The sequence below is a fragment of the Rhizobium sp. PAMB 3174 genome, from assembly GCF_052908375.1.
Window position 1 is genome coordinate 56305 of record NZ_CM128608.1, and the last position, 55828, is coordinate 112132.

General features: G+C 61.5%; 55 protein-coding genes and 1 other RNA gene (2 of these 56 running past the window's edge). 38 read left to right on the plus strand and 18 right to left on the minus strand.

The genetic code is table 11. The features are described from left to right. Positions 1–930, minus strand: partial view of an ABC transporter transmembrane domain-containing protein gene (locus ACU5AY_RS00270; protein ID WP_446827534.1) — the 5' portion only. It extends 891 nt beyond the left edge of the window; only the first 930 of its 1821 coding nucleotides appear in the window; it begins with the start codon at positions 928–930; the stop codon falls past the left edge of the window. A gap of 204 nt (positions 931–1134) precedes the next feature. Between ACU5AY_RS00270 and rpmE the strand changes: the two genes are divergently transcribed. Both rpmE and ACU5AY_RS00280 read left to right on the plus strand, forming a co-directional pair. Then, positions 1135–1356: a 50S ribosomal protein L31 gene (gene rpmE, locus ACU5AY_RS00275; RefSeq protein WP_261928797.1), complete on the plus strand. Its 222-nt coding sequence runs from the start codon at positions 1135–1137 to the stop codon at positions 1354–1356. Positions 1357–1446: 90 nt separating this feature from the next. Beyond that, positions 1447–3321, plus strand: a complete 1875-nt coding sequence (locus tag ACU5AY_RS00280; protein ID WP_446827535.1) for an acyltransferase family protein — start codon at positions 1447–1449, stop codon at positions 3319–3321. Between the two features lie 38 nt (positions 3322–3359). On the opposite strand, the gene ACU5AY_RS00285 is transcribed toward ACU5AY_RS00280, so the two are convergent. Together ACU5AY_RS00285 and rcdA are read right to left on the minus strand one after the other, a co-directional pair. Continuing rightward, the gene (locus ACU5AY_RS00285) at positions 3360–5426 is read right to left on the minus strand and encodes a prolyl oligopeptidase family serine peptidase (protein ID WP_446827536.1); all 2067 of its coding nucleotides are present in this window, start codon (positions 5424–5426) and stop codon (positions 3360–3362) included. A 161-nt stretch (positions 5427–5587) separates the two neighbouring features. Then, positions 5588–6103, minus strand: coding sequence for a protease adaptor protein RcdA (gene rcdA, locus ACU5AY_RS00290; protein WP_446827537.1), 516 nt, complete (start codon positions 6101–6103; stop codon positions 5588–5590). Positions 6104–6266: 163 nt separating this feature from the next. Between rcdA and ACU5AY_RS00295 the strand changes: the two genes are divergently transcribed. Then, complete coding sequence (locus ACU5AY_RS00295; RefSeq protein WP_446827538.1) at positions 6267–6506, plus strand: hypothetical protein; 240 nt, start codon at positions 6267–6269, stop codon at positions 6504–6506. An 89-nt stretch (positions 6507–6595) separates the two neighbouring features. Here the strand turns inward: ACU5AY_RS00295 and ACU5AY_RS00300 are convergent, their stop codons facing one another. Beyond that, complete coding sequence (locus ACU5AY_RS00300) at positions 6596–6787, minus strand: DUF1192 domain-containing protein (protein WP_446827539.1); 192 nt, start codon at positions 6785–6787, stop codon at positions 6596–6598. Positions 6788–6799: 12 nt separating this feature from the next. Continuing rightward, a complete protein-coding gene (locus ACU5AY_RS00305; protein WP_446822850.1) occupies positions 6800–8074 on the minus strand; it encodes an MFS transporter in 1275 nt (424 codons plus the stop codon). Positions 8075–8223: 149 nt separating this feature from the next. Between ACU5AY_RS00305 and ACU5AY_RS00310 the strand changes: the two genes are divergently transcribed. Next, the gene (locus ACU5AY_RS00310) at positions 8224–8385 is read left to right on the plus strand and encodes a hypothetical protein (RefSeq protein WP_261928802.1); all 162 of its coding nucleotides are present in this window, start codon (positions 8224–8226) and stop codon (positions 8383–8385) included. Between the two features lie 92 nt (positions 8386–8477). Here ACU5AY_RS00310 and ACU5AY_RS00315 read toward each other — a convergent pair whose 3' ends face one another. From ACU5AY_RS00315 to tkt, 6 genes are all read right to left on the minus strand, one after another. Then, the gene (locus ACU5AY_RS00315) at positions 8478–9503 is read right to left on the minus strand and encodes a class I fructose-bisphosphate aldolase (protein ID WP_446822851.1); all 1026 of its coding nucleotides are present in this window, start codon (positions 9501–9503) and stop codon (positions 8478–8480) included. Positions 9504–9693: 190 nt separating this feature from the next. Then, positions 9694–10893, minus strand: coding sequence for a phosphoglycerate kinase (locus tag ACU5AY_RS00320; protein WP_446827540.1), 1200 nt, complete (start codon positions 10891–10893; stop codon positions 9694–9696). Between the two features lie 115 nt (positions 10894–11008). Beyond that, positions 11009–12811 (minus strand): potassium/proton antiporter, encoded by a 1803-nt coding sequence (locus ACU5AY_RS00325; protein ID WP_446827541.1) that lies wholly within the window; start codon positions 12809–12811, stop codon positions 11009–11011. A 112-nt stretch (positions 12812–12923) separates the two neighbouring features. Beyond that, positions 12924–13562 (minus strand): flavin reductase family protein, encoded by a 639-nt coding sequence (locus ACU5AY_RS00330; RefSeq protein WP_446827542.1) that lies wholly within the window; start codon positions 13560–13562, stop codon positions 12924–12926. Positions 13563–13697: 135 nt separating this feature from the next. After that, positions 13698–14705, minus strand: coding sequence for a type I glyceraldehyde-3-phosphate dehydrogenase (gene gap / locus ACU5AY_RS00335; protein ID WP_446827543.1), 1008 nt, complete (start codon positions 14703–14705; stop codon positions 13698–13700). A gap of 159 nt (positions 14706–14864) precedes the next feature. Then, positions 14865–16847 (minus strand): transketolase, encoded by a 1983-nt coding sequence (gene tkt / locus ACU5AY_RS00340; RefSeq protein ID WP_446827544.1) that lies wholly within the window; start codon positions 16845–16847, stop codon positions 14865–14867. A gap of 324 nt (positions 16848–17171) precedes the next feature. Between tkt and ACU5AY_RS00345 the strand changes: the two genes are divergently transcribed. The 5 genes from ACU5AY_RS00345 (at position 17172) to ACU5AY_RS00365 (ending at position 21572) form a co-directional block, all read left to right on the plus strand. After that, a complete protein-coding gene (locus ACU5AY_RS00345; RefSeq protein ID WP_446822857.1) occupies positions 17172–17444 on the plus strand; it encodes a DUF4164 domain-containing protein in 273 nt (90 codons plus the stop codon). A gap of 21 nt (positions 17445–17465) precedes the next feature. After that, on the plus strand, positions 17466–17843 hold the full coding sequence (locus ACU5AY_RS00350) for a cell division protein ZapA (protein WP_446827545.1): 378 nt from the start codon (positions 17466–17468) through the stop codon (positions 17841–17843). A 192-nt stretch (positions 17844–18035) separates the two neighbouring features. Further along, positions 18036–18428 (plus strand): response regulator, encoded by a 393-nt coding sequence (locus ACU5AY_RS00355; protein ID WP_446822859.1) that lies wholly within the window; start codon positions 18036–18038, stop codon positions 18426–18428. Positions 18429–18472: 44 nt separating this feature from the next. After that, positions 18473–19039 carry a biliverdin-producing heme oxygenase gene (locus ACU5AY_RS00360; RefSeq protein WP_446827546.1) on the plus strand — a complete coding sequence of 189 codons (567 nt, stop codon included), beginning with the start codon at positions 18473–18475 and terminating at the stop codon, positions 19037–19039. After that, positions 19032–21572 carry an HWE histidine kinase domain-containing protein gene (locus ACU5AY_RS00365; protein WP_446827547.1) on the plus strand — a complete coding sequence of 847 codons (2541 nt, stop codon included), beginning with the start codon at positions 19032–19034 and terminating at the stop codon, positions 21570–21572. Before ACU5AY_RS00360 ends, ACU5AY_RS00365 begins: the two co-directional genes overlap by 8 nt. An 18-nt stretch (positions 21573–21590) precedes the next feature. Here the strand turns inward: ACU5AY_RS00365 and ACU5AY_RS00370 are convergent, their stop codons facing one another. Continuing rightward, positions 21591–22988 (minus strand): TadE/TadG family type IV pilus assembly protein, encoded by a 1398-nt coding sequence (locus ACU5AY_RS00370; protein ID WP_446827548.1) that lies wholly within the window; start codon positions 22986–22988, stop codon positions 21591–21593. Between the two features lie 297 nt (positions 22989–23285). On the opposite strand from ACU5AY_RS00370, the gene ssrS reads away from it, so the two are divergent. After that, a non-coding RNA gene (gene ssrS, locus ACU5AY_RS00375) (6S RNA) lies at positions 23286–23445 on the plus strand. A 27-nt stretch (positions 23446–23472) separates the two neighbouring features. Here the strand turns inward: ssrS and ACU5AY_RS00380 are convergent. Continuing rightward, complete coding sequence (locus ACU5AY_RS00380) at positions 23473–24405, minus strand: L-lactate dehydrogenase (RefSeq protein WP_446827549.1); 933 nt, start codon at positions 24403–24405, stop codon at positions 23473–23475. A gap of 150 nt (positions 24406–24555) precedes the next feature. Here ACU5AY_RS00380 and ACU5AY_RS00385 point away from each other — a divergent pair, with 150 nt between their 5' ends. From ACU5AY_RS00385 to ACU5AY_RS00400, 4 genes are all read left to right on the plus strand, one after another. Then, positions 24556–25401, plus strand: a complete 846-nt coding sequence (locus ACU5AY_RS00385; protein ID WP_446827550.1) for a hypothetical protein — start codon at positions 24556–24558, stop codon at positions 25399–25401. A gap of 111 nt (positions 25402–25512) precedes the next feature. Beyond that, positions 25513–26109, plus strand: coding sequence for a 5-formyltetrahydrofolate cyclo-ligase (locus ACU5AY_RS00390; protein ID WP_446827551.1), 597 nt, complete (start codon positions 25513–25515; stop codon positions 26107–26109). A gap of 11 nt (positions 26110–26120) precedes the next feature. After that, a complete protein-coding gene (locus ACU5AY_RS00395) occupies positions 26121–26945 on the plus strand; it encodes a TIGR00282 family metallophosphoesterase (protein ID WP_446822866.1) in 825 nt (274 codons plus the stop codon). A gap of 93 nt (positions 26946–27038) precedes the next feature. Then, positions 27039–27875, plus strand: coding sequence for an MBL fold metallo-hydrolase (locus tag ACU5AY_RS00400; protein WP_446827552.1), 837 nt, complete (start codon positions 27039–27041; stop codon positions 27873–27875). Positions 27876–27889: 14 nt separating this feature from the next. Here ACU5AY_RS00400 and ACU5AY_RS00405 read toward each other — a convergent pair whose 3' ends face one another. Next, the gene (locus tag ACU5AY_RS00405) at positions 27890–28396 is read right to left on the minus strand and encodes a pyridoxamine 5'-phosphate oxidase family protein (protein WP_446827553.1); all 507 of its coding nucleotides are present in this window, start codon (positions 28394–28396) and stop codon (positions 27890–27892) included. A 177-nt stretch (positions 28397–28573) separates the two neighbouring features. Here ACU5AY_RS00405 and ACU5AY_RS00410 point away from each other — a divergent pair, with 177 nt between their 5' ends. Next, positions 28574–29320: a YebC/PmpR family DNA-binding transcriptional regulator gene (locus ACU5AY_RS00410; RefSeq protein ID WP_446827554.1), complete on the plus strand. Its 747-nt coding sequence runs from the start codon at positions 28574–28576 to the stop codon at positions 29318–29320. Between the two features lie 60 nt (positions 29321–29380). On the opposite strand, the gene ACU5AY_RS00415 is transcribed toward ACU5AY_RS00410, so the two are convergent. Both ACU5AY_RS00415 and ACU5AY_RS00420 read right to left on the minus strand, forming a co-directional pair. Next, positions 29381–31111, minus strand: a complete 1731-nt coding sequence (locus ACU5AY_RS00415; protein ID WP_446827555.1) for an O-linked N-acetylglucosamine transferase, SPINDLY family protein — start codon at positions 31109–31111, stop codon at positions 29381–29383. A gap of 81 nt (positions 31112–31192) precedes the next feature. Continuing rightward, the gene (locus ACU5AY_RS00420) at positions 31193–32194 is read right to left on the minus strand and encodes an LLM class flavin-dependent oxidoreductase (RefSeq protein WP_446827556.1); all 1002 of its coding nucleotides are present in this window, start codon (positions 32192–32194) and stop codon (positions 31193–31195) included. Positions 32195–32353: 159 nt separating this feature from the next. On the opposite strand from ACU5AY_RS00420, the gene ruvC reads away from it, so the two are divergent. From ruvC to ACU5AY_RS00535, 23 genes are all read left to right on the plus strand, one after another. Beyond that, positions 32354–32866 (plus strand): crossover junction endodeoxyribonuclease RuvC, encoded by a 513-nt coding sequence (ruvC, locus tag ACU5AY_RS00425; protein ID WP_446822872.1) that lies wholly within the window; start codon positions 32354–32356, stop codon positions 32864–32866. A 75-nt stretch (positions 32867–32941) separates the two neighbouring features. Next, the gene (locus ACU5AY_RS00430; RefSeq protein ID WP_446827557.1) at positions 32942–33196 is read left to right on the plus strand and encodes an AbrB/MazE/SpoVT family DNA-binding domain-containing protein; all 255 of its coding nucleotides are present in this window, start codon (positions 32942–32944) and stop codon (positions 33194–33196) included. Continuing rightward, positions 33196–33609 carry a type II toxin-antitoxin system VapC family toxin gene (locus tag ACU5AY_RS00435; RefSeq protein ID WP_446827558.1) on the plus strand — a complete coding sequence of 138 codons (414 nt, stop codon included), beginning with the start codon at positions 33196–33198 and terminating at the stop codon, positions 33607–33609. Before ACU5AY_RS00430 ends, ACU5AY_RS00435 begins: the two co-directional genes overlap by 1 nt. 12 nt (positions 33610–33621) lie before the next feature. Further along, on the plus strand, positions 33622–34233 hold the full coding sequence (gene ruvA, locus ACU5AY_RS00440; RefSeq protein ID WP_446827559.1) for a Holliday junction branch migration protein RuvA: 612 nt from the start codon (positions 33622–33624) through the stop codon (positions 34231–34233). Positions 34234–34287: 54 nt separating this feature from the next. Beyond that, the gene (locus tag ACU5AY_RS00445) at positions 34288–34578 is read left to right on the plus strand and encodes an AbrB/MazE/SpoVT family DNA-binding domain-containing protein (protein WP_446827560.1); all 291 of its coding nucleotides are present in this window, start codon (positions 34288–34290) and stop codon (positions 34576–34578) included. Continuing rightward, positions 34547–34942, plus strand: coding sequence for a PIN domain-containing protein (locus tag ACU5AY_RS00450; RefSeq protein ID WP_446827561.1), 396 nt, complete (start codon positions 34547–34549; stop codon positions 34940–34942). Before ACU5AY_RS00445 ends, ACU5AY_RS00450 begins: the two co-directional genes overlap by 32 nt. Beyond that, positions 34939–35994, plus strand: coding sequence for a Holliday junction branch migration DNA helicase RuvB (gene ruvB / locus ACU5AY_RS00455; RefSeq protein WP_446827562.1), 1056 nt, complete (start codon positions 34939–34941; stop codon positions 35992–35994). The genes ACU5AY_RS00450 and ruvB overlap by 4 nt, the downstream gene beginning before the upstream one ends. A 22-nt stretch (positions 35995–36016) precedes the next feature. Beyond that, positions 36017–36496 (plus strand): NUDIX hydrolase, encoded by a 480-nt coding sequence (locus ACU5AY_RS00460; RefSeq protein ID WP_446822879.1) that lies wholly within the window; start codon positions 36017–36019, stop codon positions 36494–36496. Between the two features lie 32 nt (positions 36497–36528). Then, a complete protein-coding gene (gene ybgC / locus ACU5AY_RS00465; RefSeq protein ID WP_446827563.1) occupies positions 36529–36975 on the plus strand; it encodes a tol-pal system-associated acyl-CoA thioesterase in 447 nt (148 codons plus the stop codon). A gap of 238 nt (positions 36976–37213) precedes the next feature. Next, complete coding sequence (tolQ, locus tag ACU5AY_RS00470; RefSeq protein WP_261928830.1) at positions 37214–37936, plus strand: protein TolQ; 723 nt, start codon at positions 37214–37216, stop codon at positions 37934–37936. A gap of 21 nt (positions 37937–37957) precedes the next feature. After that, a complete protein-coding gene (tolR, locus tag ACU5AY_RS00475) occupies positions 37958–38410 on the plus strand; it encodes a protein TolR (RefSeq protein WP_446822882.1) in 453 nt (150 codons plus the stop codon). Between the two features lie 9 nt (positions 38411–38419). Then, positions 38420–39535, plus strand: a complete 1116-nt coding sequence (locus ACU5AY_RS00480) for a hypothetical protein (RefSeq protein ID WP_446822883.1) — start codon at positions 38420–38422, stop codon at positions 39533–39535. 27 nt (positions 39536–39562) lie between these two features. After that, the gene (tolB, locus tag ACU5AY_RS00485) at positions 39563–40873 is read left to right on the plus strand and encodes a Tol-Pal system beta propeller repeat protein TolB (RefSeq protein ID WP_446822884.1); all 1311 of its coding nucleotides are present in this window, start codon (positions 39563–39565) and stop codon (positions 40871–40873) included. A 168-nt stretch (positions 40874–41041) separates the two neighbouring features. Continuing rightward, on the plus strand, positions 41042–41584 hold the full coding sequence (pal, locus tag ACU5AY_RS00490) for a peptidoglycan-associated lipoprotein Pal (protein ID WP_446822885.1): 543 nt from the start codon (positions 41042–41044) through the stop codon (positions 41582–41584). Positions 41585–41768: 184 nt separating this feature from the next. Then, entirely contained in the window at positions 41769–42764 is a 996-nt protein-coding gene (ybgF, locus tag ACU5AY_RS00495; RefSeq protein ID WP_446822886.1) for a tol-pal system protein YbgF, read from the plus strand. A gap of 14 nt (positions 42765–42778) precedes the next feature. After that, entirely contained in the window at positions 42779–44077 is a 1299-nt protein-coding gene (gene tilS, locus ACU5AY_RS00500) for a tRNA lysidine(34) synthetase TilS (protein WP_446827564.1), read from the plus strand. Between the two features lie 118 nt (positions 44078–44195). Further along, positions 44196–46139, plus strand: a complete 1944-nt coding sequence (gene ftsH, locus ACU5AY_RS00505; protein ID WP_446827565.1) for an ATP-dependent zinc metalloprotease FtsH — start codon at positions 44196–44198, stop codon at positions 46137–46139. Between the two features lie 191 nt (positions 46140–46330). Continuing rightward, complete coding sequence (gene glmM / locus ACU5AY_RS00510; protein ID WP_446822889.1) at positions 46331–47689, plus strand: phosphoglucosamine mutase; 1359 nt, start codon at positions 46331–46333, stop codon at positions 47687–47689. A 233-nt stretch (positions 47690–47922) separates the two neighbouring features. Beyond that, positions 47923–48786: an outer membrane protein gene (locus ACU5AY_RS00515; protein WP_446827566.1), complete on the plus strand. Its 864-nt coding sequence runs from the start codon at positions 47923–47925 to the stop codon at positions 48784–48786. A 241-nt stretch (positions 48787–49027) separates the two neighbouring features. Further along, positions 49028–50206, plus strand: a complete 1179-nt coding sequence (locus tag ACU5AY_RS00520; protein ID WP_446827567.1) for a phosphoserine transaminase — start codon at positions 49028–49030, stop codon at positions 50204–50206. Between the two features lie 73 nt (positions 50207–50279). Further along, positions 50280–51875: a phosphoglycerate dehydrogenase gene (gene serA, locus ACU5AY_RS00525; protein WP_446822892.1), complete on the plus strand. Its 1596-nt coding sequence runs from the start codon at positions 50280–50282 to the stop codon at positions 51873–51875. A 193-nt stretch (positions 51876–52068) separates the two neighbouring features. Continuing rightward, a complete protein-coding gene (locus ACU5AY_RS00530) occupies positions 52069–53088 on the plus strand; it encodes an LLM class flavin-dependent oxidoreductase (RefSeq protein ID WP_446827568.1) in 1020 nt (339 codons plus the stop codon). A 175-nt stretch (positions 53089–53263) separates the two neighbouring features. Next, a complete protein-coding gene (locus ACU5AY_RS00535) occupies positions 53264–55180 on the plus strand; it encodes a methyl-accepting chemotaxis protein (protein WP_446827569.1) in 1917 nt (638 codons plus the stop codon). 129 nt (positions 55181–55309) lie between these two features. Here ACU5AY_RS00535 and ACU5AY_RS00540 read toward each other — a convergent pair whose 3' ends face one another. Together ACU5AY_RS00540 and ACU5AY_RS00545 are read right to left on the minus strand one after the other, a co-directional pair. Further along, complete coding sequence (locus tag ACU5AY_RS00540; RefSeq protein WP_261928843.1) at positions 55310–55519, minus strand: cold-shock protein; 210 nt, start codon at positions 55517–55519, stop codon at positions 55310–55312. Positions 55520–55729: 210 nt separating this feature from the next. Then, positions 55730–55828: the 3' portion of an SDR family oxidoreductase gene (locus ACU5AY_RS00545; RefSeq protein ID WP_446827570.1), read on the minus strand. It continues 603 nt past the right edge of the window; 99 of the gene's 702 nt are visible here — the last part of the coding sequence; its start codon lies beyond the right edge, outside the window; it ends in the stop codon at positions 55730–55732.

Genomic DNA, 55828 nt, shown 5'->3' on the forward strand with positions numbered 1-55828 from the left:
CCAGACCTCGGATAGCGATCCGAGCGAGCCGGCGGCGATGACGGAATAGAGCAGAAACTGTCCGAGCGTGCCGGGTGACAGCGTTCCGGCCATGACGCTCTGTGCGCCGAACCAGAGGACGCCGATGATGCTGGCGAAGATCAGGGTGATGGCGACACCGGTCAGCAGCGCGCGCGACTTGATGGCGTCGCGCGCCGCCTCATAGGCCTGCTCCACGGCGCCGGAAAAACGGGCATTGGCGACCTCCTGGCCGTTGAAGGCCTGCACGGTGCGGCTGGCGGCAATCGTTTCGCCGGCATAGGCGGTGGCATCGGCCAGCGTATCCTGCGCGGCGCGGGACCGCCGCCGCACGGAGCGCCCGAAGGCGACGAGCGGAAAGACGATGATCGGGATGGCGGCCAGCACGAGGCTCGACAGTTTCGGGCTGGTATAGACCATCATGCCGATCGCGCCGAGACAGAGAATGGTGTTGCGCAAGGCGAGCGAGGCTGTGGCGCCGACGGCGGACTTGATCTGCGTGGTATCGGCGGAGAGGCGCGAGACGATCTCGCCGGACTGGTTCACGTCGAAGAATTCCGGCGAAAGCGCGGTCACGCGGGAAAAGACGTCGCTGCGCACATCGGAGACCAGCCGCTCGCCGAGCGAGATGACATGGTAGTAGCGCATGGCGCTCGCGAGCGCCAAAAGAAGCCCCATCAGCACCAGCATGCCGAAGTAGTTGTTGATGAAGGCGTGGTCGGCCTCGCTGAAGCCGTGGTCGATCATCCGGCGCACGGCCAGCGGCAAGGCAAGCGTCATCGCGGCTGCCAACGCCAGGAAGAAGAGGGCATAGGCGATCTTCTTCTTGTAGCGCTTGAGATAGGGCAACAGCTGTGCGAGCGGGCGCAAATTGCGTCTTGAGGCGGTGCTGTCCGACTGTTGTTGCGCCACTTTTCCCCCTTGCCCGGGCGGAACCAAGTTCCTGCCATGTGGGCCTTGTTATCCTGGCAACGTTCATGTATAGGCACGGCATCGAATTGGAAAGCCGTAGCCAGAAACGACTGCGGCTTCATTTATTCAATTGGTCCATAGACCGCAATGGCTTGCCAAAAACTTGCGACAATTGGACCCGAAGCGCGTCACAGGAAGATTGTTATGAAGGCAGACATCCATCCCGACTATCACATGATCAAGGTGGTCATGACCGATGGCACCGAATACGAAACCCGGTCCACCTGGGGTACGGAAGGCGCCGTCATGAACCTTGAAATCGACTCCAAGTCGCACCCGGCCTGGACCGGCGGCAACCAGCAGCTCATGGACCGCGGCGGCCGCGTTTCCAAGTTCAAGCAGCGCTTCTCCGGCCTCGGCCTCTAAGACTTCGCGCTCGAACAGCTTAGAAAGCCCGGCCCTCGCGCCGGGCTTTTTTGTGTTTGAAATCCGCCAAGCTATGTGCGACGGAACCCTATGCTTTCGAAGACGAAATACAATCCGGACATTGACGGCCTGCGCGCTGTCGCCGTCCTGCTCGTTCTCTTGTTTCACCTCGGCAACAAGATCTTTCGGGGCGGCTTCATTGGCGTCGACGTTTTCTTCGTCATCAGCGGCTATCTGATAACGCAGCAGTTGCTGGGGGAAATGGAGCGAGGCGAATTCTCGTTTCGTCGGTTCTTCGCTAGGCGTATACGCCGGCTGCTTCCGGCGCTTGCGTTTGTGATTACCGTTTCTGCCGTCGCCGGCATTTTCTTTTTTCTGCCGTCGAATATAGAGCCGACTCTCTGGTCGGCACTGTTGAGCCTGTTCGGCTTGTCCAATTTCCTGTTCTGGATGCAGTCGGGATATTTCGATTCAGACGCCATTTTCAAACCATTGCTACATACATGGTCGCTTGGCGTGGAAATGCAGTTTTACCTCTTCTGGCCATTGCTGATGCTTCTTGCTGTCAGGATCCGGCGGGCGGGCGCACGATATCTCGCTATGGGCCTGTTCTTGATCCTGGCGATATCGCTGTCGCAGGTTTGGCTTGCTGTTGATCCGGCCGGGGCATTCTTCCTGACGCCGGCACGAATTTTTGAGTTCGGTGTCGGCGCGGCGTTGAATTGGGTCGGGAACGCCGGCACCCTTTCGAAAAGAGTATCTCTTGGCGCGCTTGTTGCCGGATTAGCAGGAATTTTGATCTGCGCGATCCTGTATCGAGAGACGATGCCCTTTCCGGGATATTACGCGCTGTTTCCCTGCGCGGCCGCGGCCGCTGTCATCATGTCTGCAGGTAGCGCGGCCAGTTCTGTGGTTCTCGGCAACCGGGTCATGGCGCTGATAGGTCGCGCGAGCTACTCCATCTATCTCGTCCATTGGCCTCTGATCGTCTTCGAGAATTATCTTGATGCCGGACTCGGGACCAATTGGCTGTTCGTTATTTCGCTGGCTCTGGGTTTTGCGAGCTATCGCTGGATCGAGACCCCTTTCCGGTCGGCGAGTTTTGGTTCCCTCAAGGGCAAGGCTTTTGGCGTCGGAATGGCAATCTCGACGTTTGGTCTCGTCTTCTGTTTGTTGGTCGGAGATGCTGTCTGGCGATGGCGGTATCCGTCCGACCTCGCTCTGGCGATGGATCCGCGAATAGCGGTGCAGGGGGGAAGCCATACATGGTCTCTTCTCAAGCAAAGGCAGACGGCATTCGCAGATGACGCACGGGTGAAGGTTCTTATCATAGGTGACAGCCAGGCTGGCGACATGATCAACATGCTGGACCGCCGATACGGTGAGGCGATTGATTTACGGTCGTTTCCAAGTGCTGCCGCCTGCCAAATTCTTGTCAGCAACTCATTCTACGATCATGAGCCGGATGAAAGGGAACGATGCAACAAGCGCAATCAGCGGATTCTTGCCGATAGCCGGATCAAGGAAGCTGATATCATTGTCTTAGTATTCGCTTGGCGTGATTGGTCTCCTCCCTTCATCAAGGACAATGTGCACGCCCTAAGGGAGGCGGGAGCTGAGCGCATTATCCTTGTGGGGCCAAAGTCACAACCTGGCAGCGGTATGGACTTGGTAGCTTCACTCGGCAAGTTTGAGGGTATCGAGGCGTTCGCCGCCGCCACACTTGATCCGAAGGTCGTCAGGACAAATGTCGATCTCAAGCACGTTTCCGCGACAGTTGGCGTCGAATATGCCGATATCCTCGCAAAGGTCTGCCCTAGAGCCGATCTTTGCTATGTTCTCGACGAGAACAGCATTCCGGTTTTCTTCGACAACATGCATCTGACAGCCGAAGGGGATGCCTTCCTTATCGATAAAGGAATCCTTGACGATATCGACCTTGGTGGCGCAACTGCTGAGCAATAGCCAATCGGTTGTGGCGGTGCGAAGTCCTTACGAAGGAGCTATCTCATTCGCGCGTTCCTGACGATCGTCTCCCTAAGAAAACTGTAGCCGGTGGCCAGGCGGGCGGCGATGTCGTCGGCTCGGCCGTCGCCGCCGTGGCCGCCGGAGCCGAACTCGCGGAACAGGACGGATTGTCCGGCATCCTTGAGGAGGGCGGCGAAGCGCCTGGCGTGCGAGGGGTGGACGCGGTCGTCGTTGCTGGAGCTTTCGACGTAGACCGGCGGGTAGCGCCGCTCTTCCGCGCTCAGGATATTGTGGAGCGGCGAATAGGCCTTGAGGAAGGTCGCGTCCTCGGGCTTGTCGGGATCGCCATATTCGTCGATCCAGGCGCGGCCGGCCGGGAAGGTGTGAAAGCGCAGCATGTCGAGCACCGGCACCTGGCACCAGACCGCGCCGAAATCCTCCGGGTAGCGGGTCAGCATGACGCCGGTCAGCAGGCCGCCGTTGGAACCGCCCTGGCAGGCGATCGTATCCGGGCGCGCATAACCGCGTTTCACAAGGTCGCGCGCAATCGCCACGAAATCTTCATAGGCCGTCGGCCGCTTCTCGCGCTTGGCGGCCAGGTGCCAGGCCGGCCCGTATTCGTCGCCGCCGCGGATATAGGCCTGGACATAGGCGTTGCCCTGCGAGAGCCAGAGGCCGGTGACGCCGGAATAGTAAGGCTGCAGACCGCTTTCGAAACCGCCATAGCCGTAAAGCAGCACGGGCAGGGAGGTGGCGGCCGCGTTCGCAGGCAGGACGAGCCGGTAGGGAATTTCGGTGCCGTCCGACGAGGTCGCCATCAGCAGTTCGGAGCGCATGCCGGTGGCGTCGAACAGTTCGGGCGCCTGCGCCGTCTTCACCAGCGTCGGCGGTTGTGAGCGGTCGGCGAGATCAAGGCGGAAGAGGGTCGGCGGCTGGAGGAAACCCTGCGTCCAGATCAGAAGCGTGTCGTCGCCGTGGTGCAGGTCGTCGTCGAGCGTCTTCAGCCCGATGGTCTCGGCATTGGCGGGCATGGCAAGTTCCTGCGGTTCGCCCGTCGGGTCGCTGAGATCGAGCAGGAAGATCTTCGGCTGAAGATTGTCGGATACGGTGAAGACGCACCATTCCTTCAGCAGCATGAACTGGGTGACCGTCTGGCGCTCGCCGGGCGCAAACACGATGCGGGGCCGGTCCAGCCGAGGCGGGCAGGCATCGAAATGCACGGGGAGCGGCGCGAGCACCAGGCTGCCCTCGGCGACCGCCTCGTCCGACTTGGCGCGCCAGAGATAGTAATTGTGGCTGAAGCCCACATCGCTGAGGCGCGGGACATCCAATGCCATGCGCTCGCCGCCGTTCTTCTGCAGCCAGTAGCTGGTCGAGCCGATGTCATGGCGGATGGCAAAGACATCGATGTGTCCGGCGGACGCCGGCAGTGCAGCCAGCGAATGTCCCAGGCGAAAGGCGAAGGCGGTGACGTCGTCTTCGCCAGCCTCGAAGATCACTGGCGCATCGGCCGGAACCATTCCCCGCTGCAGGATCCTGCCAACCCGGGGCCAGCTCGATCGGGTTGCCGAATTCCGGTCGATGGAGCCGAAATAGAAGATTTCGTCGCGGTTGAGCCAGGAGGCATGCGCGCGGCAGGCCGGCGTATCGAAGCCGCCGGCAACGACCGCCTTGTCGCGGCAGTCGAATTCGACATAGCGCATCAGGTCCGAGCCGCCGTCGGAAAGTGCCAGGAGGATCAGGTCAGGGTCATCGATGCAGGCGGTGGCGCCGCGCCAGACCCATGTCTTGCCCTCCGTCTCGCAGAAGGCGTCGAGGTCGAAGACGGTCTCCCAGTCGGCATCGGGAAGTGGCGCTGTTTCCTTCGGGACCCGCTGCAGGACGCCGAGGGCGTGGGTCTTCAGCCTGCGAAACTGGTAGAGGTAGTCGCCGCGCCTTGCCGGGATGATCAGCTTGTCGTCGCGTTCGATCAGCGCGCGGATGAGGTCCCGGTCGCGTTCGAAACCGGGGGTGCGCAACGCTGCGTCCGCCGCATCGTTCATCCTGTCGACGAAGGCAAGCGTTGCGGGCGCCGAGTCGTTCTCGAACTCCAGATAGGTCATGGGCAATTTCTCTCCGCAGCTTCTTGTCGTCAGCCGGGACCTTAGGAGATTCGCATGTCGTTTGTCTGGCAGGATCGGAAAAAGAAAACCTCCGGCGAGAGGCTCACCGGAGGTTGTTCGGATGTGATGTTCCTAGCAGGGCCGGCCCTGGACGTTCCGCCTCACTGGCCGCCGAAGGCCGTCTTCAAAAGGTCGAGCTGGGCCTGGACCGAATTTTCACCGCTTGCCTGCGGCGCGGCTTCGGCCGGGCGATAGATTTCGCGGTCGAGCAGAGACACGCGCTTCTGCAGGCGCAGCGAACGTTCGACGAGGTCGCGGAAGGATTCCGGCAGATCGTTCCAGCCCGGGGCCGAACGGTCGACGTTGAAGCTGTCGAGGCGCACCTTGCTCTTTTCGGCGATGACCTGTTCGCGGGTCATTTCGCCGTTGTTGACGGCGCGTTGCAGCAACAGCCAAGAGGCCATCTGCATGAGGCGGGTGGTCAGGCGCATGGATTCGGCGGCGTAGAGAACGGATGCAAGGCGCGGCAGAACCTTGGATGCGGCACGGCCCGGACCGTCCAGGTAGCTTGCAGTCTCTTCCACCAGGGACATGCCCTCGGAGTAGAGTGTCTGAAACTGACTGGAAGACGCCGCGTGGCCGGCAAAACTGATTGTGTTCAAACCGCGGTCTGACATCGATATTTCCCTGTTCAACGCATCACATTCTTGGGTGTCGGACTGGCCGCCTTCTTTACTGGGCGGCACCCGTTTTATCGGTTTACAGGATGCAATCATTACCCCAAATGCGCAAGCCGATTATTAAGAAAGGGTTAATTCCCACACCTTTGCAGAAACCAATGTGAAGATACTGCTGATTGCCAAAGCCAAGGTGCCGAATTTGTTTAGAATTTTAACTAAACTCCCGTTTGTCGGCGTTGTTCCGCAGGCCATTTGCCTTATGGCACCAAGATGGCAAAAAAAAGAGCCACTCGGAAGCGGCTCTCAAGGTAAAACAGGGAGAAATCAGACGATCATACCCAAAGGGCAATGTCCGAATCCAGTGAACTGGATGGTGTCAGTAATGACTTATAAAGCTTAATTTTCCGTTAAATGCCTGTCGCGGCTGTGCCGGGAATTAATATCTTCTTAAAATTACTGCGTTTTTTCATCCGTCAATACTTGTGGAATCTAGCGTTTGAAGAAGCTTTCGGCGGCCGCGCGTCCCTTGGACTTGGCGTCGCGCTCGACTGCGAGGCGGGCTATCTCGGCTTCCAGCAAAGCTATCCTTGCCGTCAATTCGTCGGCGGAAAGGCTCGAAATATCCGAACCGATTTCGTGTTCGGTCTTCTTCTTGGGCTTGTCTTCGTCAAACGGGTTCATGGACGTTTATCCCTATTCGGCTGCCTGTAGCCCATCACTCCTGCCTTCGCCGCCGGCGCGCGGGTCCAATTCGGCGCTCTGCGGCGTGGAGAGGGCGTTTGGCGTGTTGGACACGGTCGTGAAGGTCTCGCGGTCCGCGATGGGCACGGCGGCCCGCATGCGCGTTCTCAGGATCGCATAGCCGACCGTGGCGATGTGAGCGATCGCGGTGATCAGGAACAAGGCGTAGGGGCCAAGCGCCGACATCACGGGGCCGCCGACCGTCGGGCCGATGATCGTGCCGATGCCAAAGAGCAGCAAGAGACCGCCGGAGACTTTCACGAATTCGTCGGGGCCTGCGTGGTCGTTGGCGTGCGCCACGGCGATCGGATAGAGCGTGTTGGCCGTACCGCCGTAAATGGCGACGATGACGATCAGGAATACGACGTTCGTCGGCTGCAGGACGACGAGAATGAGGCCCGCGAGGGCCGCGATGCCTGCGAGCGCCGCCAGCACATAGCGGCGGTCCATCCTGTCGGAGATGCGGCCGGCCGGCAGTTGCAGGAGGGCGCCCGCAAAGATGGCGGCGCTCATCATCAGGCCGATGGAGGCCTGCGGCAGTCCGGCGCGTGCGCCGAAGACGGCGCCAAGCGTGCCGAAGGCGCCATTGGCGATGCCGATCAGCAGAATGCCGACAAAGGCGACGGGGGAATGGGAGAAGAGACTCTTGAGGTCGAGCTTGACGTTCTTCAGCGGTTGCGGAGAGGCGGCATTCGAGAGCGTCGTCGGCAGCATTGCGACGCAGTAGAGAATGCCGCAGACCATGAACAGGACCGGCGTGTGGACATCGCCGAAGGATACCACCATCTGGCCGGCCACGACGCCGGAAAGGTTGATGACGAAATAGAGCGAGAAGATCGTGCCGCGGCTCTCATTGGTGGCGCGCTCGTTGAGCCAGCTTTCGACGATCATCGAGGTGCCGGCGGATGCGAAGCCGGTCAACGCCCTAAGCCCCACCCAGGCGACGTCGTTGACGACGAGGCCGGTCAGCAGCGCAACGATGGCGATCAGCGATATGCAGCCGGAAAAGGCGCGTACATGGCCGATGCGCCTGACGAGCGCCGGCGCGACGAAGCATCCAGTGACAAAGCCGCCGGCCCAGGCCGTACCAAGAAGGCCGAGGACCGTCGTGCTGTAGCCTTCGGACGCCCCGCGAACGGGGAGCAGCAGGCCGTGAAGGCCATTGCCGATGAAGAGGAACAGGGCTCCAAGCAGGAGCGCGAAAACAGGAAAAATGTTGCGGCGCATGATCTTATGTGAGCGGATATTGAATGAAAAAGCAAATGCCCGGTGCCATTGCGCGGTTCCATTCATCTGCGATAGATCGGGGCGGAGCCTCGATCGCGAGGGGCGGAATCATTCCTGCGCCAAAGCATACCGGAAAAAGAGGAAAGGTCATGGCAAAACTCATTGCATTGCTGCTTGTGCTCGCCATGGCCGTGCAGATCATCAAGCCGATCGGCCTGCCGGGGCTGACGAGGCGGGGCGATTTCTGGAAGATCGCGGTCGGCGCTTTCGTCCTGACCATGCTGACGGCGCTCATCCGACCCGGCGGCTGAGTGGCGGATATCCCCGGGGCATCGCCAAAATGAAAGAAGCCGCTGCAGCCCGAAGGCGCAGCGGCTCCAACCTCCCTTGAACGGCGCGTTTTTTATGCTGCCTTCTCAAGATCCTTTTTCCAGCTGCCCTTGGCAGCCAGGCTGTTCATGCGTGCGCGGTGCGTAAACGCCCGCTGGCCGGCAGCGACGTTTTCGGACTTGCCGCCCCACGCCTTCAAAGCGTCCTCCTGCAGAGCACGTCCGTAGGAGAAGGTCAAGGCCCAGGGCATGTCGTAGGTTGCATTCATGGCCGAGAGATGGGCGGTCGCCTCTTCCGTCGACTGACCGCCGGACAGGAATGCGATGCCGGGCACCGCGGCGGGAACGGTCGCCTTCAACACGCGTACGGTGCGTTCGGCGACTTCGGCGACCGAAGCCTTGCGGGCGTTCTTGCCGTCGATGACCATGTTCGGCTTCAGCACCATGCCTTCGAGATCGACCTTCATCTCGGCCAATTCGTTGAAGACGGTGCGCAGCACGAATTCGGTGACTTCCTCGCAGCGGGCAATGTCGTGGTCGCCCGGCTTGCCGTCCATCAGGCATTCCGGCTCGACGATCGGCACGATGCCGGCTTCCTGGCAGAGCGCGGCATAGCGGGCCAGCGCATGGGCATTGGCCTTCAGCGAGCCGTAGGTCGGCAGGGTATCGGAAATGGCGATGACGCCGCGCCACTTGGCGAAGCGGGCGCCGGCCTCATGGTACCGGGCAAGCCGGTCGGCGAGGCCGTCGAGGCCCTCGGTGATGGTTTCGCCGGGGGCAAGCGCCATCGGCTTGGCGCCGGTGTCGACCTTGATGCCCGGAATGGAGCCCGAGGCCTTGATGAGGTCGACGAGCGGCGTGCCGTCGGCCGCCTTCTGGAAAAGTGTTTCCTCATAGAGGATCACGCCGGAGATGTAGTCGTTCATCGCCTCGTCGGCGCGGAACAGCATCTCGCGGTAATCGCGGCGGCTGTCGGCGGTCGATTCCAGACCGATCGTGTCAAACCGCTTCTTGATCGTGGAGGTGGATTCGTCGGCTGCCAGCAGGCCTTTGCCTCCGGTCACCATTTTCACAGCAATATCTTCGAGGCGCTCGCTCATGCAACTACTCCCTAGGCAAATCTCAGCCTCCGTTAGCAGAAGTTTATGGCAATTAAAATGCAGCCTGATTTTATTGAAACGATTGAATTTATTTTAATCGTTTGAAATGTTTGGATAATTCACACCAATTTAACAAAAAGGAGCGGGAAATCCCGCTCCTTCCTGCGCGTATAAAGCGAAAACGCCAAGTCTATTGCTTGGTGAGAATCTCGACCCCCGGAAGCTCCTTGCCTTCCATCCATTCCAGGAAGGCGCCGCCTGCGGTCGAGACATATGTGAAGTCGTCGGCAACGCCGGCATGGTTCAGGGCGGAGACCGTATCGCCACCGCCGGCAACCGAGACCAGTTCTCCGCCGGTCGTGCACTCTGCGGCGTGCTTGGCGGCGGAAACCGTCGCCGCGTCGAAGGGCTCTATCTCGAATGCGCCGAGCGGACCGTTCCAGACCAGCGTATGGGCCTTGGAGATCCAGGCGTTGACCGCGTCGACCGACCTGGGGCCGACGTCGAGCATCATCGCATCGGCGGGGATGGCGTCGATCGCCACGATCTCGTTGTCCGCTCCGGCCTTGAACTCGCGGGCGACCACGCCGTCGACCGGCAAGACGATCTCGCAGCCGGATTTTTCCGCCTCGGCCATGATCGCGCGGGCGGTGTCGGCCAGATCATGCTCGCAGAGCGACTTGCCGACATTGATGCCCTTGGCGGCGATGAAGGTGTTGGCCATGCCGCCGCCAATCACCAGCGCGTCGACCCTCTTCACGAGGTTCTGCAAGAGATCGATCTTGGTCGAGACCTTGGCGCCGCCGACGATGGCGACTACCGGACGGGTCGGATTGCCGAGGCCCTTCTCCAGCGCTTCCAGTTCGGCCTGCATGGTGCGGCCGGCATAGGAGGGCAGATGGTGGGCGAGGCCTTCGGTCGAGGCGTGCGCGCGGTGGGCGGCGGAAAAGGCGTCGTTGACGAAGATGTCGCCGTTTGCGGCCAGCGCCGCAGTGAAATCCTTGTCGTTCTTCTCCTCGCCGCCATGGAAACGGGTGTTTTCCATTAGCAGGATATCACCGTTGTTCATCATCTCGACGGCTTCCGCGGCTTCCTCGCCGATGCAATCGGAGGAGAAGGCGACATGGCGATCAAGAACCTCTTCGATGGCCGGGATGATCAGCGACAGGGACATGTCGTCGACGGGCTTGCCCTTCGGGCGGCCGAAATGGGCGAGCAGGATGACCTTGGCGCACTTGTCGGAGAGTTCCAGGATGGTCGGGCGAACGCGTTCGATGCGGGTCAAGTCAGACACCCTGCCATCGGTGACCGGCACGTTGAGATCGACGCGCAGAAGAATGCGCTTTCCGGTTACGTCCGGAAGATCGTCGAGGGTTTTGAAAGTCGGCATGGGTGCTCCACTTTTGTCCTTCTGGGGAAGTCTTTTTGGAGCGGCCGGAACCGCTCCCAACTGTCGGCCCGGACCATACTACGCCGGGCCGGAGACGCAAGCGGCGGCTCCGGATTTATGTACGTCGCATCTTCTCGATGAGCGCCTGCAGGCGCTCCCAGCCGACCTGCACACCGGCGAGCGGCGGCAGCTTGTTGGACGGGTCGACGGGCTCGAGCGAGACCCCGACGCTGGCGATACGACCATTGTCGTCGATCTCGCGGACGATCAGGATGATCTGGCCGAGGCGGATGCGATCGGCATAGTCCGCCTGGCCGCCAGCCCGCTTGTTGATGAGCTCGGCAATCGTCATCTCGCTTTCCGCCTCGCTGAGCAGGCCCGGACCGTAGGCCGCGTCAAGTTCCCGGGCCGGGCGCGACGGCGAGATGGCGAAAGAGCCGAAGAACTCGTTGTCGTCGCTGGCCACGGGGACCGCGCCGGCGAAGAGGCGGTCGAGCAGGCGGGAGAAGCCCGGATCGACGAAGAGATAGAGGAGATCATTCTCCTGCAGGCGACCGGCATACTGGTAGCGCATCGATCGGCCATTGCGCAGGACGAGCGACGGTCGCGCCCAGCGCGGAATGCGCTCGCCCTTCAGGACCGGGCTTTCGCGGGCGACGCGATAGGCGATCAGCTCGTGGTTGACGGCACCCGGCAGGTCGACTTCGAGTTTCTCGACCGCGCCGGTACGCGGCGGCACGATGAGGCCCAGTCGCTTCGCGGTCGGCTTGATGGTCCAGCCCTGCACGACCAGCGAGACGAGCACGATGACGAAGGCGGCGTTGAAATAGATCTCGCCGTTTTCCAGTCCGCCGGTGACCGGCAGGATGGCAAGCAGGATCGAGACGGCCCCGCGCAACCCCACCCAGGCGACGAAACCCGTCTCGCGGCGGGTGTAGCGGAACGGCCGGATACAGAGCCAGACGGCGACCGGGCGGGCGACGAAGATCAGGAACAGGCCGAGCGCCAGCGCCGGCAGCAGGATGTCGCTGAACTGCGACGGCGTTGCCAGCAGGCCGAGCACCAGGAACATGATGATCTGCGCAAGCCAGGTCATGCCGGCCTGAAAGCGGCGTATGGAAAGCGCCGACTGGATTTTCGCGTTGCCGGCATAGAGGCCGGCGACATAGACGGCGAGGAAGCCGCTGCCGTCCAGCGCGCCGGTGATCGAGAAGACCAGGAGCGCCATGGCCAGCACCAGGATGGGCAACAGCCCCTGATCGTGCTGGAAGCGCTTGATCAGGGCGACGATCGCCACCCCGCCGACGAAGCCGAAGGCAAGCCCGTAGCCCATCTGCTGAAGGAAACCGGTGAGCAGGGTCAGGTCCAGATCCTGAAAGGACTGGCCGGCGGCGATGATGTTGACAAGCGTCAGCGTCAGGAAGATCGCGAAGGGGTCGTTGGTGCCGGATTCCACTTCCAGGGTCGAGCGGACATTGTCACGAATGTGAATGCCGCCGATGCGCAGCAGGAAGAACACGGCGGCGGCATCGGTCGAACCGACGATCGCTCCCAGAAGCAGGCCTTCGGGGAAGGAGAAGCCGAGCAGCACCATTGCCGCCAGCCCGAAGATTGCCGACGTGATCAGCACGCCGACGATCGACAGGACAAGGGCCGGCGCGGCCGCCTGCCTGAAGGATTGCAACGAGGTGCCGAAACCCGAATCAAATAGGATCACCGCCAGCGCGATCGATCCGATGAAATAGGCAAGATTGTAGTTGCTGAACTCGATGCCGAACCCGTCAACGCCGGTCACGATACCGATCAGAAGAAAAAGCAGAAGAAGGGGAGCACCAAACCGGAAGGCAATAAGGCTTGAAAAAATTGCAAACAGCACGAGCACCATGCTGATGAAAATGGCTATGTAAAATGACTCCAAATATGCCCCCTGTCGATCTCGGAACCCTGCTTTTGCAACATAGGCGCGCAATGCGGAGATTTTGAGATAGCCGGCTGAAAATTTTGGATTTTTTCGCCGACGAGCGGCGCGTTCAGAGAACCGGCGTCCGCATGTCGAAACGGTCGCGAATGGTTGCGCAGGTATCGCCGCCGAGACGGGCGATCGCGTCGATCCCGGCGGGGTCGACATGCAGCCGTTCGTCGACGATGCCGTCCTGGTAATGGGCATAGACAATCTCGCCGAGAATGATCTGCCGCGACTTGCCGAGTTCGAGCGTCATGTGCCGGCGGCACTCAAGCGCGGCCGGCGCTTCACGGATATAGGGCGATGCGACCCTGAGGCCCGGCATGGCGGTCAGGCCCGCCTCCTTCAGTTCATCGACACCGCGCGGATACTTCGCCGCGCAGACATGCATGGCCTCGGCGATCGCGTGCGACACGATGTTGACGGTGAACACCTCGGTCATGCGGATATTGTGGCTGGTGTCCTTGAAGGACATGTCGGGATTGAGCTCGACGCCGAGGGCGATGATTGGCGGATCGGCCGACAGGCAGTTGAAGAAGGAGAACGGTGCGGCGTTGACGCGGCCGTCTTCGTCGACGCTGGTCACGAGCGCGATCGGTCGCGGGATGATGGTGCCGATCATCAGCTTGTAGCGTTCGCGGGCGGAGAGCGCGGAGAAATCGAAGCCGGTGAGCGAAGGAGAGGCGGTGTCTGTCGTCTGGGGCATGGCGGGCCTTTGCATAGCGGTGTCTCGTGTCACAATGACCGATCCGGCGGCGTCCACCAAGGTTCATTCTCGCAGTGCAACAAAAAAGCGCGCCGGAGAGGGCGCGCTTTCTCAAATCTTGAATGTGGCGGAGCGTCAGATGAGCTTTGCCATTGCAACAGCCGTGTCGGACATACGGTTGGAGAAGCCCCACTCGTTGTCGTACCAGGACAGGACCGAAACCATCGAGCCGTCCATGACCTTGGTCTGGTCGAGGGCAACCGTCGAGGAATGCGGATCGTGGTTGAAGTCGATCGAGACGTTCGGATGACGGGTGTAGGCCAGGATGCCCTTCAGGCGGCCATCGGCGGCTGCGATCAGCGCGTTGTTGATCTGCTCGGCGGTCACTTCCTTCGACGGAATGAACTTGAAGTCGACGAGCGAGACGTTCGGGGTCGGTACGCGGACGGAGATGCCGTCGAGCTTACCCTTCAGCGAAGGGATGACGAGGCCGATGGCCTTGGCGGCGCCGGTCGAGGTCGGGATCTGGCTCATCGCGGCCGCACGGGCGCGGTAGAGATCCTTGTGCATCGTGTCGAGCGTCGGCTGGTCGCCGGTGTAGGAGTGGATCGTCGTCATCATGCCGCGGACGATGCCGAATTCCGAATGCAGAACGTCGACGAGCGGCGCCAGGCAGTTGGTCGTGCACGAGGCGTTGGAGACGACGAGGTCGTCCTTGGTCAGGGCCGAGTGGTTGACGCCGTAGACGATCGTCTTGTCGGCGCCGTCGGACGGAGCCGAAACGAGAACGCGCTTGGCGCCGGCGGCGAGGTGGGCGGAGGCCTTTTCCTTCGAGGTGAAGATGCCGGTGCATTCCATCACGATGTCGATGCCGAGGTCGCCCCAGGGCAGCTTGGACGGATCGCGCTCTGCGAAGACCTTGAAGCTCTCGGAGCCGACGGAGATCACGTCGCCATCGACGGAGACTTCATGCGGGAAGCGGCCATGAACCGAATCATAGCGCATCAGGTGAGCGTTCGTTTCGACCGGGCCCAGGTCGTTGACGGCCACGACGTCGATGTCCTTGCGGCCGGACTCGTAGATCGCCCGGAGGACGTTGCGGCCGATACGGCCGAAACCATTGATGGCAACTTTTACAGTCATTGCTCGAACTCCCATTCCTTGGAAATTTCAGGTTGGTCCCGTTGGTCTTGCGACGCGGATTTCAGTGCTCGTTATAGAGTATTTCGGGTGGGATTCCACCGCGCTTGTGTCGCGGGGAGAAACCCTCCGGCGCGAGGCCGGAGGGGATATGGTCCGGTATCAGGCGAGCTTTTCCTCGACAGCCGATACGATCGCTTCCGGCGTGATGCCGAAGTGCTTGTAGAGTTCCTTGTAGGGGCCGGAGGCGCCGAAGGAATGCATGCCGACGAAGATGCCGTCGGAACCGATGAAGTGGTCCCAGCCCTGGCGGATGCCGGCTTCGACCGCGACCTTGACCGGCGAGTTGCCGATGATCGACTTCTGGTAATCTTCCGACTGCTCGAGGAACAGTTCCACGCAGGGCACGGAGACGACGCGGGTGGAAATGCCCTTGGCTTCCAGCGCCTCGCGGCCCTTCAGCGCGATCTCGACTTCGGAGCCGGTGGCGAAGATCGTCACCTGGGCACCTTCGGCCGGCACGAGATCGTAGGCACCGTTGCCGCAGAGGTTCTTCTCGCAGAACTTGGTGCGCACCGCCGGCAGGTTCTGGCGGGTCAGCGCGATGCCGGACGGGCGGTCGCGGTGCTGCAGCGCCAGCTGCCAGCATTCGGCGGTTTCCATGGCGTCCGCCGGGCGGAACATCAGGAGGTTCGGGATCGCCCGCAGGGCGGCCATGTGCTCGACCGGCTGGTGGGTCGGGCCGTCTTCGCCAAGGCCGATGGAATCATGCGTCAGCACGTGGATGGCGCGGATGCCCATGAGAGCGGCGAGGCGGATCGACGGACGGCAATAGTCGGAGAAGATCAGGAAGCCACCGGAATACGGGATCAGGCCGCCGTGCAGCGCCATGCCGTTCATGGCGGCAGCCATGCCGTGCTCGCGAATACCGTAGTGCAGGTAGCGGCCCGAGAAATCGTCCGGCTTGATCGAGGCGGTCTGGCTGGTCTTGGTGTTGTTCGAACCGGTCAGGTCGGCCGAGCCGCCGAGCGTTTCGGCAACAACGCCGTTGATGACTTCAAGCGCATCTTCCGAAGACTTGCGGGTGGCAAGCGTCGGCTTGGTCTCGGCCAGCTTCTTCTTGTAGTCGATGATGGCGCTGTCAAAGCCGCCCGGCAGGTCGCCGGCAAAGCGGCGGGTGAATTCCGCCTTCTTTTCGGCGGCTTCGTTTTCGAGACGGGCTTCCCATTCCATGCGTGCCTTGGTCGAGCGCAGGCCGGCAAGACGCCATGCGTCCAGCACGTCGGCGGGAACGACGAAGGCTTCTTCTTCCCAGTTCAGGGCCTTGCGGGTTGCGGCGATTTCGTCCGCGCCGAGCGGCGAGCCGTGAACCTTGTGCGTGCCGGCCTTGTTGGGCGAGCCAAAGCCAATGACCGTCTTGCAGGCGATCATCGTCGGCTTGTCGGACTGCTGCGCCTTGACGATTGCGGCGGCAATGGCTTCCGGATCGTGACCGTCGACGGCCAGCGTGTTCCAGCCAGAGGCGCGGAAGCGGGCGTGCTGGTCGGTCGAGTCGGCAAGGCTGACCGCGCCGTCGATGGAAATGCCGTTGTCGTCCCAGAAGACGATCAGCTTGTTGAGCTTGAGATGACCGGCAAGCGAGATTGCTTCCTGGCTGATGCCTTCCATAAGGCAGCCGTCGCCGGCGATGACATAGGTAAAGTGCTCCATCAGGTTGGAGCCGAATTCGTCGCGCAGCTTGCGCTCGGCGATCGCCATGCCGACCGAGTTGCCGATACCCTGGCCGAGCGGGCCGGTGGTCGTCTCGATGCCCGAGGCATGGCCGTATTCGGGATGGCCTGCGGTCTTGGCGCCAAGCTGGCGGAAGTTCTTGATGTCTTCAATGGTCATGTCCTCGTATCCGGTCAGATAGAGGAGCGAGTAGAGCAGCATCGAGCCATGGCCGGCGGACAGGACGAAGCGGTCGCGGTTCGGCCAGAGCGGAGTCTTCGGATCAAAGGTCAGGAACTGCGTGAACAGAACCGTTGCGACATCGGCCATGCCCATCGGCAGTCCGGGGTGACCGGAGTTGGCCTTTTCGACGGCATCCATGCTGAGGAAACGGATCGCATTGGCCATCCGGTTGTGTTTTTCGCGAGAGATCATAGCTTGTCCGCTTGTTCCGGGTGTCAAGAAAGTGCTGGCCCTTCCACAGGGCCGTACAAACGCGGCTGACACATAGCAGGTGGTGCGGACGAGTCAATAAAACAGGCCCTCACGCCCTTTTCCGGCCGAATAATTTTCGGTTTCCGGAAAGAAGACCAGGCGGCTTTCGGCTAAAATTCGCCGCTGATGCGTGTTCGTCCACAAGTTCCGCACCGGGCTTGCCTGTCAGGTTTGTTGACGGATGAACAGCCGGAAGAATACTGTCCTGCCTTCAGAAAGGCCGGTTTCCGGTCGATTCGATGGGCGGCAACGGGAATACGAGGCATGTCGGGAGACAAGACGGTGAACGCGGCGCTGGCTGGCCTGAGGCAGGCGCTTAGCGGGCTTGAAAGTGCGCTGGACGCGCGCTTCGAGAAGGAGCGCGACCAGCGCGACGTCGATGGAGAGGTTCGCCGGGTTCACGAGGACCGCTCGCGGCTTGCTCAGGAACTCGACGAATCCCAGTTTCGCGCCAATCGGCTCGAAGAGGTCAACCGGGAGGTCTCCCGGCGTCTGGTGACGGCGATGGAAACGATCCGTGCGGTGCTGGACCGCTAAGCAGGAAGCAAGGAACAGAACATGGCGCAGGTTACAGTGACCATCGACGGAAAGGCCTATCGCATGGCCTGCGAAGAAGGCCAGGAAGAGCACCTGACGGGTCTCGCCGGCAAGTTCGACCGCTATGTCGGCCACCTGCGCGACCAGTTCGGCGAGATCGGCGACCTGCGGCTGACCGTCATGGCTGGCATCATGGTGATGGACGAGCTGTCCGAAGTGTCTCGCAGGCTCGAGAAGCTCGAAGCCGAAAGCCTGAGCCTGAAAAGCGTGCGTGAAACGGCACTTGCCGAAACGGCCCGCAGCGAGGCAGCGCTCGCCGAAACCATCGTCGAAATCACAAGCCAGATCAACGGCTTGACCTCAAGGCTCACCAGCCGCCCGCAGGGCAACGTGAACTGAGCAGTCACCTCCATCATAAGGTTCGATGGTCGGCTTTCGAGCCGAACCCTGCGCATGCCTGCGATTCCCGTCGCCGGACGCAGCCGACGGTGTTCGACGAAAACATGCGCCGGTCGGGTGGGAACAAATTCCTCGCTCCGACCGTTTTGCCGCTAACCGAATTTAGTCAATTGAGATGCAAGGATGTAGTTTATGGGTCTTGCGGTCCAGCATGCAGAGAGTGAAGTCCTCGAGGTGATCGTCACCGAAGACGAGCCGATCGTGGCGTGGGAGCTGGAAAGCACCCTTTCGTCGCTTGGATGCCGGGTCGCCGGACCGTTCCCGTCCGTGCAATCTGCCATCGAAGCGCTCAAGAATTGCGCGCCGCAGATTGCCGTTCTGGACGTCAATCTACAGGACGGCGAGGTCTTTCCGCTGGCCGATCGTCTTTACGAAAACGAAGTGCCGCTGATCTTTCATACGGCCAATACGAGAGCGGACTTGCTGGCCTCGCGCTATGCGGGTTCACAGGTGGTGCTGAAGCCCTCCCGCCCCGACCAGCTGCGTGAAGCAATTGCTCTCGCCAAATCCCGTTTTGCAGTTTAACCATCGCAAACCGTTGCATAATTTTGAACTGGAGACTTTTCTGGATGCTCCTCATCGAAGCTTTGAGAGCCGAGACCGCGGGTCTCCATGGGTGTCTGGACTCTGTCGTTTCTCGCGCAGATCTGGCGAGCCGTGAGGGGTATGGACGCTTCCTCATGATGCATGCGCGTCTGCTGCCGGCGCTGGAGTACTGGCTCTCCGGTCAGGACGTTTTCCGTACATTGCCGTTTCACCAGGAGCGCGGGCGCCTGGCGGCGTTGAAATCTGATCTGCAGGAGATGGGGCTGGATGCGCCAAGGGAAGAAGCCTTGCCGTACCTGAACCGCGACCTGTCGGTCGAGGGTGTTTGCTACGTGCTCGAAGGATCGCGTCTCGGAGCGGCCCATATCCGCGCGCAGCAGGACAAGGCAGGCGGATCTCTCCTGCCGCAATCGTTCCTTCGTCATGGCGAGGGAAGGGGGCTGTGGAAGTCGTTCATGGCGTGGCTTTCGGCACGGGACCAATCCGACGCAGCTGCGGGCCAGGCGGTATCTGCCGCCAGCCTGGTGTTCGGATCGTACCTGTCGGCCGCGCGTGTCGAAGCTGGCCTAGAGGAGAGTGTGCATGTCTGAGCACATCGATCTGGCGAATTGTGACGCCGAACCCATTCACCTGCTTGGCAGGGTCCAGTCCTTCGGCTTTCTGGTCGCGCTGCTGCCCGACTGGACGATCTCGCATGTCTCGGAGAATGTGCGCGACTTCCTGCCGATGGATGCGCAGTCGCTGATGGAGCAGCCCGCCACGCAGCTTCTGTCGGCGGAAACGATCCACGCGATCCGCAACCGGCTGCAGTTCCTGCGTCCGAAGAAAGGTGTGGAAGTGGTCTATAACGTGGCGCTCGAAGGTGTCGAGGACCGCTTTGACGTCTCGTTGCATATCGGTGAAGGCCGCGTGATCCTCGAATTCGAGAAGGCGGGTGCGCTGGAAGGCGTCGCTCTCGACGTGGCCAACGTCCGCAATGCGATCGACCAGCTTGCCGAGGTGCCGAGCCTGCATGCCGCCTGCTCGCAGGCCGTCCGCTTCGTCAAGATGATGACCGGGTTCGACCGTGTCATGCTCTACAAGTTCCTCGACGACGGCAGCGGCGAAGTCATGGCCGAAGCGCGCCGCTACGACATGGGAACGTTTCTCAACCTGCGCTATCCGGCGACCGACATCCCCCGGCAGGCAAGGGCGCTCTATGTCGAAAACCCGATCCGGTTGATCGCAGACGTCAGCGATGCGGGCGCGCCGATCCTGGCGGCGCCGATTGCCGCGGGTTCCGGGCCGATCGACCTGTCGGGAAGCCGGCTGAGGTCCGTTTCGCCGATCCATATCGAATACCTGAAAAACATGGGCGTCGGTGCCTCCATGTCGATCTCGGTGATCGTCAACGGCGAGCTATGGGGACTGATCGCCTGCCACCACGAGCGGCCGCATACGCCGACCATGCGCCAGAGAAGTGCAGTCCTGCTGTTCGGCCAGATGCTGTCGCTGATCATCCAGACGCGGCTGACGGCGGAAGAGCGTGTCAACGATGCGCGGGTGACGGAACTGACGGCGCAGATTTCCAAGACCATGTCCACGGGCGTTTCGGCACCGGAGCTGCTCAAGCTTTCGGCGGAATCCTTCGCCCAGCTCCTGAAGGCAGACGGCTATGCGGTAATCCAGGAAGGCGTGGCTCTGACCGGCGGCGCGGCGCCGGATCGCGAAGACGTGTTCAGGCTTCAGACCTTCCTGAACACGCGGAAGGACAACGAAGTTCTTGCAACGCACGAGCTCTCGTCGCTGATGCCGGAGGCGCGCGCCATTGCGGGAGTTGCCGCGGGCATCTTGTCGGTGCCGATCTCCAGGTCACCGCACGACTATATCCTCTTCTTCCGTGGAGAACTTGTGCAGCAGGTCGTCTGGGCGGGCAATCCGGACAAGCCGGCGGAAATCGGTGCGGATGGCGCGCGCATTTCGCCGCGCAAGAGCTTTGCCGCATGGCAGACATCGGTTCACGGGCAAAGTGCGCCATGGACCTCTGCCGAGATCCGTGCGGCGTCGCAGTTGCGGGTGATGCTTCTGGAAGTGGTCCTGCGGCTCACCGACGAGGCGGGGCGCGAGCGGAAGCTCGCGAACGAGAAACAGGAGCTGCTGATTGCCGAACTCAATCACCGCGTCCGCAATATTCTCGGTCTGGTGCGCGGCCTGATTTCCCAGTCAAGCGCCGGCGAGGATACGACGGCCGACTTCGTCAAGAAGCTCGACAGCCGGGTGCAGGCGCTGGCCCGCGCCCATGATCAGATCACCCGCCAGAACTGGTCGCCGGCTCCCTTCTCGCAGCTGGTTCGGGTCGAGGCGGAGAGTTACCTGCTCGACAAGCGCGGACGGATCTCCATCGAGGGCCCCGAACTGCTTCTCTCGCCCCAGGCCTTCTCGTCCGTGGCGCTGGTCATCCACGAGATGATCACCAATTCCGCCAAGCATGGCGCGCTGTCGGACCAGCGCGGACGCGTGACGATCACGCTGTCGCACAACGAGCTGGGTGATCTCGACATCCTGTGGCGGGAGATCGGCGGCCCGCCGGTGAAGGCTCCGGAACGTCGTGGCTTCGGCTCGGCGATCATTGAGCGGACGATCCCGTTTGAACTCGGCGGAAAGGCTAGCATTTCCTACAATCTCGAAGGGGTTACGGCCTCATTCCTGTTGCCCGCGCAGCACATCGTCGCCGGTGAGACACCGGTCGCCGAGGATCCCGCCGAGAGCGGCAGGGGCGGCGCGGTTACCGCCGTCGCCGTGCCCCAGTCCGTTCTGATCGTCGAGGACAACCTCATCATCGCCATGGAGGCGGAGGATATCTTCCGCACGCTCGGAAGCCGCGACACCGTGGTCGTCTCCAGTGTCGGGCTTGCGGTCGAAGAGCTCAGCCAGCGGACGGTGCCGATCGATTTTGCCCTTCTCGACGTCAATCTGGGAACGGAAACCAGTTTCGAAGTGGCCCGGATGCTGAAGGCGAAGGGCATCCCCTTCGCGTTTGCCTCCGGCTACGGCGACACGGCAGCCTTTCCGGAAGAGTTTGCCGGTATTCCGATGATCAGCAAACCCTATGACAGGGATACCGTCCTGGCGCTGTTGAGGTAGATCACTGCACCCTTTGGCCTATTGCGTCAGCCGCAGGGATCCCAGCGTCTTGCCGACAAGCTCGGTCAGCCCGGCCTTGATTTCATCCGGAGAGGCGGCCGACATGAAATAGTCGGCGCTGCTCGCACAGGCTGTCAGCGCCGTGGTGAGGTAGTCGTGACGGGTCACCTTGGTCGAAGGCATCGTGCCGCCCCATATCGACTTGTAGTTGGAACTCGCCATCGTGTTGCCGATGGTGTTGTTGTATTCGGATCGGTTGGTCCAGGGCAGATAGGTCGTGTAGAGCACGGAGAAGGTTGCTCCCTGCTTTTTCATCGTATCACACCAGGTGCTGTTGATCGGCGTGATATAGGGCTGGCCGGAAAACACCCAGTCCGCAGACGATTGCGCCCCATCCGTGATCATCACGACGATCTTCAGTGGGGTGGAGGGAGACGATCCGTCGCCTGCCTTGGATATGTAGTTGTTGAGCGTTGTCAGCGCCCTGAAATCAGTGGTGATGTAGGATGTCGCGGAGGTCAGTTCGGTGTTGCTGACCATCTGGGTGCGGATGTCCTTGGTGCTGTATGTCGGGGCGATCACCTGCCGGATGCCGTTTGAAACCTTGTAATTGCTTTTTAGCACCTGCGACGCGCTGGAGTTCGTTCCGAGCGTATAGAGCGCCACCTTGATGCGGTTGTGCGACGGATCGGCGCTGTCGATTGTGTCCATCAGCGTGGTGACCGCGTCTGCCTGGACGTCAGCCCGGAGGACCACCTTCTTCGCCCGGGCATAGTCGTAATAGGAACTGTAGTAGACGCCCTGGTATTTCTCTCCGTAGGCGGTGTCGTGGCAGGCGAAGACGCAGTTCAGGCTGAGCTTCTGCATGATGCTCTGGTCGTAGGTCGTGGCGGCCAGCAGCATGGAGGCGGATTTGTCGAGGACGAGGTGCAGCTCGTAATAAATATCCTTGCCGCCCGCTGCCGCGGAAGCGATCCGTACCGGCACTTCGTCGATGCCGGCAAGGCGCATGAGGGTTGTCGGTACATTGCTGCTGGCGGTGCCGCTGATCGACTTGCTGGTCGTATCGACGGTAATGTCCAGTTCGTTCAGCGTATAGCTGCCACGCTGAAGCGCCATGGCCTTCATGGTCTTCTCGGCTTTGGACTTGAGGTTTGCGCTGGTGTCCTTGCCGATATCCTTCGTCGCCGAGAGGATCGCGGCATCAAGGTCGGCCTGCATTTCCGTACGGGCGTTCAATGCCCGGGAGAAATCGATGCCGGTGCCGACGGCGATTGCCAGCGGCACGAAGGTCAGGATGAAGAGAATGGAAAAATTGCCGTCACGGGCATGGATAAATTCGCCAATGAGGACGGAAGGCTTGCGAAGCCGGCGTGAAATCGCTGATAGAACGGCAGAAAACGGTGCTGACTTCACGGAACTCTCCACGCATTGGCTGGAGAAATTCTATGGCGATCCATCGCTAATTATCGGTAAAGGGCCAAGGTGCGGCTCCCAATATTGTTAAAATTCCGTTTAACATCCGTCCTTAAATAATGGGGTATATCAGTGTTCTTTCCGGCACGAACTGCAACGCCACCTTACGGTGCGCAACCGGCATCTCGCCGATGCGCTTCTACGCGGACATCCGGCTTGCGCTGCCCGTCTTGCAAAGCCGTAATATCGTGAGTGCCGCCACTGGCGGAACACTGCGAACTCCACTATATCTGCGTGTGCGGTCTGCGCTTCCCGACAGGAACAAATGAATCCTCGGGGCCATACCCGATCCTAAGGGAGCTGTCCCTAACCAGGCCCGTGGGCTTGGCTATACGGCGCCCACCTACTTCAGTAGGCGCCCAGGATCGACGTTTCCATCGGTTGTCGTGGATCGCACCTTTCTCCTTACTTCGATGAAATGTCTTCAGACCGGTATGGCGTCCGCCAGGGTCTTGAGCAGCGTCGCGCCGTCGCGCAGGGCATTGCGTTCGGCCTCATCGAGATCCGGCATGACGTCGTCGATGATGCCGTCGGCTCCGACGATGCGCGGGATCGACAGTGCGACGTCCTTGACGCCGAGCATGTCCGGCGTCGAGGCCGAGACCGACAGCAGGTCGCGCTCGTCCTTCGATATTGCCCGCACAATGCGCGCCAGCCCGGCGCCGATACCGTAATAGGTCGCGCCCTTGCCGTTGATGATCGTGTAGGCGGCATTGCGCACGCCGCTGTCGATAGCTGCTCTTGCTGCCGCATCGAGCGGCCGCCCGAGTTGTTGGGCCAGCGTTTCGACAGGCACCGATCCGACCCTTGCGCTCGACCAGGCCAGCACCTCGCTGTCGCCATGCTCGCCGAGCACATAGGCGTGCACCGACTGGGGCGAGACGCCGAGCTGCCTTGCGAGCAGGCTGCGGAAGCGGGCCGTGTCGAGAATGGTGCCGGAGCCGATCACCCGGCTGCGGGGCAGGCCGGAGAGGCGGGCGGATATCTCGGTCATGATGTCGACGGGGTTCGAAGCGATCAGAAGGATGGCGTTCGGGGCGGCGCGCGAGGTCTCGGCAATGACGCTGCGGAAAACCTCGGCATTGCGGCTGAGGAGTGCGATCCGCGTTTCGCCCGGCCGCTGGCTGACACCGGCGGCGATGATGACGATGTCCGCGCCGTTCAGTGCCGCATAGTCCCCGCTGGTCACGCGGCAGGCGGAAACGAAAGGCACGGCATGCGAGATGTCTTCGGCCTGGGCGCGCGCAAGGTCTGCGTTGAGGTCGACCAGCACCACGTCGTTGGCAAGGCCCAGGAGTGCCAGCGCATAGGCCGCAGAACTGCCAACCATGCCGGCGCCGACGATTCCGACTTTCATTGCGTGTCCTTCCCGCTTGGGTCTTTGGTCAAGCCTCACAAAGATGCCGGCGGAAGGCAAGCTCCTCTTTCGGCACAAATCTCGGGGCCGCGTAAGGAACGATTAACCACGAGTTGTTACAGATTTACGCATACCGCACGCGAGGGTGTCATGCGTTTCCACAAAGTTGTTCTTCTTGCCTCCATCACTGTTCTGCCTCTGCCGGGCGGGCTTCTTGCCGCTGATCTCCAGTCCTCCTCTTCGGGTTCTTCCGGCTTCAGCGGCTATGTGGAGAGCAGTGGCGCGATCGGCCGCTCCAAGGAATTCGACATCGACGAGAAGGCCTGGTCGCTGCGTGGTGCGCTCAACTACGACGCGGGCAACGGGGTCAACCTGCAGGTTGACGGCGGCGTTCAGCGCAGCCACATCGAAGATCACTATTACACGCCCTACAGCGCGGCCGCCCATCTCTATTACCGGCCGGCCGAATCCTATGCCATCGGCGGGTTCGTCAAGTACGACCGCATCGCCACCGGCGTTTTCAGCGATCTCGGCATTGCCGGCGTCGGCAACTACACCAAGGAAGTTTCCGGCGGTCTCGAGGCTGCAGCCTACATGGGCAACACGACCTTCTACGGACTTGCCGGCTACGGCAGTCAGGACTACGAAATCGGTGACGCCGACCACTATTTCGGTGGCATCGGCGCGCGCTATTTCCTGACCGACAATCTGCGGTTCGATCTCGAAGGCATGTATCACCATATCGACGGCATCCAGTCGGACATGGACATCGAGACGATCAAGACGGCGATCAACTACCGCATGGACAGCATGCCTCTGACGCTGTTTGCCGGCTATCGCTTCGACAACTATCACCCGACCTCCTCGCTCGCGGACCTCAGTGACGACCACAGCCACACCTTCTTTGGCGGTCTGCGCTACAGCTTCGGCTCCTCCAGCCTGAAGGACGAGGACCGCAACGGTCCGGCCTGGTCCAGCACCAGCATCCTGCCCTGATCCAGAGACAGGCGGCGGGTTGGGTCTTGCGTTCCGCCGTCATTCCGCTCCATGAAGAACGGCAGCATGGTCGCCTGACCTGCTGCCGTTTTTTGCCCATGGGAAGCCTGAATGTCACAAGGATCTGCCGACTTTTCGCACAGCGAGTTGAAGTCCATCCTGCGTAAGGAGCGGCTCGCGGCGCGTGCGGCGCTAACGCCAGATGAACGGCAGACGAAGGCAGCCGCCATGGCGCGACACGGGATCGCATGCATCGATGTCGCAAAGGGCGTCGTGGTTTCGGGCTTCTTCCCGATCCGCTCGGAAGCCGACATCCGTCCGCTGATGGCCGATCTTGCGGATCGCGGCGCGAAACTCTGCCTGCCGGTGGTCATGGACAAGGAGACGATCGAGTTCCGCGAATTCCGGCCTGGCGTGCCGCTGGTCGAGACGGGTTTCGGGACGATGGGTCCGGGTGAGCACGCGGCGGTCGTCGATCCCGATATCATGCTGGTGCCGCTCGCAGCCTTCGATCGCGAAGGCCACCGGGTCGGCTATGGCGGGGGCTATTATGACCGGGCGATTGACAAACTCCACCAAAAAGGCCGGAAACCGAAGCTTTTCGGCATTGCCTTCGACCTGCAGGAAGTGGCAAAGGTGCCTTTTGAGCCGCATGACGTCCGCCTTGACGGCGTTTTGACGGAGAGCGGCTTCCGCAGTTTCGGTTGATTGGATAGGGAATGCGTCTTCTTTTTCTCGGTGACATGGTCGGCAAGACCGGCCGCAAGGCGGTATGGGACAGGCTTCCCGGCCTGGTGAGCGATCTGAAGCTCGATTTCGTGATCGTCAATGGTGAGAATGCCGCCGGCGGCTTCGGCATCACCGAGGACATCTTTCTCGAGACCATCAATGCCGGCGCGGACGTGGTGACGACCGGCAACCATGTCTGGGACCAGCGCGAAGCCGTGACATTCGCCGGCCAGCACGATCAGTTCCTGCGTCCCGCCAACTATCCCGCGGGAACGCCGGGCCGCGGCTCCGGGCTGTTCTATGCCCGAAACGGCGCGCGCGTGCTCGTCGCCAACATCATGGGCCGGGTGTTCATGCATCCGGAACTCGACGATCCGTTCCATTCCGCGGAGGCGATCCTCGCCGCCTGCCCGCTCGGCGAACAGGCCGATGCCATTGTCTTCGACTTTCATGCGGAAGCGACCAGCGAGAAGCAATGCTTCGGACATTTCGTCGACGGCCGCGCCTCGTTCGTCGTCGGCACCCATACGCATGTCCCGACCGCCGACCACCAGATCCTGAACGGCGGCACGGCCTACATGTCGGATGCCGGCATGTGCGGCGACTATGATTCCTCGCTCGGCATGGACAAGGAAGAACCGCTCAACCGTTTCATCTCGAAGATGCCGAAGGGTCGTTTCGAGGCCGCCTCCGGCCCGGCGACCATCTGCGGCGTCGGCGTCGAGATCTCCGACCGCACGGGCCTCGCCGAAAAGATCGCGCCGCTTCGCCTTGGAGCGCGATTGGAAGAAACGCTGCCGGCGTTCTGGAGTTGATAGCCTCCTAGTCACGAATGCGTGAGCCGACTGGACGGACGGCGCGCATTCCCGCATCATGCGATGAGTGCTCAACATCGCTGGTAGCCGGGAATGCTGAGACGTCCGTCATTCATCGTCGGCATGCTTCTGTTCTTCGTCGCCTTGGCGGGGGAGGCGGAGGCACAGGACCGCCCGCCCGTCAGCCAGTGCCAGATGATCGCCGGCGCACTGCCCGATGTGCAGTATGCGCGGTTCGATTCCTCATCTCTGCCGGTGTTGAAAACCGCATTGAAAGAGGACGTGACGATCACCTTCCTCGGACATTCGACGTTCCTTATCGAGACACCGGACGGGACGCGGATCGCGACCGACTGGAGCGGTTCGCTCCGTTCGCCGCTGGTGCCGGACGTGGTCACCATGAACAAGGCGCATTCGAGCCATTACACGCTGCTGCCGGACCCGGCGATCCCGCATGTCCTGCATGGCTGGTCAGATACGCCGGGTGAGGCTGCCGATATCAGCATGGTTGCGGGCGACGCGTATATCCGCAACGTGCCGACCGACATTCGCAGCTTTTATGGCGGCGGAGCCGAGCCGAACGGCAACTCGATCTTCATCTTCGAGGTAGCGGGTCTGTGCATCGGCCATCTCGGCCATCTGCATTACGAGCTGACGGACAGCCACTACAGCCAGATCGGCCGGCTGGACGTGGTGATGGTACCCGTCGATGGCGGTTTGACCATGGGCAAAGACAGCATGAGCCGGGTGATCACCCGGCTCAGGTCGTCGTTGATCTTGCCGATGCATCGCACCGGACCGCCTGTCGCCAGCTTTCTGACGATGTTCGGCCCGGGCTTCGACAAGATGGCATCGAACAGCAACAGCATTCGTGTGTCGATGCGAACTCTGCCGAAAAAGCCGATGATCCTCGTGCTTCGCGGCATGTAGCGCCGAAGCGTTCGTCAGGCGGCGAAGTCCACGTGCTGGCGCAGGCCGACGTCGGGCGTTTCCTCGTCATTGAGGTTCGCCTTGGCGATTTCCCAGCCCAGCTTGACGACATTGCCGGTAGACGCCCAGATTTCCGCGCTTTGCGGACGGAACTCGATCAGCGTCAGCTCCGGATCGTCCTTTCCGCCTTCATACCAGGCTTCCACCATGGAGCTCCAGTAGCGCTCAATGATCTGCGGATCGCGACGGATGGCCACAGGTCCACTCAGGCAGGCATGGTAGTCGTGATCCTTGCCGACGACGCAAAAGGTCGCTGTCGCATTCGGCTGGATATCGCTGACGATGTCCGTGCCCATCTTGGCGAAGAACCAGATGGTTTCGCCTTTCTCGTCGACCTGCGGGGCCATCGGCTGCATCGAGTGGGGCGAGCCGTGGATGCCGAGCATGCCGGCATGAATGCGGTTGATTTCATCCCAAAGCTGCGATTTCGGATGTTCGCGGGTGGCGCTGAGGCTGACCATGATGGGCTCCATTTCCGTTTGTGTTGCTCTGGTTGGAAAACGGAGGCGTCGGCGAAATGTTCCGCTGCCTCCGGCGCTTCATGGTGCGTTGCGGAATTGCGGCCGGGGTCTTGAATGGCGGTGCCAGCGCGCATATAAGGCCCGCATTCCAATACAAAGAGACAATGCAGGGGTGCCATGGCTGGCCATTCACAGTTCAAAAACATCATGCACCGCAAGGGCCGTCAGGACGCCGTGCGATCGAAGCTGTTCTCCAAGCTCGCACGTGAAATCACGGTTGCGGCCAAGACCGGCATGCCCGATCCGGCGATGAACGCGCGTCTTCGCCTGGCGATCCAGAACGCCAAGGCCCAGTCCATGCCGAAGGACAACATCGAGCGCGCCATCAAGAAGGCATCCGGCGCCGATGGCGAGAACTATGATGAAGTCCGCTACGAGGGCTACGGCCCGGGCGGCGTCGCCGTCATCGTCGAGGCGCTGACCGACAACCGCAACCGCACGGCCTCCAACGTCCGCTCGACCTTCACCAAGGCCGGCGGTGCGCTTGGCGAAACCGGCTCCGTGTCCTTCTCCTTCGACCGTGTTGGCGAGATCGTCTACAAGCTTGAGGTTGGCGACGAGGATACCGTGATGGAAGCGGCGATCGAAGCCGGCGCCGACGACGTTGAATCCAGCGAAGACGGCCACACGATCTACTGCGCTTTCGAGGATATCGGCGAAGTGTCCAAGGCGCTGGAAAGCGTTGTCGGCGAAGCGGAATCCGTCAAGGCCGTCTGGAAGCCGCAGAACACCATTCCGGTGGACGAGGAAAAGGCCCAGTCGCTGATGAAGCTCATCGACAATCTCGAAGACGACGACGATGTGCAGAACGTCTATTCCAACTTCGAGATTTCCGACGAAGTGATGGCCAAGCTTTCGGCCTGAGATTTCGGTATCGTCTACATTTCAAAGACCCGGCAGCTTTAGCGGCCGGGTTTTTTGTTTTCAGGCCGTCGTCAAAGAGCGTTCGGCAGCTGCCTCCGCGTCCAGCGTCGGCACGTCGAAATGGTCCGGCTGCAGGCCGGCTTTCGCCCTTTCCGCCATCATTTCATAGGCGCGCTCCAGATGCCGGGTGAAGCGTTCGGTGTCGAACAGAGGTGTCGTCGCGCGGTTGCCGATGAGCCGCGTCCGCAGTCCATCCAGTTCGCCACGGTTGCGTGAAAGGGATACGGCTTTGGCGACGTAGTCGTCGACCGTCGCGGCCACGAGTTCGGGCAGGCCGACGGTGCGCAGCAGGCTTTCCGATACGCGCGAGGCGAAATTGCTGCCTCTGACGGTCAGTACCGGCAGGCCGGACCAGAGGCAGTCGGAGGTGGTGGTGTGGCCGTTACAGGGGAAGGTGTCGAGGCAGAGGTCGGCTGCATGAAGGCGGGCAGCATGGGCCTCGCACCCGATCGACTTGGCGAAGATGATCCGGTTCTCTTCAATGCCTCGCCGCTTCATCCAGATCAGGAAATGCGCCTGCGCATGTTCGTCGTTGCACATCATCCAGAGCACGCTGTCGCCGGCGGCGGTCAGGATGCGCGCCCAGGCGGAGGCCACTTCGGGGGAAATCTTCCGGATATTGTTGAATGAGGCAAAAACGAACTTGTCTTCGGGAAGGCCGAGACCGTCGCGCAGGGCAGGCGGCGGCAGCGGCCGATGGTGGTCGTCGTTCGGTTGGTAACAGTCCGGCAGGCGGCAGAGTTTCTCGTGATAGAAGGGACGGCTTTCGTCGGGCGTGACGATGCGGTCGCCAATCACATAGTCGCAGTCGATGCCCACCGCACTGCCGGGAAAGCCAAGCCAGGCCACCTGGATGGGTGCCGGTCCGGCATTGACGACGCCGATGCGGGCGTCGCGTGTATGCCCCTTGAGGTCGACAAGGATATCGATTCCGTCTGCCCGCATGCGGGCGGTCGCTTCTGCATCCGACATTGCCCTGATGTCGACGATCGTGCCGATATGCTTTCGCAAACCGTCGTCGCGGCCGATAAGCTCCTCCGGCGTATTGCAATAGATCGTGATGTCGAATTTCTCGCGGTCGTGCCGTTCGAGAACGCCGCGCATCAGGATCATCGTCGCATGGGCGCTGGAAACATCGCCGGACAGATAGCCGATCCTGATCCTGTCGCCGAACATGTGAGGCATGTTGCGGCGTTGGTGACGATCGTGCTCCGAGTAGACTGGAAAGCGGCTGTCGGCGATCTTTGCGTTCAGCCGTTCGTCGCCCATCCACATGATGTGGTTATGCGGCAGTTCACAGGACAGAGCCAGTTTGTTCCCGGCCTGTATGCCGGCAAGAGCCGCATCGTTGGCGACCTTCAGTTCATCGAGTTCCAGGAAGCCGAGCATTTGGTGCCGCCGGAACTGGGCGGCTGTGGCGTGGTCCGGTACGATCTGCAGAATGACTTCGGCGGCCTTGAGCGCCGTCCAGTTATCCTCCTGCATGCGCGAGAGTTCAAAGGCAAGCGAGGCGAACTGCAATTTCGGCGGTGAGCCGGCCCGGGCGGCGCGCAGGAAAAACCGGGCGGCCTGATGCTTGTCGCCGGTCTTGAAGTGGCATTGCGCGACCGTCGCCATCAATCGTTCGTCGGCTGGGTCCGGTTCTGCTTCGAGATTGTCATAAACATCGAGCGCGGCGCGAAAATCCTGCGCGGCGTAATGGGCATAGATAGACTGCAATGGTGACGGCATCGGGGGAGCCTGACGATGAGGGTGCCATGCGGCACCGTTTCATCGTCAGGTTGTGCGAGCCTTGCCGTATATGCGCTCGCCTCAGGCGGCTTTTACCATTTCCTGACGTGCCTCGGCGAAGACTTCGAGCGAGCGGAGACGCTTCTCCGGGTTGTGGATCGGCATGGAGACGATCAGTTCATCCGCTTTCGTCTGATCGATGAAGCGGGCGAGCGTCTCGCGCACGGTCTCGACGGAGCCGACCGCCGCATATCTGAGCGTGTGTTCGACGCCGGCCTTTTCCATCTCGTTCCAGTAGGGCGTCATATCCTCGACCGGCGGCGGAAAGGCGCCGGGCGTGCCGCGGCGCAGATTGACGAACTGGCGCTTCGAGGACGTGAAGAGGTATTCCGCCTCTTCATCCGTTTCTGCGCCGACACCCATTAGGCCGGCCATAACATACGGCTTGTCCAGCTGCGCTGACGGTTGGAAGCGGGCGCGGTAGAGTTCGATGGCATCCAGCAGCATGTCGGGCGCGAAATGCGAGGCGAAGGCATAGGGCAGGCCGAGGGCGGCGGCGAGGTGGGCTGAATAGATGCTGGAGCCGAGCAGCCACAGTGGCACATGCGAGCCCATGCCCGGCACGGCGATCACCGTCTGGTTGTCGAGCTTGTCGCCAAGCAGGATCTGCAATTCCTGGATATCGTTCGGAAAGTTCTGCGAGGTGGTTTCGAGGTCGCGGCGGAGCGCCCGGGCGGTGCGCATGTCGGTGCCGGGTGCGCGCCCGAGACCGAGATCGACGCGGCCGGGGAAGAGGGCTTCCAGCGTGCCGAACTGTTCGGCGATCACCAGCGGCGAATGATTGGGCAGCATGATGCCGCCGGAGCCGATGCGGATCGTCTTCGTGGCATTGCCGACATGGGCGATGACGACGGCGGTCGCAGCACTTGAAACGCCACGCATGCCATGGTGCTCGGCAAGCCAGAAGCGATGGTAGCCGAGTGCCTCGGCGCGCTCCGCCATGCGCCTGGTGCTGGCCAGCGCCTCACTGACGCTGCTGCCTTCGCCGACGGGGGCGAGGTCGAGAATGGAAAAGGGAATCATCTTTTTGAAAATCCTGAGTGGAATACGCTGATTTTCTATGTAGGTGCCGGTTCCTTTATTGCCAGTATCTGCCGCCGCCCACCTGCACCGGCGCACCCATGTTTTTGTTTTGTTCACATTTTGCTGGCAGCTATGGGTGCTGAAAGATAAGGTGAGGACATGGAAAAAGCGATTCGCATCATCGGCATCGATCCGGGTTTGAGGCGCACCGGCTGGGGCGTTGTCGAGACACTCGGCAACTCGCTGCGCTTCGTGGCATCCGGGACGGTGACGTCGGACGGCACCATGGATCTCGCCTCGCGCCTCTGCCAGCTGCATGACGGGCTGGCCGAGATCGTTCACAGCTATCAGCCCGACGAGGCTGCCGTCGAGCAGACCTTCGTCAACAAGGATGCGGTGGCGACGCTGAAACTCGGTCAGGCGCGCGGCATCGCCATGCTGGTGCCGGCGCGGGCGGGGCTGCAGGTCGCCGAATATGCGCCGAATGCGGTGAAAAAGGCCGTCATCGGCGTCGGTCACGGCGAAAAGCAGCAGATCCACATGATGATCAAGGTGCTGATGCCCAAGGCGATATTCAAGGGCGACGACGCCGCCGACGCGTTGGCCATTGCCATTTGCCACGCCCACAACCGTGGCGCCTCGCGCATGGCGAGGATCGCACTCACGGGCTGATTTGTTCTTGACTTGTTCCTTTTGTAGGAATATTCCTTACTTATTCTTACAGTAAGTGATGCAGGAACGCTGAATATGCGCGTGACGTCCAAGGGCCAAGTGACCATTCCCCGCGACTTGAGGGAGATCGCCGGCATCGAGCCCAACAGCGAAGTGGTCTTTTCTCTGGAGAACGGCAAGCTTGTGATCGAGCCCAAAGGAGCCGCGATCCGTTCGGCTGATCGTGCGCGCCTTGACCGACTCACAGAGGTGCTCGATCGCCTCGAAGGTACCGGTGACCCGGCACTCGACGCCGATGCGTTGATGGCACTGACGCGGGATCGGGACTGATGGCCGTTCTCGTCGATACGAACGTGCTGGTGGATGTTGCGGTCCGCGATCCGGATTGGCTGGCGTGGTCGCGGGCGAGGCTTTTCGGGCTGGCGCGCGACGTGGCGCTGATCATCAATCCCGTGATCTATGCGGAGTTTTCGGTTCGCTACAATTCCGTCGATGAGGTCGATGCGCTTCTGCCGGAGGAGCAGTTCCGGCGCGAGAGCCTGCCCTGGTTTGCGGCTTTCGCCGCCGGTCGCGCTTTTCGTCAATATCGGTTGGCGGGCGGAGGCCGTGAACGCGTGCTGCCGGACTTCCTGATCGGAGCGCATGCTGCCATCCGCGGATATTCCATCCTCACACGGGATCCGAAGGGATACCGTGCCTATTTCCCCAATGTCGGGCTCATCACCCCCGAAACCCATCCATGAAGGCGCAAGAAGATGATCGGCAAGCTCAAAGGCACGGTTGACGAGATCGGCGAGGACACTGTGCTCGTCGATGTGCACGGCGTCTGCTACGAGGTCCACTGTTCGTCGCGGACGCTGGCCAAGCTGAATGTCGGGGAGGCCGTGGTCATCTACATCGAGACCTATGTGCGCGAGGACCAGTTCAAGCTGTTCGGTTTCATGACCGCGCTGGAGCGCGAGTGGTTCCTCATCCTGCAAAGCGTTCAGGGGGTCGGCGCCCGTGTGGCGCTTGCCATTCTTTCGACGCTGACGCCATCCGAGCTCGCCAATGCCATCGCGCTGCAGGATCGCACCGCCGTGTCCAGGGCGCCGGGCGTCGGACCGAAGGTTGCGACACGCATCGTGACTGAGCTGAAGAACAAGGCGCCCGCCTTTGCCGGTGACGCTGCCAATATCGGTTTCAAGCAGGAGCTTGGCGAGGGCGTTGCCGCCGCGCCGGTTTCCGATGCCGTGTCGGCATTGACCAATCTCGGCTACTCGCGCGACCAGGCCGCCAACGCGGTTGCCGCCGCAATGAAGACGGCCGGCGAGGGTGCCGACAGCGCCAAGCTGATCCGCCTCGGGCTAAAGGAGCTGGCGCGGTGAATCCTTGCGGAATTATATTTTCCTTACTATCTTCGATTTGTAAGGAGATGTGTCATGGGTATTTCTGAGAGCACGCTGACGTCGAAGGGGCAGACGACAATTCCCGCGGAAATCAGGCAGAAGTTGAATCTGAAACCTGGAGACAGGATTCGCTATTTCGTCGACGGCGATAAGGTCTATTTCAAGGTGAAGAACAAGAAGCTTTCCGATCTCGCGGGAATGCTGCACCGGCCGGGGCAAGGTGCTGTGTCCGTGGAGGCAGCGGATAAAGCCGTCGGCGACTATCTGGCGGAAGACGACAAGAGAATTGTTGATGATTGGAATAGACACAAACATTCTTCTTAGGTTCGTTCTGGCGGATGATGCAGGACAGTTCGCAGCCGCTGAGGCTTTTTTTGCCGAGCGCAATGAAACGTCGCCTGCCTATGTTTCTCTTCTCGTGACGGCTGAGGTAATCTGGAATTTGGGAACCAAGGGGTACGGCAAAGCCGAGATAGCGACGGCCTTCCGGAACTTGCTGGACGCGGATGGCCTCGTCTTCGAAGACGAGGATTTCCTCGATTTATTATTCGATGAAAAGCGGACCATAACGGCCGATTTTTCCGATCACATCATCGCGCATCTGGCGGAAAAGGCCGGATGCAGTTCGACAGTGACTTTCGACCGCAAGGCTGCGAAGAATGTCCCCGGAATGGAACTTTTGACATGAACGACAGCGCCCGACTGATTTCCCCGGACAAGCGCGGCGAGGACATCGATGCCACGCTGCGTCCGCAGTCGCTCGATGAATTCACCGGCCAGGCGGAAGCCCGCGCCAACCTGAAGATCTTCATCGAGGCGGCGAAGAACCGGGGCGAGGCGCTGGACCACGTGCTGTTCGTTGGCCCGCCGGGCCTCGGCAAGACGACACTCGCCCAGATCATGGCGAAGGAACTTGGCGTCAATTTTCGATCGACGTCCGGTCCGGTCATCGCCAAGGCCGGCGACCTCGCCGCGCTTTTGACCAATCTCGAAGAGCGGGACGTTCTCTTCATCGACGAAATTCACCGGCTCAATCCGGCGGTCGAAGAAATTCTCTATCCGGCGATGGAGGATTTCCAGCTCGACCTCATCATCGGCGAAGGGCCGGCGGCGCGGTCGGTCAAGATCGACCTGTCGAAGTTCACGCTGGTCGCCGCCACCACCCGTCTTGGCCTTCTGACGACGCCGCTGAGGGATCGCTTCGGCATTCCGGTGCGGCTCAATTTCTATACCGTCGAGGAGCTGGAACTGATCGTCCGGCGCGGCGCCCGGTTGATGGGCCTGCCGATGACGGATGACGGTGCGCGTGAAGTTGCGCGTCGCGCCCGCGGCACGCCGCGCATCGCCGGCCGTCTGTTGCGCCGGGTGCGCGATTTCGCCGAGGTCGCCCGCGCCGAGGTCGCCCGCGCCGAGGCCGTCAACGCCAAGGTGGCCGACGAGGCGCTCAATCGCCTGCATGTCGACAATCTCGGCCTCGACCAGCTCGACCGTCGCTATCTTTCCATGATCGCCCGGAACTTTGGCGGCGGCCCGGTCGGCATCGAGACGATCGCCGCCGGGCTTTCCGAGCCGCGCGATGCGATCGAGGACATCATCGAGCCCTACATGATCCAGCAGGGCTTCATCCAGCGCACCCCGCGCGGCCGTGTGCTGACGGCAAACGCCTGGCGCCACCTCGGCCTCAATCCGCCGAAGGATCTGGAGGCCAGCCAGTTCCGGCTGTTTTCGGAAGATGAGTGACGGAGTGCCGCCCGAGCGGCGGATGATCCGGATCGCTGAGGATACGCGCCTCTTTTCCTTCCGTGTCGCAGGGCTTCTGATCCAGGACGACCACATTCTGGTTCAGCGCGCCGTGGGAGACGATTTCTGGGCATTGCCGGGCGGGCGGGCTGAAATCGGCGAGACGTCGGAACAGACGCTGATACGCGAAATGCAGGAGGAGCTCGATCGCGACATCAGCATTTCCCGCCTGCTGTTTTCGGTCGAAAGCTTCTTTGATTGGCGCGGCAAGTCGGCGCATGAGCTTTCGCTGATCTACCTGATCGCATTGACCGTACCGTTTCCGTTTCATCCTTCGGAGGTGGTTCATCGTATTCATGATGGGGTCGATGTGGAGTTTCGATGGGTTGCGGCAAAGAAGAATGCGATGACGGAGGCCAATGTCGTGCCCGATTTCCTGGCTGGGCACATTGATCGCTTGCCGGAGAGCTCCTTGCACGTGATCCGCCACGACCCGACTTGACAAGGCCTGCGCTCTTCGCCACGGACGACCGTATGACCGACCACCACGTTCCCATTTCCGGCGCCATCATCGATGGCGTGCATCATCTGACCCAGCGCGTCTACTATGAGGACACGGATTTTTCCGGGCGTGTCTATCACGCGCGCTATCTGCATTTCATGGAGCGTGGCCGGACCGATTACCTGCGTTGTCTCGGCGTCGAGCAGTCGGCGTTGATGACGGCAGATGAGGAGGGGCTCGCCTTCGTCGTCCATCGCATGGAGATCGATTTCAAGGGGCCGGCGGTCATGGACGACATCCTGACGGTCGTCACCCGCACGGAGAAGGCCGGTGGCGCGAAGATGGTGCTTGCCCAGGAGGTCAGGCGCGGCGAGACGGTCCTGATTGCCGCGAAGGTCATCATTGCGGTCATCAACGCGAAAGGCCGGCCGCGGCGGCTGCCGAACGAACTTGCGACACAAATGAACGTTACGGTTTAATCCGTCGGCCTCGCTGGGCTGCAAAATTTGCGCGTCCACGCTTTGTTAACCATAATTGTGTCTAAGTAGAAACGTTAGGATTCTAGCGATTTGCGCCTTCGTTTGACCAAAATTACTGGCAAAAAGGGCTATGAGCAGCGAAGGCTCTTAGGCGGCGGCATAGTCAGTCATTCTCGCAGGATTTCTTTTTGAGCCGCCCGGTGTCCCGCCGGGCGTTTGGATTCAAGGGGTTGAATATATGGAACAGGTCGGTCTGGCAGCAGCATCAGGTGGCGAAGTTAGCCTGCTGCATCTGTTTTTGCAGGCAGGCATCGTGGTCAAGCTCGTCATGCTTGGTCTTGTCGGCGCTTCGGTTTGGACCTGGGCGATCGTCATGGACAAGTATGTCACCTTCGGCAAGGCCCGGCGTCAGTACGACAAGTTCGAGCAGGTCTTCTGGTCCGGCCAGTCGCTTGAAGAACTTTACCGGACGCTCGCGGAACGCAACAATACCGGCCTTGCCGCGATATTCGTCGCCGCGATGCGCGAATGGAAGAAGTCGTTCGAACGCGGCGCCCGTTCGCCGATCGGACTGCAGATGCGTATCGACCGCGCCATGGACGTGACGCTCGCCCGCGAGGCGGAGCATCTGGAAGGCCGTCTCGGCTTTCTCGCGACCATCGGCTCGGCCGCACCCTTTATCGGCCTGTTCGGCACCGTTGTCGGTATCATGACCTCGTTCCAGGCCATTGCGGGCTCGAAGTCGACCAACCTCGCGGTTGTTGCGCCCGGTATCGCCGAAGCGCTGCTGGCGACGGCGATCGGTCTCGTCGCCGCTATCCCCGCCGTCATCGCCTACAACAAGTTCTCCGCCGACGCCAACAAGCTGACGGCGCGCATGGAAGGCTTCTCGGATGAATTCTCGTCTATCCTGTCTCGGCAGATCGACGAGAAGCTGCAGCCCCGCCAGCCGGCCGAATAAGGGAACCGGGAGAGTAACGATATGGGAATGTCCGTAGGCGCCAAGGGCGGGAAGGGCGGAAGACGCCGCCGCGGCGGGCGTGGTCACGCGCCGGTCAGCGAAATCAACGTCACGCCGCTCGTCGACGTCATGCTCGTGCTTTTGATCATCTTCATGGTCGCCGCGCCGCTGATGACCGTCGGCGTGCCGATCGACCTGCCGGAAACGCAGGCGAAGGCGCTCAACTCCGATACGCAGCCGATCACCATTTCGGTTGACGCCAAGGGTGAAATCTTCCTTCAGGAAACACCGATCTCGATCGACGAGGTCGTGCCGAAGCTCGAGGCGATCGCCACCACCGGCTATGACGAACGCATCTACATGCGCGGCGACACCGCTGCGGCATACGGCACGGTCATGAAGGTCATGGCGCGCATTTCGTCGGCGGGGTTCAAGAATATCGGCCTCGTCACGCTTCAGGAACAGGACAAGTAACAGGGTTACATGAAGGGCAGTCTCGTCACATCTGCGGTATTGCACTGCCTTCTTCTGGCTGCGGCGCTGTTTACGTTGAGCGCGCCGAAGTCATTCGAAGTGGCGGACGTCGAAGCTTTGCCCGTCGACATCATCCCGGTCGAATCGATCACCCAGATCCAGCAGGGTGACGAGAAGGCGCCGAAGGCACAGCGTGCCGCGCCGACCCCGACCAGCCGTCCGGACCCGGTAGAAAACGCCCAGAACATCGGCGACAATTCCGTCGATCTGAAATCCATTCCGACACCTGACAAGCGCCCGCAGAACAAGGATTCCGCCGCCGCGCCGGAGAAGGTCGACAAGGTTCTGCCGACCAAGGACAACGAGCAGAACGACATCAAGGACATCATCAAGGAAGACACGGTCGCGGCACCGAAGGAAGTGGCTTCCATCCCGGAGCCCAAGCCGGAGCCGGTCGCGAAGCCTGAGCCGCAGCCGACCCCGCAGCCTGCAGAGACCACGCCGCAGGAATCCGACCTCGCCGTGCTGCCCGACAGCGTGCCGCTGCCGGCCTCGCGCCCGCAGCCGCCGAAGCCTGAAAAGCCGGCAGAACCGGAAAAGAAGCCGACCGAGACCGCGAAGAAGCCTGCCGAAAAGAAGCCCGACGCCAAGGTCGCCGAGAAGACCCAGGAGAAGGCAAAGGCCAAGTCGACCAAGCAGAGCGATTTCAACGCTGATGAGGTGGCTGCTCTCCTCAACAAGCAGGACCCGGCTGGCGGCGGCGCCAAGCGCTCGACCGATCAGGCGGCGCTCGGCGGCAAGAAGACGACGGCCGGATCGACCCTCTCGCAGAGCGAAATGGACGCGCTGCGTGGCCAGATCCAGAACAACTGGTCGATCATTCCCGGCCTGGAAGGCGCCGAAGGCGTCACCATCCGCGTCCACATGAACCTGGATGAAGACGGCAATGTCGTCGGCGAGCCTGTGGTCGACGCCAGCGGCGGCAGCGACAATGCCCGCCGGGTGCTTGCCAGCGGCGCGCGCCGCGCCATCCTCAAATCTTCGCCTTTCAAGAACCTGCCCCGCGACAAGTACGACGCCTGGTCTGAAGTCATCGTGAACTTCGATCCGTCGAGTATGTTGTAACCTTTCCACAAGAAGGCCCGCACGAAAATGTTCAAAAGCTCCCTGTCCCGTTTCCTCGCCTGCGTTATGCTCGCCCTGGTTTCGGGTATCGCCACGCCGGCTTTTGCCCTGGTTGAAATCAACATCAACAAGGGCAATGTCGAGCCGCTGCCGATCGCGGTGACGGATTTCGTTTCGAACAACGAACTCGGCGCGCAGATTTCCGGCGTCATCGCTGCCGACCTGCAGCGTTCCGGACTGTTCGCACCGATCAACAAGTCGGCCTTCATCGAGAAGATCTCCAATCCGGACGTCGCCCCGCGCTTCGACGACTGGAAGGTGATCAACGCCCAGGCCATGGTGTCGGGACGGATCACGCGCGAAGCCGACGGGCGTCTGCGCGCCGAATTCCGCTTGTGGGACACGTTTGCCGGCCAGCAGATGACCGGCCAGCAGTTCTTCACCCAGCCGGAAAACTGGCGCCGCGTCGCCCATATCATCGCGGACGCGATCTATGAGCGCATCACCGGTGAAAAGGGCTACTTCGATACCCGTATCGTCTTCGTGTCGGAAAGCGGTCCGAAGATCGACCGCAAGCGCCAGCTCGCCATCATGGACCAGGACGGCTTCAACGTCCGCATGCTGACGGATGCAAGCTCGATCGTGCTGACGCCGCGTTTCTCGCCGAACCGCCAGGAAATCACCTACATGTCGTTTGCCGGAGACCAGCCGCGCGTCTACCTTCTCCAGCTCGAGACGGGACAGCGTGAAGTGGTCGGCAATTTCCCCGGCATGACGTTTGCGCCGCGTTTCTCGCCGGATGGCCGCCGTGTCATCATGAGCCTGCAGCAGGGCGGCAATGCCAACATCTACACGATGGACCTGAGCTCGCGCACGACGACGCGCCTGACCAGCACTTCGGCAATCGACACGTCGCCGTCCTATTCGCCGGACGGCCAGCAGATCGTCTTCGAAAGCGATCGCGGCGGCCGCCAGCAGCTTTACGCAATGAATGCCGACGGCTCCAACCAGCACCGCATTTCCTTTGGCGAGGGTTCCTATTCCACGCCTGTCTGGTCGCCGCGCGGCGACCTGATCGCCTTCACCAAGCAGTCCGGCGGCAAGTTCTCGATCGGCGTGATGAAGCCGGACGGCTCCGGCGAACGCATCCTGACGACCGGCTTCCACAATGAAGGTCCGACCTGGGCGCCGAACGGCCGCGTCATCATGTTCTTCCGCCAGAATGCCGGTGCTGCGGGCCCGCAGCTCTACTCGATCGACCTGACCGGCTACAACGAGCAGGAGATCAAGACACCGAACTATGCATCCGACCCGGCTTGGTCGCCGCTGCTTGAATAGGGGACAGGACGGGCCCATTTCGGGTCCGTCACTTTTCTGCCTCAATCCCTTGAAACTCAGGGCATGAGGCGGGTTGGAAGTATTCTGTTAACCATATCCCTTTATCGGCCTTTAACTGAAGATTGTTAGAGTTTGGCAACTCTAATTCAAACGCCAAGGAGACCGGCCATGAGCCGCACCTACACCGTCGCCCCGAGCCGCATGCAGCGTCTTGCCGGCAACCCCGCAGTCATCGCACTTGCCATGGCTCTCGCTCTCGCCGGTTGTGCTTCCAAGAAGAACCTGCCGAACAATGCATCGGACCTCGGTCTTGGCGGCGCGAATGGCGCAGCCGGTGCTCCGGGCTCGCAGCAGGAGTTCACCGTATCCGTCGGCGACCGCGTGTTCTTCGACACGGATTCGACCGAAATCCGCGCCGATGGCCGCCAGACGCTCGACCGTCAGGCCCAGTGGCTGCAGCGTTATTCGCAGTATGCGATCACCATCGAAGGCCATGCCGACGAACGCGGAACGCGCGAATACAACCTTGCGCTCGGCGCCCGCCGTGCGACCGCGGTGATGGAATACCTCGCTTCCCGCGGTGTTCAGCGCAACCGCATGCACACCATCTCCTACGGCAAGGAACGTCCGGTCGCCGTCTGCGACGACATCTCCTGCTGGTCGCAGAACCGCCGCGCCGTTACCGTACTCAACGGCGGCCCCAGCAACTGATCGGCGTCATTGCCGGTCCAAAGCGGATTTTGAGAGGCGGCTTCGGGCCGCCTTTCTTTTTTCTCCATAGTTTGGCCGCACTCCGGTTGCTTTTTGACGCCAATTGGAAAACTCTCCGCGTGGAACGAAGCAGGCGATGTGCCGTTTCGTTACCGGGCTCTCAGAGGATTACAGGACGATCAAAATGAAGAAATTTATCGTGGCGGGGGCCGTCAGCCTCGCCGCATTGACCGCCTTCCAGGGCAGCGCCGCGGCTCAGCCGTTTTCGCTCGGCAAGCTTTTCCATCACGAAAGTACCGCCACGCCGAACGTCACGCGGGTGCAAAGCTCGGACGCCGAAATCCGTCTCCAGCAGCTTGAAGACCAGGTGCGGACGCTGACCGGCAAGATCGAGGACATGAGCTTCCAGTTGCTGCAGATGCAGGAGCAGATGCGCAAGACTCAGGAAGACAACGAGTTCCGGTTCCAGGAGCTTGAAGGCGGCGGCAAGAAGAAGACCAGCCTTGAGCCTTCGGATGTGCCGCCGGCCGCCGGCGATGCTGCCAGGAAGCAGGACGAGATCGCTAATGTCATCGAGCAGCCGGTGGATCCCGCCGGCAACCCGCCTGCCGCAAGCACCGGCCAGCCGAACACGGCTCCGGGCGAAACGACCCTCGGCTCGATCGAGTTCGACGCCAATGGCAATCCCGTCGGCGACAGCATGAACCCTGGCCTCCTTCAGGATGGCAAGCCGGTCAACGAGGCAGGCAACGATGCCCCCGCACCGCCTGCGACTGATCCCCAGGCGACCGCTTCGCTTGGCGAGAAGGATGCCTACCAGGTTGCCTACGAGCATATGCTGAGCGGCGACTACACCTCCGCTGAGTCCGAGTTCAAGACCTTCCTTGAGACCTATCCGGAAGGGCCTAAGGCGGCTGATGCCAGCTTCTGGCTCGGCGAAGCGCAGTTTTCGCAGGGCAAGTATAACGACGCGGCCAAGACCTTCCTCGCCGCGCACCAGACCTATGGCACCTCGCCGAAGGCTCCCGAAATGCTCCTGAAACTTGGTATGTCGCTTGCTGCACTCAACAATGTCGATACCGCCTGCGCGACGTATCACGAAGTGAGCAAACGCTATCCCAAGGCATCGCGCGCCGTCATGCAGAAGCTTGCCAGCGAGGAAAAGCGCCTGAGCTGCTGACGAGGCCATCGCTGTTGACCGACGCAACGCCGCCGACTGCCGCCGCTTCCGATTTTTTGACACGCGTGCCGCCGGGTGCCTCCGTCATGGTGGCCGTCTCCGGTGGCAGCGATTCCACCGGCCTCCTCGTCGCCTTTCATCAGGCTTTGCGGGAGCGGCCGGGGCTCGGTATCAAGCTCTCCGCTGCAACTGTCGATCATCGCCTGCGTCCCGAAGCTGCTGACGAGGCGCGGGCCGTCGCAGCACTTTGCGCGCGTCTCGGCATTCCCCATCTGCTGCGCGCCTGGAAGGCGGAAAAGCCCGCATCGGCACTCTCAGAAGCGGCGCGCGAAGCGCGCTACGAACTCCTGGCGGACATGGCGGACGAGGCGGGCGCGGATCTGGTGGTGACCGGCCACACGGCGGATGATCAGGCCGAAACCATAGCGATGCGCGCGGCACGCAATCCCGCGGCCTCGAACGCCGGACTTGCCGGCATCGCCGATGCCATGCTGTTCGACCGGCGCCTGTGGGTCTTCCGGCCGTTCCTTGCCTGCAGGCGTGCCGATATTCGCGCGATGCTCGAAGCCATGTCGATCGGCTGGAGCGACGATCCCTCCAACGAGGATGACGGATACGAACGGGTGCGGGTGCGCAGAAGCCTTGCTGAGCGTCCGCCGGCCGTGACCGATAATTGCGATGCTGCTGCAAGGTTACAGGTCTCAGTGGCCGCCGCCGGCGTCGCGGAGCAGTATTTGACGGTGCTTGCAAATGTCGTGGCATTCCTTCCCTGGGAGGCGCGTTCATCCGACCGGGAACCGCTTCGCTATCTTGTCGGCGTTCTGGCGGCCATCCTCGGCGGACGGGCTTTCGTGCCGTCGTCGACCAGTCTCGATGCCATTGTCGACACTTATCGCGCCGAAGGGCGGGGGAGATGGAGTGCCGGCCGGGTCCTGTTCGATTTTCGGCGCGACGGGCTCTACATGCTGCGAGAGCGGCGCGACTTGCCGCAGATTTGCGTTCCGGTCGGCGCGTCGAGGGTCTGGGACGGGCGTTTCCGTGTGACCAATCTCGGCTGCAGGGAGGTTTCGGTAAAGGCCGCCGGCAAGGAGCATGGAGTGCCGGCCGCTTTCGCCAAGCTGCCAAGGCAGATCGCGCAGGAGGCGTCCATCGTGCTGCCGGAGGTGGTAGGCCCGGCGGATGCGTCATTCTCGATCGAAAGCATTCTTTCGCCTTTCGACCGCTTTTTGCCAGGATTCGATTGCATTTTGGCAAATACTTTAGCCATCCATTTCGGGCGAGGGCCTTATGCTGGATCGCCGGTGAAAGGGTAAGTGCCGGAAAATACGAGCTTGGGATTGCGTTTGCCTTGGCAACGGCGTAGCGCACTCCTATGTTAAGGCCAAGTCTTGAGGTTCCGCCAATGCGGGCCGTTGCAATTCGGGGAGTTCTATGAACCCTAACGTAAGAAACGTCGCTCTCTGGGTGATCATTGCGCTCTTGCTGATCGCATTGTTCACCATGTTCCAGTCGGCACCGGCGCAGACCAGTTCGCGCGAAATTCCGTATTCGCAGTTCCTGCGTGATGTCGACTCCGGCCGGGTCCGCGACGTGACCATTACTGGCCAGCAGGTGCTCGGCACCTACAATGAGAGCGGAACGACGTTCCAGAGCTACGCTCCGGTTATCGACGATAACCTGATGACGAAGCTCGAGGACAAGAACGTCACCATCAACGCCCGTGCGCCTTCCGATGGCTCGTCCGGCTTCCTCAGCCTGCTCGGCACATTCCTGCCGATGTTGCTGATCTTCGGCGTCTGGCTGTTCTTCATGCGGCAGATGCAGGGTGGCTCGCGCGGTGCGATGGGCTTCGGCAAGTCCAAGGCAAAGCTTCTGACCGAAGCGCATGGCCGCGTCACCTTTGACGATGTCGCCGGTGTTGACGAAGCCAAGCAGGACCTCGAGGAAATCGTCGAATTCCTGCGCGATCCGCAGAAGTTCCAGCGCCTCGGCGGACGCATTCCGCGCGGCGTGCTGCTCGTCGGACCTCCGGGTACGGGTAAAACGCTTCTGGCCCGCTCCGTTGCAGGCGAGGCGAACGTGCCCTTCTTCACCATTTCCGGTTCGGACTTCGTCGAAATGTTCGTGGGTGTCGGCGCGTCCCGCGTGCGCGACATGTTCGAGCAGGCGAAGAAGAATGCGCCATGCATCATCTTCATCGACGAAATCGACGCTGTCGGCCGTCACCGTGGCGCCGGTCTCGGCGGCGGCAATGACGAGCGCGAGCAGACGCTGAACCAGCTTCTGGTCGAAATGGACGGCTTCGAGGCCAATGAAGGCATCATCCTGATCGCCGCGACCAACCGTCCCGACGTGCTCGATCCGGCGCTTCTGCGTCCGGGCCGCTTCGACCGCCAGGTTGTCGTGCCGAACCCGGACATCGTTGGCCGCGAGCGCATTCTCAAGGTCCACGTACGCAACGTGCCGCTGGCGCCGAATGTCGACCTTCGCGTCCTGGCCCGCGGTACGCCCGGCTTTTCCGGTGCCGATCTCATGAACCTCGTCAACGAGGCGGCGCTGATGGCGGCGCGGCGCAACAAGCGCGTCGTCACCATGGCCGAGTTCGAGGATGCCAAGGACAAGATCATGATGGGTGCGGAACGCCGCTCGTCCGCCATGACCGAGGCCGAGAAGAAGCTGACCGCCTATCACGAAGCCGGACATGCCATCGTTGCGCTGAAGGTGCCGATCGCGGATCCGCTGCACAAGGCGACGATCATTCCGCGAGGCCGTGCGCTCGGCATGGTCATGCAGCTTCCCGAAGGCGACCGCTATTCGATGAGCTACAAGTGGATGGTTTCGCGTCTCGCCATCATGATGGGTGGACGCGTCGCCGAGGAACTGACCTTCGGCAAGGAGAACATCACCTCGGGTGCGGCCTCGGATATCGAGCAGGCAACCAAGCTTGCCCGCGCCATGGTCACCCAGTGGGGCTTTTCCGACGCGCTCGGCACGGTTGCCTACGGCGAAAACCAGCAGGAAGTGTTCCTCGGTCATTCCGTCTCGCAATCGCAGAACGTGTCCGAGGCGACGGCCCAGAAGATCGACGACGAAATCCGTCGTCTGGTCGACGAGGCCTACAAGGAAGCGCACCGCATCATCTCCGACGAGCATGACGGCTTCGTCGCGCTTGCCGAAGGCCTGCTCGAATACGAGACGCTGACGGGCGAAGAGATCAAGGCGCTCCTGCGCGGTGAGAAGCCGGCTCGCGACCTCGGTGACGACACGCCGCCGAGCCGTGGTTCCGCCGTCCCGCAGACGGGCGCCAAGAAGGGCGAAACACCCGAGGCCAAGGGCGAGGAGCCCGATAGCGGCCTCGAGCCGCAGCCGCACTGACCCGACCGCACTTTTTGAAAATGACGAGGCCGCGTCCGCCGCAAGGTGGGCGCGGCCTCACTTTTTGGTAACGGGATATAATCAATTTTGATGCTAATTTATGTGTCCGTTGCCGGGTTTTATGGCATTACAGCGCTTCGCTCGCAGAGTTACTGCTGAGCCGCAGATCATTTGCAATACTAGGAGCATTCATGGCACGTCGTTATTTTGGAACGGATGGTATCCGCGGTCAGTCGAACGTGTTTCCGATGACGCCGGAGGTGGCCATGCGGGTCGGCATCGCCGTCGGAACGATTTTCCGCAACGGCAATCATCGTCACCGCGTCGTCATCGGCAAGGATACGCGCCTGTCCGGCTACATGCTGGAGAATGCGCTGGTGGCGGGCTTCACGGCTGCCGGTCTGGATGCCTTCATTCTGGGTCCGATCCCGACGCCGGCCGTCGCCATGTTGACCCGGTCTTTGCGCGCCGACATCGGCGTCATGATCTCCGCATCGCACAATCCCTACCAGGACAACGGTATCAAGCTTTTCGGCCCGGACGGTTACAAGCTGTCCGACGAGATCGAGGCACGGATCGAGGACCTGCTCGACAAGGATTTGAGTGGCCAGCTTTCCGACAGCGATCATATCGGCCGCGCCAAGCGTGTCGATGGGGTGCAGGACCGCTACGTGGAGTTCGTCAAGCGTACGCTGCCGCGTGAGGTGACGCTGACCGGTCTTCGCGTCGCAATCGATTGCGCCAACGGCGCCGCTTACAAGGTCGCCCCGCAGGCGCTCTGGGAACTGGGCGCCGACGTCGTGTCGATCGGCAACGAGCCGAACGGCGTCAACATCAATCTCGCCTGCGGTTCGACGCATCCGGAAACGCTGCAGAAGAAGGTTCATGAGGTGCGCGCCGACATCGGCATCGCGCTCGACGGCGACGCCGACCGGGTGATCATCGTCGACGAGAACGGCCAGATCGTGGATGGTGACCAGCTGATGGCGGCGATTGCCGAAACCTGGGCGGCGGATCAGATGCTCAAGGGCGGCGGCATCGTCGCCACCGTCATGTCGAACCTCGGCCTGGAGCGGTTCCTGAAATCGAAGAAGCTCAACCTCGCCCGCACCAAGGTCGGCGACCGCTACGTGGTCGAGCACATGCGCCAGCATGGCTTCAATGTCGGCGGCGAGCAGTCCGGTCACATCGTTCTGTCCGATCACGGCACGACCGGCGACGGACTGGTTGCAGCGCTGCAGATTCTCGCCTGCGTCAAGCGCACCGGCAAGCCGGTCAGCGAGGTCTGCCATCGCTTCGACGCCGTGCCGCAGCTTCTGAAGAATGTCCGCACCGCACCCGGAATGAAGCCGCTGGAAGACAAGAACGTCCTTCAGGCGATTGCCGATGCGGAAAGCGAACTGGCGAAGAATGGTCGGCTGGTCATCCGTCCGTCGGGCACCGAGCCACTGATCCGCGTCATGGCGGAAGGTGACGACCGCGCCAAGATCGAGCGGATCGTCAACGACCTCGCCGGCGTCATAGCCGACGTCCGCAGCAGCGCGGCGTAAGCGCTTTTTGCATACATCCTGTAGTTGAAAGGCTGGCGCTTCGCCGGCCTTTTGTCTTGGTGCGTTGTTATTTTCCAAGGAAATCAACAGGCGGGATCAGTTCTTTGTTAATAGAACTGGTGAATCAACGTGGTTAGTAACGATTTAACCTTTTTGCTCCACTCTTAACCACAGTACAGGAGATTGGCAGGCGTGTGGGCTGGCCAATGCGTTATGGATTTGGAGTAAACGCCATGAAGATCGTACTTGCCAGCCTGATGGCTGTTTCAGCATTGAGCGCGCCGGTGGCCGCTGCGGACCTCTACGTACCCGAACAGGCGCCGGTCTATCAGCCGGCAGCAGCCCCGGAAGTCACGGTTGCCGCCGCCAGCGGCTGGTACCTGCGCGGCGACGTCGGCTACTCCTTCAACGAACTGCGCGGCGTGAAGTTCTTCCAGGGCGGCGACAGCTCCGACTATGCGAGCTTCGACAAGCATGACCTGCACGACAACTTCACCGCCGGCGTTGGCGTTGGCTATCAGGTCAACGACATGTTCCGTACGGACCTGACGTTCGACTACCTGTTCAAGAGCAAGTTCCGCGGTTCGACGACCGGCAGTGGAGCTTCGAGCGGCGCCTGCGCCACGGCTTGTACTTCGACCGATATCTCGTCGCTCACCGCCTACAGCCTGATGGCCAACGCCTATGTTGACCTCGGCACCTATTACTCCGTTACGCCTTATGTCGGTGCTGGTATCGGTGGTACCTATGTGAAGTGGGGCGATCTCAAGAACACGGCTTGCGCCGATGATGGAAGTGGCTGCGACGACACCGTCACTCACAATGGTCGCGGCGGCTGGCGCTTCTCCTACGCGCTCATGGCCGGTGCCGCGGTCGACCTGACCTGCAATCTCAAGGCCGACATCGGTTACCGCTACAAGCACGTCAACGGCGGCAACATGTTCGGCTACGCCAGCAACGGCGGCCCGGGCTACCACAAGTCGATCGACCAGCACGAAGTCCGCGCCGGTCTGCGCTACACCTTCAATGCCTGCAACAACGAAGTTGCCTACGTGCCGCCGGTCGAGATCCCGGCCCAGCCGCCGGTCTACAAGTAAGATCGTCGACCTCGATACATGCATTGCAAGCCGCCCGGTTCCGCCGGGCGGCTTTTCGTTTGCCAGTCGACCAATCAGGGCAGGGCGTAACGGCGGCCTGTCCGCGGCATCGTGGGGCTGATGCGACAAATTGTTTTCTGGCTGCGCCACCGGCCTCTTGACTCGACTCCGACCTTCCAATATTTCCGGCGGCGGGACACTCCTCCCCAACGAGGAGCTTTCTATCTGGAAGGATAGCCAAATGACTGAGCTCGCTAAGCCGGACACCCGTCCGAACAATACCCATTTCTCTTCTGGCCCCTGCTCGAAGCGCCCCGGTTGGTCGCTCGACGCACTTTCTGATGCCCCTCTTGGCCGTTCGCACCGCGCGAAGGTCGGCAAGGCAAAGCTGAAAGAGGCCATTGATCTTACCCGCGAAATTCTGAACGTGCCCGCCGATTACCGCATCGGTATCGTGCCCGCATCCGACACCGGCGCCGTCGAAATGGCGCTCTGGTCGCTGCTCGGTGAGCGTGGCGTCGACATGCTCGCCTGGGAAAGCTTCGGCTCCGGCTGGGTCACCGACGTCGTCAAGCAGCTGAAGCTCAAGGACGTCCGCAAGTTCGAGGCCGATTACGGCCTGCTGCCGAACCTCGCCGAAGTCGATTTCAATCGGGATGTCGTCTTCACCTGGAACGGCACGACGTCCGGCGTCCGCGTTCCCAATGCCGATTTCATTCCGGCCGACCGCAAGGGTCTGACGATCTGCGACGCGACCTCGGCCGCGTTTGCCCAGGATCTCGATTTCGCCAAGCTCGACGTCGTCACCTTCTCCTGGCAGAAGGTTCTCGGCGGTGAGGGCGGCCACGGCATGCTGATCCTCAGCCCGCGCGCCGTCGAACGGCTTGAGAGCTACGTTCCCGCCTGGCCTCTGCCGAAGATCTTCCGCATGACCAAGGGCGGCAAGCTGATCGAAGGCATCTTCGTCGGCGAAACCATCAACACGCCGTCCATGCTTTGCGTCGAGGACTATCTCGATGCGCTGAAGTGGGCAAAGTCGCTCGGTGGCCTCAAGGCCCTGATCGCCCGTGCCGACGCCAATGCCAAGGTCATCCACGATTTCGTCGATGCCAATGCCTGGATCGCCAACCTGGCCGTCAAGCCGGAGACCCGCTCCAACACCTCCGTCTGCCTGAAAATCGCAGATGCAGACGTGGCGGCGCTCGATGCTGACGCGCAGGCCGCCTTTGCCAAGGGCATGGTCTCCACGCTCGAAAAGGAAGGCGTCGCCGTCGACATCGGCGCTTACCGCGATGCTCCGTCCGGGCTGCGCATCTGGGCTGGTGCCACCATCGAGACCGCCGACATGGCGGCCCTGATGCCGTGGTTTGCCTGGGCCTTCGAAAAGCAGAAGGCGTCGCTCGCCAAGGCTGCCGCCTGACCGATTTCGAGGTGTCGCCAAGAGCGGCACCTCTCCTTTCCCATTTTCCGACTATCATCCAAGGAGGCCTGCAATGGCACCTCGCGTACTCGTATCCGACGAACTGTCGGAAACCGCCGTCCAGATTTTCCGTGACCGCGGCGTCGAAGTCGATTTCATGCCGAAGCTCGGCAAGGACAAGGAGAAGCTCCTCGAACTGATCCCGCAGTATGACGGCCTGGCCATCCGGTCGGCCACGAAGGCCACCGAGAAGCTGATCGAGGCTGCCGCGAACCTGAAGGTCATCGGCCGCGCCGGCATCGGCGTCGACAATGTCGATATTCCGGCTGCCTCGCGCCGCGGCATCATCGTCATGAACACGCCATTCGGCAATTCCATCACGACCGCCGAACACGCCATCGCGCTGATGTTTGCGGTTGCCCGCCAGCTTCCCGCCGCCGATGCCTCGACCCAGGCCGGCAAGTGGGAGAAGTCGAAGTTCATGGGCGTCGAAATCACCGGCAAGACGCTCGGCGTCATCGGCGCCGGCAATATCGGTTCCATCGTCTGCGCCCGCGCTATCGGCCTGAAGATGAATGTGATTGCCTTCGATCCCTTCCTGTCGAAGGAGCGCGCGCAGGAGATGGGCGTGGAAAAGGTCGAACTCGACGAATTGCTCGCCCGTGCCGACTTCATCACCCTGCACGTGCCGATGACCGACAAGACCCGCGGCATCCTCGGCAAGGACGCGCTTGCCAAGACCAAGCCCGGCGTGCGCATCATCAACTGCGCCCGCGGCGGTCTCGTCGACGAAGCGGCGCTCGCCGAAGCGATCAAGTCCGGCCATGTCGCCGGTGCCGCCTTCGACGTCTTCGAGGTCGAGCCTGCCACGGAAAGCCCGCTCTTCGGCCTGCCGAACGTCGTGTGCACGCCGCATCTCGGCGCTTCGACCACGGAAGCGCAGGAGAACGTTGCCCTGCAGGTCGCCGAGCAGATGTCCGACTATTTGATGAAGGGTGCGGTTTCCAACGCCATCAACATGCCGTCGATCACCGCCGAGGAAGCGCCGATCCTGAAGCCGTTCATCCGGCTGGCGGATGTGCTGGGCGCCTTCGTCGGTCAGGTGACCGAGAGCGCCATCAAGGAAATCGAGATCCTCTACGACGGCTCCACGGCGTCCATGAACACCAAGGCACTGACCAGCGCGCTTCTGGCCGGCCTCATCCGTAGCCAGGTTGCCGACGTCAACATGGTTTCGGCGCCGATCATGATCAAGGAAAAGGGCATCATCCTTTCCGAGGTCAAGCGCGACAAGTCCGGCGTTTATGACGGCTACATCAAGCTCACCGTCAAGACCGACAACCAGACGCGCTCGATCGCCGGCACCGTCTTCTCCGACGGCAAGCCGCGCTTCATCCAGATCAAGGGCATCAACATGGATGCGGATGTCGGTCCGCATATGATCTACCTGACCAATACCGACGTGCCGGGCATGATCGGCTTCATCGGCACCACGCTCGGCTCGGCTGGCGTCAACATCGCCAACTTCCAGCTTGGCCGCGACACGCAGGGCGGCGATGCGATCGCTCTGCTCTATGTGGACGGTGAAGTCGACGAAGCGGTCCTGGACAAGCTTCGCGCCAACCAGGCGATCCGCCAGGTCAAGCAGCTCGTCTTCAACGTCGACTGATCAACAAGAGCCTCCCAAGGCAAAGCGCGAACCCGGTGCAGGCAACTGTGCCGGGTTTTCCCGTTCCACGAGGCCACGGAAATGTGCGTGGCGCCGCAGGCGAAGACGCAGCGTTCACAGCCTTACGCCTGTATCGCTACGCAAATTCATGCAAGAAGGGCACACGTCAAATTTACACGCGGAACTCTGCCCCATGAAAAAGATCGGCTTTCTTTCCTTCGGCCACTGGTCACCTTCGCCTCAGTCCGGAACGCGCTCGGCTGGCGATGCCCTTCTTCAGTCGATCGATCTGGCGGTTGCGGCGGAAGAGCTCGGCGCCGACGGTGCGTATTTTCGCGTCCATCATTTCGCACGCCAGCTTGCGTCGCCGTTTCCGCTGCTGGCAGCCGTCGGGGCGAAGACCAGCCGCATCGAGATCGGTACGGGCGTCATCGACATGCGCTACGAGAACCCGCTCTACATGGCCGAGGATGCCGGCGCCGCCGACCTGATTTCCGGTGGTCGGCTGCAGCTCGGCATCAGCCGCGGCTCTCCCGAGCAGGTGATCGAAGGCTATCGCTATTTCGGTTACGCGCCGGCGGAGGGGTCGTCCGACGCCGACATGGGGCGTGGGCATGCGGAAGTTTTTCTGGACGTGCTGAAGGGTGAAGGTTTTGCCGAGCCCAATCCGCGGCCGATGTTTCCGAACCCGCCGGGTCTGCTGCGGCTCGAGCCGCATTCGGAAGGTCTGCGCGACCGCATCTGGTGGGGCGCCGGATCCAACGCCACCGCACAATGGGCGGCGAAGCTCGGCATGAACCTGCAGTCATCGACGCTCAAGGACGACGAGACGGGCGAGGCTTTCCACATTCAGCAGGCCAAGCAGATCCGCGCCTACCGCGAGGCCTGGAAAGAGGCCGGCCACACGCGGACCCCGCGCGTCTCGGTCAGCCGCTCTATCTTCGCTATCGTCTCGGACATGGACCGGGCCTATTTCGGGCATAGCAAGGATCAGGACTCGATCGGCTATATCGACGCGAACACCCGCGCCATCTTTGGCCGGTCCTATGCTGCGGAACCGGAGCAGCTCGTTCGGCAGCTCAAGGAGGATGAGGCCGTGGCGGAAGCGGACACGCTGCTTTTGACTGTCCCGAACCAGCTCGGCGTCGCATATAACGCACACGTAATTGAGGCATTGCTGAAGTATGTCGCGCCGGAGCTCGGCTGGCGGTAAGTTCATTCCGTCAGCCTAATCTTGCAATCAATACCTGTGGTGCGGCGTGAATTCGCGCAATATTTGTTTCTTTGTCTTTCCAAGGCTTTCGCAGACTTGATGTTTGCCAATTTATGCCTTCGTTAATCATGTGTGTGTAGTTCTGACACATGAAATAACGGAGGCGTTTATTATTATGAAATTTACGATTGCCAAGATGCTGACGCTGATGTCGGGGCTGATGATCGTCGTGGCTCTGGGGCAAGGCCTTTTCGCCGCACGCTCCTTCGACAGCATCAGCCAAAGCGTCGATCTGATTTCAGAAACCCGTGTTCCGTCCTTTATTCTCCTGGGTCAGATGAATGCGGATCTGGGCGATGTCCGGATCGCACAGAGCAGCGTTATCAACGCGCCAACAGACCAGCGATCACACTTCACGACCGTTCTGGCGGAGGCAACGTCCCGCATCGCCAAGGATTTCGAGGAATACCAGAAGCGTCTCGTCGACGACGCCGACAAGGCATTTTTCGCCGACGTCAGGGCCAAATGGGATTTGACCGAGGCGAAATGGCAGGAGGTCAACAAGCTTTTCCAGTCCGGCGATGAGGCGGCTGCAAGGGCGCTGTTCTTCGGCGATGCGCTGAGCGCCTACCAGGCCACAGGCGAGGCACTGCAGGGTGCTGTCGACGACATGGCAGTAGACACCAAGAACGAAGGTGCGACGGCATCAGACCTTGCCTCCACCGCCCAGGTCGGCACGTACATCGCGCTGGCGATCGCGTTCGCCATCGGTCTTGGCGCCGCCATCTTCGGCTCCCGTGTGATCGCGGCACCGCTGACGCGCATGTCGTCCGCCATGCGGCGCCTGACCGAGGGCCATACGGATATCGAAATTCCGGGCGCCGGGCGCCAGGACGAGATCGGCGAGATGTCCCATGCCCTGGGCGTGTTCCGCGAAGCTGCGATCGCAAACAAGCGGCTGGAGGCGGAGGCAGAAGAGAACCGGATGCGTGCCGAATCCGAACGGGTTGCCGTGCAGCAGCGCGCCGAGGAAGAGGCGGCCGAGCGGCTTAGGGCAGCGACGTCCGGTTTGGCCGCGGGGTTGAAGCGTCTCGCCGCCGGAGACCTCGCCTTCCAGCTGAACGAACCTTTCTCCCCCGATTTCGAGCCGCTGCGGCACGATTTCAACCAGTCCGTCCGCCAGCTTGGCACGACGCTGACATCCGTCATGGAGAGCATCCAGGCGATCGAGGTCGGCACGCAGGAGATTGCCTCCGGCGCCAACGACCTGTCGCGGCGTACCGAACAGCAGGCGGCCTCGCTGGAAGAGACTGCGGCGGCTGTCGAGGAGATCACCTCCAACGTCCAGAATTCCACACGGCGCACCGAAGAGGCGCGGACGATCGCTGCCGAAGCCAATACCTCTGCGACGCAGTCCGCCGGTGTCGTCTCCCACGCCGAGGAAGCGATGCGCAAGATAGAGGGAAGCTCCGAGCAGATCTCCAACATCATCGGTGTCATCGACGAAATCGCCTTCCAGACGAACCTGCTGGCGCTCAATGCGGGCGTCGAGGCAGCCCGGGCCGGTGACGCCGGCAAGGGATTTGCCGTCGTCGCCCAGGAGGTGCGTGAGCTAGCGCAGCGCTCCGCCCAGGCGGCCAAGGAGATCAAGGACCTGATCCGCAATTCCTCCGTCGAGGTGGAAAGCGGCGTGCGTCTGGTGCGCGATGCCGGTACGGCGCTGAACACGATCTGCGGCTTCATCGTTTCGATCAACGAGCACATGGAGTCGATCGCGGTGTCCGCCAAGGAACAGTCGACCGGCCTCCAGGAGGTCAACCAGGCGGTCAACGCCATGGACCAGACGACGCAGCAGAATGCCGCGATGGTCGAGCAGTCAAATGCCGCGTCCAACTCCCTTGCGCAGGAAGCCGTGCGGCTCAAGGACCTTGTCAGCCGTTTCCAGCTGGACGGGATGGCAACGGTCCAGGCCTCCTCGCTGCGCCAGACCGCCAGGGCCATGTCCCGCCCGCAGTCCCCGGCGGCCATGGCTCAGCGTCCGGCCAGGGTGGCCGCAGCGGGTGCTGGTGGCGGCAACTGGGAAGAATTCTGACGGATGGATCGCCAATACCGGCTCAAACAGAGCCGGTGGTCAGCGGAAACAAAAACGGCGCCCGAAAGGGCGCCGTTTCAGTATTCAGGGTCGTCAACCTTTGCATCCGAAACCGGACGCTGGCGCCAATTAGGCGGCCTGCAGGTTGCCGGCAGAGGTCTTGCCCGAGCGCTTGTCGGTGACGAGCTCGTAACGGACCTTCTGGCCGTCTGCGAGCTGGCCGAGGCCGGAGCGCTCAACTGCGGAGATGTGGACGAATACGTCGGCGCCGCCGTTGTCAGGCTGAATGAAGCCGTAGCCCTTGGTCGTGTTGAACCACTTTACCGTACCGGTGTTCATAACGATTTCCTTTCATTCGAATCGTTGTTGGTTGCCTGCGATACCCTGCGGGCGATGGGTCGATTTTGAGAGGAAATCTTCAACCGCCGGAGCGGTGCGTGGAAGTTCGCTAGCAATGTTCGATGTGGCTGATATAGGTGATTTTCCGGGGTTGGGCAATCCGGTCGGTAAACTTTGCGTGCAAAGGCTTGCCGTTGCCCGACTCGTGGCTCAAACGCTCCGCATGATCCCGCCATCCACGCGAATGTTCTGGCCGGTGATATAGCCGCCGCCATCGGACGCCAGGAAGGCGATCGTCGCGGCGATTTC

What these genes read in the sequence shown, in the direction of transcription:
- ACU5AY_RS00365 (WP_446827547.1), top strand. Translation starts at nt 19,032, where the DNA reads ATGTCTGAGCACATCGATCTGGCGAATTGTGACGCCGAACCCATTCAC.
- ybgF (WP_446822886.1), top strand. Translation starts at nt 41,769, where the DNA reads ATGAAGAAATTTATCGTGGCGGGGGCCGTCAGCCTCGCCGCATTGACC.
- ACU5AY_RS00350 (WP_446827545.1), top strand. Translation starts at nt 17,466, where the DNA reads ATGGCGCAGGTTACAGTGACCATCGACGGAAAGGCCTATCGCATGGCC.
- tolQ (WP_261928830.1), top strand. Translation starts at nt 37,214, where the DNA reads ATGGAACAGGTCGGTCTGGCAGCAGCATCAGGTGGCGAAGTTAGCCTG.
- ACU5AY_RS00480 (WP_446822883.1), top strand. Translation starts at nt 38,420, where the DNA reads ATGAAGGGCAGTCTCGTCACATCTGCGGTATTGCACTGCCTTCTTCTG.
- ACU5AY_RS00435 (WP_446827558.1), top strand. Translation starts at nt 33,196, where the DNA reads ATGGCCGTTCTCGTCGATACGAACGTGCTGGTGGATGTTGCGGTCCGC.
- ACU5AY_RS00360 (WP_446827546.1), top strand. Translation starts at nt 18,473, where the DNA reads ATGCTCCTCATCGAAGCTTTGAGAGCCGAGACCGCGGGTCTCCATGGG.
- ybgC (WP_446827563.1), top strand. Translation starts at nt 36,529, where the DNA reads ATGACCGACCACCACGTTCCCATTTCCGGCGCCATCATCGATGGCGTG.
- ACU5AY_RS00450 (WP_446827561.1), top strand. Translation starts at nt 34,547, where the DNA reads ATGATTGGAATAGACACAAACATTCTTCTTAGGTTCGTTCTGGCGGAT.
- ACU5AY_RS00430 (WP_446827557.1), top strand. Translation starts at nt 32,942, where the DNA reads ATGCGCGTGACGTCCAAGGGCCAAGTGACCATTCCCCGCGACTTGAGG.
- ruvC (WP_446822872.1), top strand. Translation starts at nt 32,354, where the DNA reads ATGGAAAAAGCGATTCGCATCATCGGCATCGATCCGGGTTTGAGGCGC.
- ruvA (WP_446827559.1), top strand. Translation starts at nt 33,622, where the DNA reads ATGATCGGCAAGCTCAAAGGCACGGTTGACGAGATCGGCGAGGACACT.
- gap (WP_446827543.1), bottom strand. Translation starts at nt 14,705, where the DNA reads ATGACTGTAAAAGTTGCCATCAATGGTTTCGGCCGTATCGGCCGCAAC.
- ACU5AY_RS00390 (WP_446827551.1), top strand. Translation starts at nt 25,513, where the DNA reads ATGTCACAAGGATCTGCCGACTTTTCGCACAGCGAGTTGAAGTCCATC.
- ACU5AY_RS00345 (WP_446822857.1), top strand. Translation starts at nt 17,172, where the DNA reads ATGTCGGGAGACAAGACGGTGAACGCGGCGCTGGCTGGCCTGAGGCAG.
- ACU5AY_RS00395 (WP_446822866.1), top strand. Translation starts at nt 26,121, where the DNA reads ATGCGTCTTCTTTTTCTCGGTGACATGGTCGGCAAGACCGGCCGCAAG.
- ACU5AY_RS00280 (WP_446827535.1), top strand. Translation starts at nt 1,447, where the DNA reads ATGCTTTCGAAGACGAAATACAATCCGGACATTGACGGCCTGCGCGCT.
- ACU5AY_RS00380 (WP_446827549.1), bottom strand. Translation starts at nt 24,405, where the DNA reads ATGAAAGTCGGAATCGTCGGCGCCGGCATGGTTGGCAGTTCTGCGGCC.
- glmM (WP_446822889.1), top strand. Translation starts at nt 46,331, where the DNA reads ATGGCACGTCGTTATTTTGGAACGGATGGTATCCGCGGTCAGTCGAAC.
- ftsH (WP_446827565.1), top strand. Translation starts at nt 44,196, where the DNA reads ATGAACCCTAACGTAAGAAACGTCGCTCTCTGGGTGATCATTGCGCTC.
- ACU5AY_RS00300 (WP_446827539.1), bottom strand. Translation starts at nt 6,787, where the DNA reads ATGAACCCGTTTGACGAAGACAAGCCCAAGAAGAAGACCGAACACGAA.
- rcdA (WP_446827537.1), bottom strand. Translation starts at nt 6,103, where the DNA reads ATGTCAGACCGCGGTTTGAACACAATCAGTTTTGCCGGCCACGCGGCG.
- ACU5AY_RS00460 (WP_446822879.1), top strand. Translation starts at nt 36,017, where the DNA reads ATGATCCGGATCGCTGAGGATACGCGCCTCTTTTCCTTCCGTGTCGCA.
- tkt (WP_446827544.1), bottom strand. Translation starts at nt 16,847, where the DNA reads ATGATCTCTCGCGAAAAACACAACCGGATGGCCAATGCGATCCGTTTC.
- ACU5AY_RS00285 (WP_446827536.1), bottom strand. Translation starts at nt 5,426, where the DNA reads ATGACCTATCTGGAGTTCGAGAACGACTCGGCGCCCGCAACGCTTGCC.
- ACU5AY_RS00415 (WP_446827555.1), bottom strand. Translation starts at nt 31,111, where the DNA reads ATGCCGTCACCATTGCAGTCTATCTATGCCCATTACGCCGCGCAGGAT.
- ACU5AY_RS00530 (WP_446827568.1), top strand. Translation starts at nt 52,069, where the DNA reads ATGAAAAAGATCGGCTTTCTTTCCTTCGGCCACTGGTCACCTTCGCCT.
- ACU5AY_RS00540 (WP_261928843.1), bottom strand. Translation starts at nt 55,519, where the DNA reads ATGAACACCGGTACGGTAAAGTGGTTCAACACGACCAAGGGCTACGGC.
- ACU5AY_RS00305 (WP_446822850.1), bottom strand. Translation starts at nt 8,074, where the DNA reads ATGCGCCGCAACATTTTTCCTGTTTTCGCGCTCCTGCTTGGAGCCCTG.
- ACU5AY_RS00410 (WP_446827554.1), top strand. Translation starts at nt 28,574, where the DNA reads ATGGCTGGCCATTCACAGTTCAAAAACATCATGCACCGCAAGGGCCGT.
- ACU5AY_RS00405 (WP_446827553.1), bottom strand. Translation starts at nt 28,396, where the DNA reads ATGGTCAGCCTCAGCGCCACCCGCGAACATCCGAAATCGCAGCTTTGG.
- ACU5AY_RS00420 (WP_446827556.1), bottom strand. Translation starts at nt 32,194, where the DNA reads ATGATTCCCTTTTCCATTCTCGACCTCGCCCCCGTCGGCGAAGGCAGC.
- ACU5AY_RS00400 (WP_446827552.1), top strand. Translation starts at nt 27,039, where the DNA reads ATGCTGAGACGTCCGTCATTCATCGTCGGCATGCTTCTGTTCTTCGTC.
- ruvB (WP_446827562.1), top strand. Translation starts at nt 34,939, where the DNA reads ATGAACGACAGCGCCCGACTGATTTCCCCGGACAAGCGCGGCGAGGAC.
- serA (WP_446822892.1), top strand. Translation starts at nt 50,280, where the DNA reads ATGGCACCTCGCGTACTCGTATCCGACGAACTGTCGGAAACCGCCGTC.
- pal (WP_446822885.1), top strand. Translation starts at nt 41,042, where the DNA reads ATGAGCCGCACCTACACCGTCGCCCCGAGCCGCATGCAGCGTCTTGCC.
- tolB (WP_446822884.1), top strand. Translation starts at nt 39,563, where the DNA reads ATGTTCAAAAGCTCCCTGTCCCGTTTCCTCGCCTGCGTTATGCTCGCC.
- rpmE (WP_261928797.1), top strand. Translation starts at nt 1,135, where the DNA reads ATGAAGGCAGACATCCATCCCGACTATCACATGATCAAGGTGGTCATG.
- ACU5AY_RS00320 (WP_446827540.1), bottom strand. Translation starts at nt 10,893, where the DNA reads ATGCCGACTTTCAAAACCCTCGACGATCTTCCGGACGTAACCGGAAAG.
- ACU5AY_RS00310 (WP_261928802.1), top strand. Translation starts at nt 8,224, where the DNA reads ATGGCAAAACTCATTGCATTGCTGCTTGTGCTCGCCATGGCCGTGCAG.
- tolR (WP_446822882.1), top strand. Translation starts at nt 37,958, where the DNA reads ATGGGAATGTCCGTAGGCGCCAAGGGCGGGAAGGGCGGAAGACGCCGC.
- ACU5AY_RS00315 (WP_446822851.1), bottom strand. Translation starts at nt 9,503, where the DNA reads ATGAGCGAGCGCCTCGAAGATATTGCTGTGAAAATGGTGACCGGAGGC.
- ACU5AY_RS00445 (WP_446827560.1), top strand. Translation starts at nt 34,288, where the DNA reads ATGGGTATTTCTGAGAGCACGCTGACGTCGAAGGGGCAGACGACAATT.
- ACU5AY_RS00355 (WP_446822859.1), top strand. Translation starts at nt 18,036, where the DNA reads ATGGGTCTTGCGGTCCAGCATGCAGAGAGTGAAGTCCTCGAGGTGATC.
- ACU5AY_RS00535 (WP_446827569.1), top strand. Translation starts at nt 53,264, where the DNA reads ATGAAATTTACGATTGCCAAGATGCTGACGCTGATGTCGGGGCTGATG.
- ACU5AY_RS00515 (WP_446827566.1), top strand. Translation starts at nt 47,923, where the DNA reads ATGAAGATCGTACTTGCCAGCCTGATGGCTGTTTCAGCATTGAGCGCG.
- ACU5AY_RS00520 (WP_446827567.1), top strand. Translation starts at nt 49,028, where the DNA reads ATGACTGAGCTCGCTAAGCCGGACACCCGTCCGAACAATACCCATTTC.
- ACU5AY_RS00330 (WP_446827542.1), bottom strand. Translation starts at nt 13,562, where the DNA reads ATGCCCCAGACGACAGACACCGCCTCTCCTTCGCTCACCGGCTTCGAT.
- ACU5AY_RS00385 (WP_446827550.1), top strand. Translation starts at nt 24,556, where the DNA reads ATGCGTTTCCACAAAGTTGTTCTTCTTGCCTCCATCACTGTTCTGCCT.